This window comes from Pseudomonas sp. KCJK9016, from assembly GCF_046231795.1.
Lineage (GTDB): Bacteria > Pseudomonadota > Gammaproteobacteria > Pseudomonadales > Pseudomonadaceae > Aquipseudomonas > Aquipseudomonas bananamidigenes.
In genome coordinates, this window is sequence record NZ_JBJJMM010000038.1 from 1 (window position 1) to 43021 (window position 43021).

The window sequence follows — 43021 nt, forward strand, 5'->3', positions numbered from 1 at the left end:
ACAATCACAACATCGGGACTTCACATGAAAGCCATGCCCCTGCTCGCCCTCACGTCCTTGAGCCTGCTGCCCTTGAGCAGCCACGCGATTCCCCTGAACGATGATTTCGCCGTGCTGGTCGACCTGACGCTGGCCAGCGACTACCGCACTCGCGGAATCTCCCAGACCCAGAACGATCCGGCGGTACAGGCCGGTTTGACCCTGGCCCACAGCAGCGGTCTGTACCTTGGTGCGTGGAGTTCGAACGTCGACTTCGGCGGCGGCCTGAAAACCCGTCAGGAGGTCGATTACTATGCCGGCTGGCTGTGGCAGGCCACCGAGAACGTGAGCCTGGACCTCGGCACCATTCGCTACGCCTACCCCAGGGAAAGCCAGTTCAACCAGACCGAGGTCTACGGGATTCTCGGTGTCTACGGGGTGAAGCTCGCGGCGTATTATTCCAGTGACGCGCCGGGCATCGACAGCAAACAGAGTTCGCTCTACAGCTACATCGGCTATGAAACCGAATTGCCGTTCGATTCCGGGCTGAAACTGCGCTACGGCAACATGGACTTCAAGGACCCGCATCTGTATTCGGCGTCCGGTCATGGCGAAGAATCCTACCGGGAGTGGGAAGTCAAACTGACCCACAACCTGGCCGGCGTGATATTGGGCCTGAGTTACATCGACACCGACCTTTCGCAGAACCAGTGCCTGAGCAACTGGGGCTTCAAGGATGTGTGCACGGCGACGGTTGTGGCCAGTGTCAGCAAGTCTTTCTGAGCCACTGAAAACTTGCTGCGGTACAACGATTCAAACTACCGGCGATAGAGCCGTGGTGACTGGCGGGCAGCCATCGCTGGCAAGCCAGCTCCCACAAGGGACGCGGTGTCCTCAAGTATTGAGTTGCGCCAGGTATTGCCATGGATAGATCCCGCGTTGATGACCATCGCTGAACACCAGCTGCAGCCCATAGCCCTGTGGGTTGAGTTCAATCACACGAACCCGGTCATCCACTAGCGGAGCCGAGCCCCGCAGACGAAACGCCCGGCACTGCGAGCACGGGCACTGACGGCGCAGTTCGGCATGATCGAGAAACTGCTCGCGACCATCCGGCCAGCTCAGCCGCAAGCGGTGTTCAGTTCGGGAGTTACCGATCGCCAGCGGATTCATTGCAACTGACTCAAGGCAATCCGCACGGCTTTGCGCACTTCCGGGTCGCCGTCGTCCTGCGCGCCCTGCAACGCGGCCACAGCGCCACGATCATTCAGCTCGCCGAGCGCCAGCGCCGCTTCCTTGCGCAGGTTGCTGATGCGATGGCCGAGGGTATCGATCAAGGCGTCGAGTGCCGGCACGTAACGCAAACGACCGAGACTGCGGGTGGCACGCAAGCGCACTTGCCAATAGTCGTCAGCCAAGGCTTCGATCAGCGCCGGACCCGCGTCGGTGTGGCCGACCTTGCCAAGCGTTGTCGCGGCTTCTTCGCGCACTTGCCAGGCGTCGTCCTGCAACGCCCGGCGCAATGCCGGCAACACGTCGGCGCCACTCGCCAGGCCCAGGGCGCCGGTGGCGGCGCGGCGTACTTCAGTGTCCGGGTCATCGCTGGCCAAGCGTGCCAGATCCGGTAAAGCATCCAGCTGTTTGAGCCAGCCGAGCACACCGACCGCCTCGCGGCGCACACTCGCATCAACATCGCTCAACGCTTGAATCGCAGCAGAGGCAGCGCCGGGGTAGCGCAATTCGCGCAAGGCCCGAAACGCGGCAATCCGCACGCTGGTTTCAGCATGGTCTGTCCACGGCAGGATCACCCTGCCCGCCGCTTCGGTCTTGAGCAGGCTCAGACTCTGCGCCGCAGCAGCCTGCACTGCCGGAGACGGATCCGTCAGCGCCTGGCATAGCGCTTCCACCACCGGTCCGTCCTCCCAGGCTTCCAGCAAGCGCGCCGCTTCAGCGCGGACTTCTTCGGCCGGGTCTTCGGCCAGTCGTTCAACCAGCCAGAGCAAGCCGTCCGGCTCTTCGAGGTCGGCCAGATCGATCAGTGCAATCCGGCGCACACCGGCGTCATCGGCGGTCAGGCGCGGTTGCAGGGCCAGAATCTCTTCGTTATCGGTCACAGCAAAAAATGAGATCACAGGGCAAATCTCGGCAAGGCGTTTTCAGGAGGCAGGCCGAGCGGATTGAGGCGCGGCAGCGGTCGGTCGTTGTCTTGGCGCAGCAGGTCGAGGCAGTGGCGCTTGAGGCGTGCGAATTCGCTGCTGGTGACCAGCCCGGTGGTGCGCGGGCGCGGGAAGTCGAGGCGCAGGTCTTCGATGATCCGCCCCGGCCGTGCGCTCATCACCAGCAAGCGGTCAGCGAGAAACAGCGCTTCGTCGATGTCGTGGGTGACGAACACCACGGTGGTGCGGATGCGCGTCCAGATATCCAGCAGCAGTTCCTGCATGTTCAGTCGGGTCAGCGCGTCCAGTGCGCCGAAGGGCTCGTCCATCAGCAACAGCCGTGGCCGGTTGACCAGCACCCGGGCGATTTCCACCCGTTGCTGCATGCCGCCGGACAGTTGATCGGGCCAGCGCCCGGTGAAACCTTCGAGGCCGACCAGTTTGAGCATTTCATCAGCGGCGCGATGGCGCTCGATCTTGCCGGTACCACGCATTTTCAGGCCGAAGGCCACGTTGTCGCGCACCGTGCGCCACGGAAACAACGTGTGATGCTGGAACACCATGCCGCGTTGTGGCGACGGGCCGGACACTTCGGCGCCGTCGACTCTCAACTGCCCGCCATGGGGTTGCAGATGCCCGGCCAGCGCGCCAAGCAAGGTCGATTTGCCGCAACCGGACGGGCCGAGCATGCACACGAACTGGCCGGGCTCGATCTGGCAATCCAGGCCCTGCACCGCTTCGAATGCCTGCGGGCCTTCGCCGAGGACAATGGACAGCTGACGGATGTCGATCCGCCCTTCCGGGGTTTGCATCACGCTCATCAGGCTTTTCCTCGTGGTCGATGCCAGGGCGTGAACAACCCGCCCAGACGTTTGATCAGCAGGCTGCTGCCCATGCCCAATACGCCGATCAGCAACATGCCGACCACGATGTCGGCGTAGTTCTGAATGGTGTAGGACTCCCAGGTGTAGTAACCGATGCCGAACTGGCCGGAGATCATTTCGGCGGTCACCAGACAGAACCACGACGTGCCCATGCCGATCGCAAGGCCGGTGATGATGCTCGGTGCGGCGCCCGGCAGGATCACTTCCAGCAGGATCGCCCGGCGCCCCGCCCCAAGGCTTTTGGCCGAGGCGATCAGGCGCGGATCGACGCCTTCGACGCCGTGCACGGTGTTGAGCAGGATCGGGAACAGCGCGCCGGTAAAGGTGATGAACACCATCGACAGTTCGGACGACGGGAACATCAGGATCGCCAGCGGAATCCACGCCACGGCGGGGATCGGACGCAGCACTTCCAGCGGTGGCAGCAGCAGGTCTTCGGCCCATTTCGAACGGCCGATGGCCAGACCCAATGCAACACCGATCACCAGCGCCGCGAGGTAACCCGCGAAGACCCGGCCGAGGCTCGCGCTCAGGTGCTGGATGAGCTTGCCGGAGTCGCCCAGGCCTAATGCGGCTTCGATCACGGCCAATGGGGTTGGCACGTTGGCGAAGGTGACGAGGCCGAGGTTCCAGTGGTGGCTGGCGGCGAGTTGCCAGAAGAGCAGGCAGAGCAGCAGCGAGGCGGCTCGGGGGATCCAGCGTCGATAAGGTCTGAACACAACAATTCCTCTCATCCCGACTCTATGTGGGAGCGAGCTTGCTCGCGATTCGGATAGGTCAGGCAAAGTTGCACCGTCTGACCGGACGCCTTCGCGAGCAAGCGCGCTCCCACAGTTGACCGAGTTGTTATCGGTTAACGACTGACCACGGCCTGCGCGGTGGCATCAGTGAAATCAAACACTTTGCCTCCCTGCGCCGAAGCAAACTGCTGCGCCTGCCCCCTCAACAAAAACGCGCTGAGGCGCCCCTTCCCATCACTGGCAAACCAGGCCTGCTCCGCCAGCAACTTGATTCCGCTGTCACTTGCCTGGGCATACACCGCCCGGATGTTCTTGCCTTCCGATTTGAGGTCGGCCAGTGCGGAAAACGCCTCTTCAGCCGAGGCATACCGCCGGACCTTGTCCTCACCCCGCACCCAGATTTCCGCGACATGGCTGAAATCAGTGATCGCCTTGCCGGTCGCCGAGTCGACGGCCTTCAACGGCGTCTGCGCGTAGTTGGCCAATTGCGCCGTGTAATCCAGATTCGAGGCCTTGAACGCCGCACGGATGTACTGATCGTCGATAAAGGTATTCAGGTCGAGCCCGCGATCGGCCTTCTGCAGCAGCTTCAGCGTATCGATGGCAGTGCCCACGGCCTGGCGATATTCCGGTTTCCAGCTCAGGTCGCGGGTCTGCACGCCGAGCGGGCCGTGGAACAGGTAATTGACCTCGGCATCGACGCCGGTGACTTTGGCGATCAGTTCGCTGTATTTCTCCGGTTCGGCGGCCAGCAACTGGGTGGCCTCGATGCTCGCCCGCAGGTAGGCGACGACAATTTCCGGGTACCTTTTCGCGTAGGCCTGATCCACCAGCGCCCCATGGAAAGTCGGCGCATTGGCCTGGGCGCCGTCGTAGATCTTGCGGGCGAAGCCACGGCTCGGGAACAGTTCGGCGAACGGTACGAAGTCGGCGTGAGCATCGATCTTGCCGGCCTGCAGCGCGGAACCTGCGACTTCCGGCGGCTGGGCGATGATGTTCACATCCTTCAGCGGATCCCAGCCCTGCTCCGCCACCGCGCGCAGCAACATGCCGTGGGCGGTGGACGCGAAAGGCACGGAAATGGTCTTGCCCTTGAGTTCGCTCAGCGACTGTACGCCGGACGCACTCGGCACCACGATGCCGTTGCCGCTGCCCTTGATGCTGCCCGACAGCACACTGATAAACAGGCTGTGCTTGCCGGCGGTTTCAAACGCCACACCATTGAACGCGCCGGGGAAATCGGCCATGGCGCCGAAGTCGAGTTTGCCGGCGACCATTTCATTGGTCAGCGGTGCGCCGCTGGTGAAGTTCTTCCACTGCACGTCGTACTTGGCGTCTTTGTAGGCACCGTCGTGTGGCAGGTATTTGTCGAGCAGGCCCAGCTCGCGGATCAACAGCCCGCCGGCGGCGCAGTTGATGGTGGTGTCCTGGGTGCCGATGGCAATGCGGATGGTTTCGGCCGAGGCCGACAGGGTGAACGAAGCCAGTACCAGACCGGCGATTGCTGCACGCAACATGGTTGAAGCCCCTCGAATCATTATTGGATGTTCGTCTCCGCCGCGATCAGGGCGCGGTGGGAAACGAGGGGTGTCTTGAGTCAGGCGTCCGGTGTTGCCGGATAGCGTTTTAGCGGAGCAGGTACGGAATTTCGACTTTCACCGCACCGGTCGGGCAGTCCTTTTCGCACGGCATGCAGTACCAGCATTCATCGAACGCCATGTAGGCCTTTTGCGTGGCCGGGTTGATCGCCAGCAGGTCCATCGGGCAGACGTCGACGCACACGGTGCAGCCCTTTTCGGCGATGCATTTGTCCTCGTCCACGGTGACGGGGGCATTGGAGCGGAAGAAGATTTCCTGGGCTTGGTAGGCCATGGTTCGGACTCTCTCTGGTGATGCCTCAAGCGGCGAAAGGACCAACCCGAAGACGGTCGTAAGCCTGCATTTCCTCGGCATCGAGGGGGATGATGTAAGGCTCGACGGCTTTCTTGAAACTGGTCATGCGCCCGTCCTCGCCTTTCTTCAGGTGGCAGTGGCAGAACCATTCGCGGTCGTCCCGTTGCGGGTGATCGACACGGTAGTGGTACAGACCCCAGCGGCTTTCGGCGCGAAACAGCGAGGCGCGGGCGGCCATTTCGGCGCAGTCGCGGATCACGCTGGTTTCCATCGCACGCATCAACTCGTGAGCGTTGTTGGCCTTCATCTCGTTGAGATCGCGTTCGATGTCGCTGAAACGTTGCAGGCCGATTTCCATCTTCCTGGTCACTTTCGGCGGTTGCAGGTAGTCGTTGACGAAGCGCCGCAGCTTGTACTCGACCTGCGCCGGCGGCAGACCATGCTCACGGTCCAGCGGTGCGTAGACCCGGGCCTTTTCCTTTGCAATCTGTTCGGCATCCAGCGCGGAGAATTCACGCCCGGCGACAAACTCCGCCGCGTTGTTGCCCGCGAACCAGCCATAGGTGAACGCGCCCAGCATGTAATTGTGCGGCACGGCGGCCATGTCACCGGCCGAGTACAAGCCTTTCACCGAGGTTTCGGCGCGCTCGTTGACCCACACGCCGGACGCCGAGTGGCCGCTGCAAAAACCGATCTCGGAGATGTGCATCTCGACCATTTGCGTGCGGTAGTCGGTGCCGCGATTAGCGTGGAATTGGCCGCGACTCGGGCGCTCGTTGCTGTGCAGGATTTCCTCGATGTTCTGGATGGTTTCCTCGGCCAGGTGATCGAGCTTGAGGAACACCGGGCCGTTACCGCTTTCCAGTTCCTGGTGGAACTCCCAGATCATCTGCCCGCTCCAGTAGTCGCACTCGATGAAGCGCTCGCCCTTGTTGTTGGCGGTGTAGCCGCCGAGCGGGCCGGTGACGTAGGCGCAGGCCGGGCCGTTGTAATCCTTGATCAGCGGGTTGATCTGGAAGCACTCAAGGTTCGCCAGTTCGGCCCCGGCGTGATACGCCATCGCATAACCGTCGCCGGCGTTGGTCGGGTTTTCGTAGGTGCCCATCAGGTAACCCGAGGACGGCAGACCGAGTCGACCTGCAGCGCCGCAGGCAAGAATGACAGCCTTGGCCTTGATCACATGGAAGTCGGCAGTGCGGCAGTCAAACCCCATCACGCCGTTGATGGCGCCCTCCTCGTCGGTCAGCAAACGGGTGCAGACGAGACGATTGGTGATGTTCACTCGCGCCCGTTTCAACTGGCGATACAGGACTTTCTTGATGTCGTGCCCCTCCGGCATCGGCAGCACGTAGGCGCCCATGTGATGGACCTTCTTCACCGCATAATCGCCGGTTTCGTCCTTCTCGAACTTCACGCCCCAGCGGTCGAGCTGCTCGATGGTTTCGAAACTGTGCGTCGCGTAGGCATACACCGCGGCCTGATTGACGATGCCATCGTTGGCGATGGTGATTTCCTTGGTGTACTGCTCCGGCGTCGAGTGGCCGGGAATGATCGCGTTATTCAGGCCGTCCATGCCCATGCTGATCGCGCCGCTGCGCTTGACGTTGGCCTTGTCCACCAGCAACACCCGCAGATCCCTGTTTTTTTCCTTGGCCTTGATCGCCGCCATCGGGCCGGCGGTGCCGCCGCCGATGACGACGATGTCGTATTCCTGTTCGAGCGTCGTTCGACTCATGCCTGCTCCCCTTTTTGCCGGTCGATCCGCAGGCGGTACTGGAATGCATCGCCACGGTAGTAAAGGTGTTCGAAGTCCAGCGGCTGGCCGTGGGCGTCGTGGGTCAGACGCTCGATGCGCATGATCGGCGAGCCGGCCTCGACGTTCAGGGCCTGGGTCAGGTCGCTGTCGGCCAGCATCGCGTCGATGGCCAGATCGGCATGGCCGAGGGCGATGCCGCAGTCGTTTTCGAGGATCAGGAAGATGTCACGGGTGACCAGATCGGCCTTCTCCAGCCGTTCGCCGACGGCTTTGGGCAGGTAGGTGATTTCCAGCGAGATCGGCTCGCGATTGATCAGCCGCACCCGTTTGATCTGGGCGACGATTTCGCCTTCGGCGACCTGCAAGCGCTCGGCGACCCGTTTGTCGGCGGCGATGAATTTGAAGCTGCGCAGGCGGTTGATCACCTCGTAGCCACGGCCGGTCATGGACTCGGCGAGGCCTTGCAAGGTGCTGACGTTTTGAAAAGTCTTGGGTTTGGCAACGAAGGTGCCTTTGCCGTGGATCTTGAAGATCAGCCCTTCTTTCTGCAGATCGCCCAGCGCCTGGCGCACGGTGATGCGGCTGACCTTGAACAGCGTGCCGAGCTCGCTTTCGGACGGCATCTGGCTGTCCTGCGGGTATTCGCCGTCGAGAATCCGGGCGCGCAGTACGTCGCGCAGTTGGGTGTGCAGCGGGACACTTGATAAGGAGAGCGGGCTTGAGGAGAGAACGTTATCGGTCATCACGGGATCACTTGTCATAACGAGTTATGACGTGATCTTAGAGACGTTATGACAAGCTTGAGAAATACCGAATGAGCATAAGGTTAGATGCGCACAAAATCCTGTGGGAGCGAGCCTGCTCGCGAAGGCGTCGTGTCAATCAGTACTTTGGGGACTGACACACCGTTTTCGCGAGCAGGCTCGCTCCCACAGGAGAGGATGTATGGCCTGGGAGTCAGTGGCGCTTGAGGATCCGGTCCATGACCCGATCGGTCTTCAGAGCTTGCGCTCCTGTCGCCGGGTGCTGCGACTCACCGCGAATCTGCGCGTTCATGCCTAGCACGTGATGCCACTGAATGTGTTCGTGATGGGGGATTTCAAGGCTGATGTGCTCATCGCCATGTAACTCGACCGGATGCTCGTCGAACACCGAAAAGCCGATCCGCCCCCGGCTGCCGATGATCTCGACCCGATCCTCGCGCCGGTCCGCCACAAAACTCCAGCAGCCCATGCCCAACGCACCCGAAGCGAATCGCCAACTGGCGCTCACCGCATCTTCCGCCGCATACAGTCCGGCCTGGCGCGCCGTGAAGCCGGCGACTTCAACGATGTCGCCAAGCAGATACTGGAACAGGTCGAAACCATGGCTGGCCAGATCCGCGAAATACCCGCCGCCAGCCACCGCCGGATCGGTGCGCCAATTGGCGCTGCCGTCCAGATCCTTCGGTGATGGCGCCTTGGTCAGCGTCCAGCTCAGATGCCGCACTTCACCGATGCGCCCCTGCTGCAACCATTGCCGAACCTGCTGGAAACGCGGCAGCGAACGGCGGTAATAGGACACGAACAGATGCAGACCTGCGTCGGCAAACACCTGCTGCATCTCGCGACTTTGTCCGGCGTTGAGCGCCATCGGTTTTTCCACGCAGCAATGTTTGCCGGCAGCGGCGACCTTCAGGCTATAGGCGTGGTGACTGTCTGGTGGCGTGGCGATGTAAACCGCGTCCACCTCGGGGTCGTTGATCAAGGCATCGACATCGGTGTAAATCCGGGCGATGCCGTGGCGCGCGGCGTAATCGGTCACGGCTTCGAGGCGGCGCCCCATGACGGCCACCAACGCCGAGCCGGGGCCTTGTAGAAGGCCGGCCCGCTCTTGCGTTCGGCGACGCTGCCGCAACCGATCATGCCCCAGCGCACCACGTTCATTCTTGCGCCTCAGCCGATGCGCAACGCGCGCAGGTCGAGGTGGCCATTTTGCAGCGGCGGGCACCAGTAGTAGCCGCCAGTGATCGGCCGGCTGATGCGGTACAGACCGTCGGTGATGCCGTCTTCCAGACCGCTCATGCGCCGCAGTTGCGCTTCGAAGGCATCGAGAGAGAAGCCGAACGCCAGGAACATCAGACCGGCGCGGTCACCTTCGATCCACGGCATCGAACGGCGCACGACAAACGCTTCCGGGGCGAAGCTTTCCTGGGCGGTGCGCTTGACGTGGGCAGACACCGGGGCGTCGTCGATCTCTTCGTTGTCGCTCAGGCGACGGCCCATGATGTTGTCCTTGTCCTCGGCGGACAATGCATGGAAGCCCTTGAGGTCGTGCTGCCACTGCTGGATCGCGGCAAAGCTGCCGCCGACCAGGCCCTCGGCACCTTCACTTTGCAGTGCAGCGGTGATGGCGGCTTCGTCATGAGGGTTTTCGGTGCCGTCTTCGTAGCCGGTGAGGTCATGGCCGTCCTTGTGGCGGAAGGCTTCCTGCATCTGCACCAGACGCAACGCAGGGGCCAGTGCGGCCTCAAGCGCGGTGCTGCGGTTGAGCAGTTCGCCACGGTCCACGCCGTGCAGCCAGACCCACAGGGCGTGCTGGGTCGAAGGATTTTCGACGCCGACGCCGGTCAGTGCCGGGAAGCTGCGCAAGCCTTCGATGTTCACGTTCAGGGCCTTGGCCAGGGATTCACCGAAGCCGACCACCGCCGATTTTCCGTCCACCAGACTCAGCAGGTTGTCGATCGCCTGCGGCAGCGCTTCTACCGATTCGAGGGCAAAAAACAGGTGACGTGCTTGCGGCGGAACAGGGGTGGCGAGAATGCCCGGCTGGTAGTAACTCATGTGAACTCCTTGGGAAAGAGCGCGGAGTTTAACTGTAGCCGGAGGATTTGTGGGGGATCAGATGACGCACTCGCTGCGCCACACACTCGGACTTTTCCCCGTCCAGCGTTTAAAAGCCCGCCGGAAACTGCGTACGTCGCTATAGCCGACCTCCTCGGTGATGCGTTCGATCGGCATGTCGGGATTGGCCAGCAGGCTCATGGTTCGCGCCTGGCGCACTTGCTCCAAGAGTGCCTCGAACGTCAGAGAGTGCTCTGTCAGCCGCCGGCGCAAAGTACGGCTGCTCATGTTCAGGTCACCGGCGATCTTCTCGATATGGCTGCCCCGGCTCAGGTCCCGGGCAATGGCGCGTTCCACGGCCTGGATCAGATCGAGTTTCTGATGGACTTGCGCCGCTTCCAGCTCCAGTAACTTGACCGCCTGACGCAGCGCCAGCGAATGATGGTTGGGCAGGTTCACATCCAGCCATTGCGCGTCGATCAGCATGCGATTGTGCAGACAGCCGAAGCGTATGTCCGGCCCCAGCAGCCGCCGGTATTCATCGACGTAATCCGGGGCCGCGTGAACGAACTCCACTGCAATCGGTTTGAACGCCTCACCCACCAGCGCCCGGCCGTAGACCAGCAGGCTGGCGTAGAACTCTTCGACCGCAAACACCTGCACTTCGGCAAACGGCAGCCGGCATTCAACATCCAGGTAGATCTGATCGCCCACCACATCGACGCTGGACACGACGATCCCGCCGGACGTGTGCTGATGCCGGACCCCGATGTCGAACGCATCGCGCAAGGTCTTGCACAGCGACAGCACGTGTCCCAGCAGACCGAGAGTCCCGAGCACGTTCTGCGCACCGACCCACAGTCCCAGCCCCTGATTGGGCAATACCTTGAGCGCACGCTGGATCATGGCCACGGCCTGCCGGTAGGAAATGCGCTGCGACGGATCCTGCAGATCCTCGACGTCAAAACCCAGGCCACGGCACAGGCTTTGCGGCTCGATGCCCTTGCCGGCGACGACTTCTGCCAGGGTCTGCAACAGAAATGGCGACACCAGCGCCAGATCGAAGGTGGGGTCTTGGAGTTTTACGTTCATAGGAGCTGACATTCCGGATCACGTTGAATTGTTATTTTTGTTACCGGTTATGTCGAAGGAAGTTAGCACAGGGTTGACTGACTGTCCGCAGAAGCCCCCTTCCGTGTCCGCCAATACCCTGCCCCGGTGTGCGCCAAGGGCTTATTTCTATAGTGGCCGGGCGTCCTGCGCGCCGGCAGTGCGCCCAAACACAATAATAACGAGGACAGACATGATCCCGAACCGCGCGACACTCCCTGTGCGACTGGCGCTGAGCCTGCTTGGCTGCGCCGCCACCCTGCCAGCCCTGGCCACCGAAGCCGGCGTCGACAACATCGGTACCGGCACCGACGGCTTTTTCGTGCTGCCGCTGGACGTCGACAACCTTCCCGAAAACATGGTTGCCTTCAATCTCTACTACAACAACTACAAGGCGACGAAGCTCAACATCAGCTCATTCGGCGGGAAGGTGCCGAACGTCGAGATCGAATCCACGGCGGTCATCCCGCGCATCGACTACCTGAGCCCGGTGCGGGTGTTCGGCGGACGCCTCGCCGGCTACATCGCCCAGCCATGGCTTAAGCAGGAAGTCTCGGTATTCGGCCAGAGCGACACCCGCGAAAGCATGGGCGATACCACCTTCGCACCGATCATCCTGTGGGACATGGGCAAGAACCTGACCCTCGGCGCCGCCGTGGAAATAACCGTCCCCACCGGCGAATACAGCGTCGATCGGCTGGCCAACACCAGCAACAACTTCTACACCTACAAGCCGCTGTTCTCCTTCACCTGGCTGCCGACGGACAAGACCGAAATCTCGATGAAGACCACCTACAGCTTCAACGAGAAAAACAAGGACACCGACTACAAGTCCGGGCAGATCTTCCACTTCGATTACTCGGCCAGCTACAAGATCACCGACGACCTGATGCTCGGCGTCAACGGCTACTACCTGAAGCAGACCACCGACGACAAACAGTTCGGCCATACCGTGCAGTTCGCCGGTCAGGATGTCGACGATGGCGTACGCGGCAAGGTCTTCGCCATCGGCCCGGCGCTGCACCTCACCTTCCTCAAGTACGCCAGTGCGGAGATCCGCTGGGCCAGGGAGTTCGACGTGGAGAACCGGCCGGAGGGGGACATGTTGTGGGCGAAGGTGAGTATTCCGTATGCGTTCTGAGTGCATTTGCAGGAAGGCGCGCGCAGATTTGTAGGCTGAAAACCTGAAAAACGAAGGGCAGGAATAGGCCTACAGCGGTGGTCGAGATTGCCGGACAACGGAGGGAAACGTCCGGCAGATTTAACGGGGACGTTTGCTGATACTGGGCTCCGTTACCCCATGGTTCCTCTAGGGCTCATGGGGTACATCGTCTGCCAGTGACGACAATGGGCCATTCCCCCTTAAACTGCCGAGATTGATCACGGAGATCACTATGAGCATATTGCTTTCCCCGTTTTACTCTGACTTCGACTCCGAAGAAGAGGCAGAGAGCTACGATCGCTGGTTTCGCGCCGAGGTTCAGGAGGCACTTGATGATCCCAGCCCGGGCATTCCCCATGATGACGTTATGGCAATGCTCGACCAGATACTGGAAGAGATGCGCAGGAAGCGCCGCTCTGCTGCTTGAATGGAGCAGCAAGTCCTCGCGTCAACTGGCTGACATCTTCAAATACATCGAGCAACACAACACCAACGCTTCCATTTCGCTAAGACGCAAGGTGGGTGTCGCAGCACAGCGACTGTCATCAATACCTTATGGGTACCGGCCTGGCCGAGTACCTGGCACTCGCGAAATGGTGATTCACCCGAACTATCTGCTGGTCTATCGAGTGAATGGCCACATCAAAATACTGAGGGTACTTCACGCCCGACAAAAATACCCTCCAACCTCATCAACCTAAAAAAAGGGCGGCCGAATGGCCGCCCGAAGCGTACTGCACGAGAGTCCTTTACAACGTCAGCTGCCCCCGCTCCTCCTCGGTCAGCTGCTGTTTCGCCTGTTCATCCAGCGCTCCGGCGCCCAGCACTTGCACCGGGCTGTTGGGGTTGTACCCGGGTGCCGGTGCTCGGCTGGCGCCATCGCGGGTCGGGGCCAGTTGTTCGTTGCCGAAGCTCAGCACCTGCACGGTGAACACCGAGGCCTGGTTCTGTCGTGACGCCGCCTGCTGCTGACGGGCGACGTCTTCCGCCGCCTGAGTCGCCGACGACGCCGCGGAACTGGCCGAGGTGATTGCCCCGGTGTTGACCGCCGAAACCACCGGCACACCGGTCGCCTTGCCCTGCACCGAAATGTTCGCGGCATTGACCACTGTCAGCGCGGCGATGTTGACGTTGCCCGAGACGCGAATCCCCGCCTCGCCCGCATCGATGGTGCCCAGCGGCGCGATCAGGTCGATGTCCCCCGGGGCCACTTCGGCAATCGGGTTGAGCGTGGCGATACCGGCACCGGTGCTCGGCACCGAGGGCGACAGGGTCACGTTGCCCCAGCTGTCGTACACACGTTTCGGCGGGGTATAGACCACGGTGGTTTTCGAACCGCGACCGGCGTTGATGTCGCCCTCGGCGGACCAGCCCAGAATCGAACCGCCGAAGGTGGTCATGATCCGGCTCTGCCCCAGCAGGATACTGCCCCGGGAATACAGCTGAATGTTCCCCGACCCTTGGGTGATGATGCCCGCCGTGGACGGTGGCGCCGCACCTTCAATGCCAAACACCTGACCACCGCCCGGCGTGAGCATCTGGATATCGCCGCCAAACAGCGTCTTGACCCCGGCGCCCCCATAAAGAGTGATATCGCCGTCATAACGGATCGGATTGCCGGCCACATCGGTGATCGGGAACAGCGAAGCAATGGCGTTGCGCCCCCGCAGATAACTGCCTTTGCGTGGGCCGTCGACATCGTTGTATTCCAGGCCACCGGCACGCAGCTCGGCGAAATACACCTGCCGGGCGAAGATCGCCTGCTCGGCACTCGGCAGCGCGGCGAAGCAGGCTTGCGCCTGCTCGGCGTTGCCGCTGAAACCGTAGCCGAGGGTCAGCCAGCTCTGCAGTTCGTCGAGGTAGGTCTTGACAACCTTACCCGGTTGTCCGTTGAGGGAAACGTTCGGGTCGGCAAGGTTCTGCGGATTCAGGTAACGGGCGATGAACCGCGAATAGTCCGGCCCCTGTGCCCCCACACCGGCCTGCAACACCACACTGGCGCCCGGTCGCTGATCACCCGCCACCAGCGAGCCGAGACTGGTAATGCTGGCACGGTCTTCCATGAGGATATTGCGCCCGGCATTGATATCCAGGACGCCGGGGCCGGCGATGTCAAAACTGCTGTAAAGGATGTCACGCCCAGCCGAGACCCGCGAAACATCCCGAGGGTTGTCATGCACGAACAGATTGCCGGTCGACGTGATGCTTTCCGTCGTCGGTACGCCCATCTCGGCATTGGGCACGGTCGTCGGGTTGCCCAGGAAAGTACCTGACGCCACGATATCGCGCCCCGCCAGCATCCATACCGGGCCTGCCGCTTCGTACCAGGTGCGTTTCGACAGATTGAACGTCAGCGTTTCCCCGCTGCGAACGCCGACCAGATCGCCGGTCAGCGCATAGAAGCGCGCCGGTGTCTGGACGTCATTCAAGCCCGAGTAACTGTTGGCGCCGAACGCGAACAATGGATAGCGCAGGTTTTTGTCCGGCGAGACACCGTCACTGTTGCGATTGCTCATGATCGGCGTGGCCGACGTATTGTTGCCGTAACCGTTGAAGGCCGGTGCGAACGGCGTGGCGATGGCCAGCGGACTGGCGCCCGACTGATTGATCGCATAGCCACCGGCGTAGATCGAGTCCTGTGCCAGCAGCTCCAGTTGCCCGCTTCTGGAAGGTGCCAGCAGCAACGAATAGCCGGTGGCCGGCAACAATCCGCTGCCCTGGGTGTAGACGGCCGACGGGCCGGCATAAATCGAACCTTGTGCTGCCACCGCACGCAGGATCGACGGATACACAAAGCGTCCGTCGGTCGGCGAGGTATTGCGCCCGGTGACAGGGCCCTGGCCGGTGAATTCACCCAGTTGAGTACTCGGTGTCAGATTGCCCCCCGCCGAAAACAGGTCGATCGCCGTGTGATCGGTCCACAGCGAGAAGCCCGTCAAGCCGCCACCTGCATGGACGACACCGTCTTGCGCGGTGAACGGCGTGGAGTTCTGCAGCCGTACACGGCCCGGATCCGCCGCACCGCCCAACACCAGATCGCCGCGCGTGCCGAGGCTCATCCCCGAATCCCCCGGAATCAGCACCAGCCCGCCAGAAGCGCTGCCCAGCGTCGAGCTGAACGGGTCGAACGGCCGCACCTCACGAGGATCCTGAACCGGAGCGGCAGCGCCATATTGCAGGTTGATCCCTCCCAGTGCGCCGCTGGCCAGCCGCGCGGCACCACGCAGGTTGATCAGGGCGCCTTGCAGGTCGTGCTGGGCGGCAGCGCTGCCGCTATCCCCGGCCCGGGCCTGCAACGACGGGTTGACCGCTCCGCCGATGCGAACGTCCATGTCACCGCCGCCGGTCAACTGCAGGCTGCCGTCGCTGCCCACACGCCCGGTGCTGCCGACCGCCACGACCAGACCCTGCCCGCGCGGATAAAGATTGACCTTGTTACCGTCGCCCATTGCCTTGAGCATGCCGGCGTCACCGCCGGAACGCAGGCTGATATTGCCGCCACCCAACGTGCCGAAACCGGTGAACCCGACCAGATACGGGCCGGTATCAGCGTCCTGATCCGGCAACGGCTGCGTCGCGTAGCTGCCGAAGTTGATCCACCACGCCGTCGGCACATCGCTGTTGCCGGTGCCCTGACGCCAGAGCCAGTTGCCCACGGCAACGCTCGGAATTTGTTCACGGGTGTCCATGTTTTGCGACAGACCGCGACGGCCCAGTACGTCCCCCGAAATCGAGCCACCGGCATTGATCGTCAGGTTTCCGCCCATTTGCGGGTACCAGGCCTGATACAGGCTGTCGCTGCCACTGACCCATTTTTCGTAGTCGCCACCGGCACTGCCCAGCACCGAGCCGTTGTCCGACAGGCGCCCACGAGGCTGATTGAAACGCGGATCGATGTCCTGCGACTGAGTACCGGCAGTGTAAACGCCGTACGGCGAGTCCATGCTCAGGTTGCCCGCGGCGAGCACGTCCAGATCGCCGGTACCGGTGCGCAGCACGCTGAACATCTGGGTGTTGGTCTTGACGGTGGTACCCGGTTTGTTTTCCACGCACAGTTCCGGGAAAGCACCGCACCAGGCGAGCACATCATCGTCGCTCATCGGCGAACCGGGCGGCATGCCCATCCAGTTGTCCGGTGCCCAGACCCAGCGCGGGGCCGGCACGCAGGAATTCGGCGCCCAGTCGCACCACATCATTTGATCCTCGGGGACCGGGTCGCCCGGCGTGAAGCCGCCCAGGTTGCCTTCGCCCCAGACCAGGGTCGGTGGTTTTTCGGTGACGGTCAGGCCGTAGTGGGTGTCGGCCAGGCGCAGGTTGCCGTCGCTGGACAGCGGTTTGATCGCCCGGCTGTCCGCAGCGCCCAGATCGGCCCCCGCCACCACCCGCATCGACCAGGACGCGCTACCCGCCGGCAGCATGCTGGCGACCGCCCAATTGCGCCCCTGGGTGGTGCCGGTCAGGGGTCGCAACTCGATGAACGACGTGCCGTCAGCCAGCACGACATGGGTCATCGACGGTATCAGCGAGCCACGCAACAGGGCCAGCGAACCGCTCAGGCGCACGCCCTTGATCGCGTCGCTGCCGGCCTCGACGCTGCCCGGCAGCGGCACGTCCCTGGGCCAACGCAGGGCCTGCAGTGCTGTCGCGTTGTTCAAACGAATACCCGCTCCCAACCGGCTGCCCGCCGGCAAGGTCACGCTGTCGGCGAGCAACGTACCGGCGGCGTACAACAATTGACCCGAGGCATCGTGAACCGCGCCGGCGAGCACCGTGCCAGCGCCGAATGTGTACGGCGCCGCCAGCGTCGCTTCGGTGGGCAACAGCGTGCCGCTGGCCAGTGTCGTCGCTTGCAGCGGCAGGTCGTAGTTCAACGTGGCGCCCACCGGGAACACCGTGCCGTCCGCAAGCGTAACGCCCGCCCCCGGCAAGACCAGGTCGCCGCCGAACGGCTGAATCCCCGGCAGCAATTTCCAGCCCGCATCGTCCACGGTCTGCGGCGGCGGTGCGAAACCGTCGTTGAGACTGCCGTGGATATCGAGGTTGCCGCCCGCGCGAATCACCAGGTTACCGGCCTCGCCCGAGCCGTATACCGACGTCTTCTGCGTATGCGGATTCAGGCTGGCATAGCGATAACCGGACAAGTCCACATCACCCTGCACCACCAGATCACCCTCGGCTGTTTTACTGGCGATCTCGACACCGGGCCGCAGATGGAAGGCGTCGGCATACGCGGCGTTGTGCAGACCGGCCAATTTGTTGCCCAGCAAATTGCCGTTGGCCAGCGCCGCGTCGATGAACGCCGTGCTGTCGACATGGATACGATCAAGATAAGCCTGATCGATCACCTGATACGGACGTCCGCTGGCCGCCGGGTCCGTGCCGTCACTGGCATCGGTATAGCGGCGCGTGGCGTTGAGGCCGATCGAGCGCGCCCCCTGGATGCTCAGCGCGCCGCCGGCATCGATGGCAATGTCATCCGCCCCCAGACGTGGCGCGTTCAGCTCAAGCGTACCGCGCAGCAGCCCATCGGACTGCCCCGGCAGTGAACCGCGAACCGCTTCGGTGCCATGGCGCACGTCGATGCGCGCGCCGGCGCCGAGGGTCAGCACGCCTTGGCCGGAGTTGAGTTCGATCATCGCCCGGTTCGGTGCGTCGATGATCTTGCCGTAACTGTCGACCCGCAACACACGACCATGGGCATCAAGCACGGCATTGCCCGCCAGGGTCAGGCCGTTTTGCGCCGCCAGACGAATATTGCCGACCCGCTCGCCGCTGGCATCGATCAGACCGGCCACCGTCAGGCTGCCATTGTCCACCGACACATTGACTTCGCCGGCCTTGAGCCCGTCGCCGATCAGCAGATCGCCCTGCTTGAGCTGCAAGCTGCGACTGCCGAAAACCTGCCCCGCATTCAAGCGCTGATTAAGGGCCGCGAACTGCTGACTCGCATCACCGTTCAGGTGCTGCGCACGGATATCCACGCCACCGGCCTTGTACGGCACAAGCGTGCCGCCGGCATCGTAATAACCGCTGCTGGCACCGAGGATATCGCCTTGCAGATCGACCATGCCGGCATCGGCGGCCAGGGCGACCGCACTCAGGTTGCCGGCCTGATTGCTCTGCGCCGACAGGTCGATGCGCGAGCCCGCCGCCTGACGAATGTTGCCCTGGCGGCTGTACAGCGCCACGTCGCCGCCCCAGCTGTACTTGTTCACATCATTGAACGGCAAGGTGCGACCGGCCATGTCCAGATACGCGCCACTGGCGAGGGTCAGATCGCCCTCGGACTTGACCACCAGTTTGCCGCTGGCCAGGGCGATGCGACTGTCCAGCAAGACACTGCGAGCATCGAGGGTCAGCTCCGCCCCCAAGGCGTTGGCGGCTGTCGCTGCACCGCCCCCCGTCAGGGTCAGGTTGCTGCCGGCCTTGAGCAGGTTGATCGAGCCCGCCTCTCCCGTCAGCAACGGTGTACGCAAGGTGAGATTGCCACCGCTGTAGGCATAGCCGTTGACCGGATCGAACGCGCCCTGCGCCTGATACACCCCAAGACTGCCCTTGTGGTTGGCGGTGATGCGTTCACTGGCGGTGAGATTGACGTCGGCAAAACCCAGCACCAGACGCTTGTTCACATCCAGACCGCTGGCCTGAGGGCTGGGACCGTAACCAAACTCGATGCGCTGCGCCTGAATATCAAGTGAGCCCCGACCGGTGCCGGCCCCGCCGGTGATCACGGCGCCCGGATCCTGGGTGGCACCGTTCCAGATCAGACTGGCGGTGCGAATGGACGCCACGTCGCCACTTTCACCCAAACCGTAAATGGCCGGGGTGCTGAGGATCAGGTTTTGCAATTTGCTGACACCGGTCTGCGGGTCCAGCGTATCGAGGCTGACACTGCCGTAGAAATTGAACGCGTCGCGGCTGGTCAGGCTCAAGGTATCCAGCGTCGGCGCGCCGTACTGGGTATCGCCCCGCAACAGGCGGTTCAAGACATTCTGGTTCAGGGTCAGACCGGTCGGCACCCGGTTGCCGGCGGCGCTCAAGGCCTCGGCACTGCCAGCGTTGACGGAGCCCACGGCCAGCGTCAGATGACGGGTGCCGAAGCGCACCGACTCGTCGAGTTCGAACTGCCTATCGGTGGCGGCGGTGATGCTGCCGTTGGAATAGAGCAGAGTCGGGTTGTTGCAGGCAGGGGTCGGGCAGTTGCCGATGCGGATGTAGCCCGAACCGGATGCCCTGACTGAAACCTCGGGTGCAAGCACGTTGGTCCAGCCGTTCGACACCACCAGCAACCCCGCCGCACCCGGTTCGTAGATGAAGCCGGTACTGGAATCGTAAGGCGCGTTGCCACGTCCCAGCGTATTGATGCCCGAACCGGCTTCGAGGCTGATGCCGCCATCGGTCCGGGTGGTGCGCAGCAGCACTTCGGGGGCCGACAACACGGCGCCTTCACGCAGGGTGATCGTTGAAGTATCACCGCTGAACGCGATGATGTTGCCCGACGTGTTGTAATCGATCGTCGGTTGCGCGCCAATGGTCAATCGGCCGGCATTGAGCGCGTTGAGGCTGTCGGCATACAGCGACACACCTGCGAAACCTTCAGTGCCCGAATGCCCCGCACCGAGAATTTCGATATTCGATGCGCCTTGCACCACTGCCGTCCCGAGGACGCCGCCCGTGGCTGGCTGGAACAGCGCCTGACCATTGAAATCCAGCGCGTTACCCGGCGTAGCGCCCCGGGACAGGTTCAATCTGAGGGATTTGCCGTCCATTGGCGCCAACGCCCGAGGCACGCCCCGGCGTGTCGCATCGCTCTGGATGAACTGACTGAAAGAGGTTTCGTTGTACTGCGAGTAACGACGCAGCACATCGGCGGAGGTGAAGATGACCTGGCTTGCCAGACTGTCGCGCAGGCCGGTGTTGGCAATCGACATCAATCCCGCACCGGTCCACGAACCATTGCGCAGCGGCAGCGCAGTGCCGGTCGCACCCGGTGATGCCTGGCCGTTGACCTCGACCCGGAAGGCACCGGGCAACAACGCAAAGGTCGATGGCAGCAAGGTATAGGTGCCCGCTGCCAGCCCCGGTACACCGGCCCCGATGGTGATCTGCTGGCCGATGCGCGGATCGACCGCTCCCGCCTCGCCGAGCATCGGCGCATAGGCACTCTGGTTCCCCGGTACGATGGCGTACACCGGGTTGCTTGCCAGGCCTGGCAGGCTGAGGGTGCCGTCACTGGCATTGCGCACCAGCGGGTTGTAGCGCGCATCGGTGGAACCACCACGGCCGGAAACAAAACCGGCACCGCGCAAATCGCCACCGCCCGACAGATCAATCAACGCCCCGCTCTGCACATCGACGTACTGCGAGGTGAGCTTCACGCCGGCCGTTTCGGCGGTGATCCCTCGAAGCAGCACGGACTTGCCGTTGTAGCGATAATCGATGCCGTCGGTGGTGCCGCCATAAGGCATGACCAGCCCGGCGGCGCTGGCCGAAGTGATGCTGCCCGGCAGCAGATGCAGCGACCGGGTATCGAGAACCAGATTGTCACCCAAAGTGATCATGCCCAGCGGCGCACGGACCACCCCGCCCTGTTCGATATGGCCGGCGGCCAGCGTGAGGTTGCCGAAGACCGAGTAAGGCAACGCGGCAGGTGCTTGCCCGGCGCTGCCGATTCGCAGGGTCCGCGCCGGATTGGCATCACGCTGGACACTCTGATAACCCACGCGCACCTCGGCGGTGACATCACTGGCGGGGTAGATCTGCGCGGCACGCAGGTTCAGGTCACCCGGTGTCCAGAGTTCGGTTTTTTCGACGTTGCCGGTGGGTGCCAGGAAGCGCAGGTCACCGCGGCTATCGAGCGTGACCTGTTCAAAACCACGCCGCCCGACCTGCAACGCCGGGCCGGTCAGTTGCACGATTGACCCCGACGTACCGAACGACAGACTGTTGCCCAGATCCAGCAGGTCCGCCGTGGCGGTGAACTGCGCCGATGCCACATCGATGGTCGGGTTGTTCATCACTCGCGGCCGGATATTCCCGGGGGCATCGAAATATTTGCCCGTCCCCGACAGGCGCAGATAAGGCGCGGACAGGTTGATCCGTGCGTTTTGCGGCGAGCGCTCCGCCAGCGACAGCGCCCCGGCATACAGGCTCAGACTCTGATTCATGTGCAGGTCGACATCGCCGTCGAACGACAGCAGGCCATTGCTCAGCAGGCTCAGGTTATCGAAGCCGCCGGACATCAACTGATCAGCCCCCAGACGGGCACGACCGTATTGCAACGCAGGCGCGGCGTCACCCGCTTGCAGACTGGTTGGCAACAGCGGCGGACCGGCGTCCTGACCGATGACGATTTCGCGCGGCACGCGAACAGCGTTGCTCGCATCGCTGCGCAGATAGCTCGGCGTCTCCAGCGCGATGTCCAGTCGCCCACCCGCCGCTCCGGCCCCACCGGCGGCGGCCCGCAAGGCGCCCTCGATGAACAGGCCGTTGTAGGAACTGAGGGAAATGCGCCCGCCATCGGTGGCGACCTGCGTCGGTCCCTGTCCGGCGATATCCAGCATCGCCTGTGCGCCGGAGGCCTCCAGTCGCGCCCCTTTGCGCACAATCACATAGGCATCGGCTGAGGTGGCGGTGGCTTTCTTCGTGTCGGTTTCGCCGCCGATGATGATCGTGCCGCCCTTGCCGACCTGGCCATACACCCGACCCAGCGCATCAATGCCGGTGGCCACGCGACCGGCCACATCCAGTACCGCATGCTCACCGATCCAGATGGAGCGGTTGTGAATCTGCTGGTCCGCTGTCTGCGAGGAATCAGCGACATTGATCGAGCCGAACTGCTGCTGACGAATATCGATCGTGCCGCCCCAGGCGTTCAGCTCGCCATCGACCGTGAGCTGACCGGCGCTGCGCAAGTTGATGCGCTGCCCCGGATCGACACTGATCCGCGAACCCCGGCCGAGGGTCAGGGCGTTGCGGGTCGGGTCCACCAGCGTGATCTCGCCGGACCCGGCCTGCAACGACAGGCTGGCGCCGGCGCGCTGGGTCAGTTGCGCCTTGAGCGGGTTTTCCTGGTAGAGCGTTGGCGTCCACAGTTCCAGCGCCTGCCGTGGCGCCGTGCCGCTGACCTGATTCGCGGCCGCGTCAGCAAAACGGTAGACCGGCATCAACACATCAATGAGAGCGTTCTGTGCAACGTCGAGGCGATTGAGGCCGATCAGGCTGTAGGCAGAGAAGCCCTTGTCGAACAGATCCGGTTGCAGTTGCAAGGTTTTGCTCGCGAGGGGTTTGTCGGTCTGGCCGATAAGAATGTCGCCCGCCTGAATCAGCAGACGGCCACCGCCGGACACACCGTAACCCCGCAGTTGACCCTCCAGCTTCAGGTGCGTATCAGCGGGTGCGGACAAGGCGCTGGACTCCAGCGTCACGTCACCGCCCTTGCCACCCCGGGTCTTGCCGTTGGCCAGAATCGCGCCGCCGGACGACACGTCCAGCAGGCTGCCGACACCAACCTCAATGTCGCCGCTGCTGCGAATCGACACCGCCCCACCGTCCAGATACGCCAGGCTCGCGGCATCATCCGGGTTGGTGCGCAGGTTGCTCCACAGACCGCGGGTGTCCAGTTGCACGCCTTCAGCCACGCTCACGCGGGTTGCCTTGCCGGTCGGTGCGACGAGTCGGGTGTCGGTCAGGCGATCGGTGTTGAGCTGATTGAGCACGTTGCCCAGATGCAGGCTGCCGCCCCGGGCCGTCAGGCTGGCGTCGACCTGCACGTCCGGACCGTAAAGGGTGATGTCGCCGCCATTGTCGACGGTGACGGCGCCTTGCACATCGATCCGTTCTTTGGCCGCGACCTTCAGCGCACCCAGTTGCCAATCACTCAGTTGCCCGGCATCGAGGAACAGTTTGCCCGTGCGTGCATCGGACACCGCAGCGGTCAGATCCCGATCATTGCCGGCGACCGGACGCTCGCCGCCGACCCGCACCTGATCGAGCAACGGATTGAGGCCGTAGAGCAAACCACCGGAGGCCGCCACATAGGCCGGGTCGTAACTGCCGACAATCAATTGTCCGCGCCGCGCCCGAGCCGTCTGACTCTGTGCATAGCCATCGAGTACGGCGCGCGGTGCCTGAGTCTGGCGTTCGCCCTGATACACCTCGCCAGGCATCTGGCCTTCGAGCACGGCGTTACGGGTGCCGATCACCAGTTGCCCGGCATCGCGCCCCACGGTGTAGCCCGATTCCCGACGGCTGGCCGGCGCAATCAACGGGTTGTAGTAGTAATTCGTCTGACCCCAGCGCTGACTGCTGTCTTCATAGCCTTTGTAGAGCCCGGTGTAGAGCAGATCTCCTGGCGCTTTGGAAACCTCATACAGGCGCCCGTCGGCACCGCGCAGCCAGCTCTGGCGAATCTCGCCGCTCTGGACATCAAGCGTGCCGCCGGACAGGTTGATCAGCGAGCCCTTCTCGGTGACCACATCGTTGCCGGCAAAACTCACCATCCCGCCCTGGGCCATCCATTCGCCGACGCTGTGGCCCCGGGTGCCGAGGTAGCCGCCGACCTCCAGCAGACCGCCCGCGGTGTACCAGCGATCCGTCGCGTAACCATTGGTGCCGGCCGGGACGTAGACCAGCTCACGCACATCGACCCAGATATCATTGCTGTTGAGCGCACCTTTCTCGCGATTGACCGAAGCATCGCGCTGCTCGTTGCCCTGGACATTGATCTTGATGCTGTTGGATTCCATCGCGACTTTCACACCGATGGCACCTGAAACATCGATCAATGCACCGTCACGCACCAGGCTGCGACGCTGCGCCGCCACGGCGACCTGGCCACCGGTGGCCAGGGTGATCGAGCCGTTCTGGAACTCGACGCTGCCACCACTCTGAATGTCGATGCGCGACTGATCGCTGCGAATCCTGTTGTTGGGCGTAACCCCCGTCAATGCGGCTTGATGCTGGCTGTCGAGCGCCGTCAGGTCGCTGCTGTCAAGCAGGATCGCGGTCGCGCTGCCCTGCCCCAGTGTCACGCTGCCCTGGGTGTCGGTGGCCGGGTTGAGCAGATGGATCGTGCCGCGGGTCGCAACCGAGGTGCTGGCCAGCAGCACACCGTTTTGCACGACCTCGTGACCGGTCAGGGTGATGTCGCCGGTCGCCGCCTGAATCAGGCCGTTGTTGCTGACCTTGCCGGCCGCGCTGCCGGTCTTGAAGCCCGGCGTGACTTCATTGCCGAAGGTCGTGGAGAACGCGTTGCCTTCAGTGCCCGAGCCTTTACGAATGTAAAAGCGATCCCCCGCGCCGAGCACGGTCTGGCCCTTGGCGGAGTCGATGCTGCCGTCGTTCTGCACTTCGCTGCCGAGCAGCAAGGCATAACCACCGGCGTCCGTGGACCTCGCAGGCCGGGCCGTTTCGATGGACGCGCCGCGCTCCACCAGCACCTTGCCGGCCGCATCAGTGAACGTCGGCTGGCTGCCGTTACTGTCGAAATACAGGCCCCGGTCGCGGAACTGAATGTCCGTGATGCTGGCCGCTGCGGCCACCAGGTTGCGTACGTTGACCTCGCTGGTGCCGCTGAAGACGATGCCGTTGCGGTTGATCAGCATCACCGTGCCGTTGCCCTTGATCCGGCCTTGAATCTGGCTGGCCCGCGCATTCGGATCGTTGACCCGGTTGAGCACGGCCCAGTTCGACTGCTGGGCGAAATCGACCGTGGTGTTGCGACCGACGTTGAACGTTTCCCAGTTGAGGATCGCCTTGTCGGCGGTCTGTTCGATCGTCACCGTGGTCTTGCCATCGACCTGAGTCTGCTGCGGGCCTTTGGCGTTCTGCCAACCCTGAGTGAGGCTGTTGTCGACCTTCAGCCCGCCCTCGCCCAGGCCGTCAGGCACAACCTGCACCGTGCCGAGCGCCGCCGCACGACCGGCCGCCTGCGCTGCCTGTTGGGCGGCAATGGCGGCCACTGTGTTGTTCAGGGTCTGAATCGAGCGCTGCAATTGCGCATTGGCCTTTTGCTGCTGGGCCAGCGGCGGGGTCATTCCCGGCAGTCCGCCCACACTCGGGCGAGACGCGGCAGCCTGTTGCGCCGCGCCCTTGGCGGCAAACCATCCCGAACTGAACGCCGTCGCCGCCTCGGCACTGCCCGCCACCAGACACAAGGCAACCGCCTGCGCCAGGGGCTTGAGCAACCACAGCGCCGGATCGGCGGCCATGCGCGGCCGGGGCTGGACACGGGTACTGCGACGGGACGGGCGAGCGAGCATCACTACGAGATCCTTTTGGTTTGCCACATAAGGCCGCAGGTCGGCTTGCCCCTGCTGTTACGACATAGGCGGTTGGCGAGGGCCACGACCGAACGGATGTCACACAAACTTCATGAATGAGGAGTAAATCGGCCAAAAAAAATGGCAGCAGCCCGCAGGCTGCTGCCATTTCATTGCGCTGAAGCGAAGCTTACAAAGGACGGCCGACAGCGTTGCAGACGCTGGCGTTGTTGATGTCCAGGTTGTTGCCCGAAGTGTTGGTGACGAAGTTGGCGGTCACAGCAGCTTTCCAGTTGGTTGGAACCGGAGTGAAGCTGTGAGCCACGGTGGCAGCGTTGTTGCCCGGGTTGCTGTAGTGAGTGGTCAGGAAGGCTTTGACATCAGCGGCCACAGAGGCGTCCTTGTAGCACTGACCGAAGATGAAGTTGGTGTAAGCCACGATCGGGTAACCGCTGGCCGGGTTAGGAACGACCGGTACCCACTGCGAAGGGTTCGAAGGCGTGGTTGGCAGAGCAGCCGAACCCAGAGCCAGCGAAACGTTGGCGGTGGTTGGCTGTACGCCGTTGACGCGAGCAACCACTGCGTTGCTGGCGGCGTTCACACCGTCCGGACCGACATAACCGATGGAACCGTCAACAGCGTTGACTTGAGTGGCCACATCCGCCGTACCGGCAACGCCTACCCAGTTCGAAGGCAGGGCCGAACCGGCTGGCAGACGAGCGTTGGTGAAGGTGGAGTTGGTGGCGAACTGGGTCGGGCAGACCGAGTTCAGGTGACGGCTGAGGATTTCCGAAGTGCCGCTGGAAACGTTGCGATAAACAACGCGGATCGGCGTGGTATCGGAGGTGCCCAGCAGAGCGCCCCAGGTGGTTTTGGCGCCAGAGAAGGCGTCGCACAGCTGAGCGCTGGTCAGGTTCAGAGCGGTCTGACCGGCTTTTTTGTAAGGGATGGCAACCGAAGTGGCCACCGACGGCAGTTGAATCAGCGGGCCGTACGAAGCGCCGAAGTTGGCGTTGTAGGTGTTGATTTCCGAAGCGCTGAGAATCGAGTCGCTACCGGCGAAGTGAACCGAACCGGTGGTGCTGAACAGGGCCGAGTTATTGGTCAGGAACGCGGTCTTGCCGGTGCCGCTACCGGTACCCAGGTAGCTGAAGTTGGCTGGCAGGATGCTGTTGGCAGAGCCTTTGTACAGAGCGGCAGGCAGAGTCGCGCCACCACCGGTAACGTTGGCGGCCATGGCCTGGGCGGAAGCCAGGGCAGCGACGGTCAGGGAAGCTGCGATCAGAGTGCGCTTGAACATGAAGAATCTCCTTTTCAACGTTGGTTGTGAACACAGGTTTTCAGGGGACTTGCATGACACAGGGAGGACTCACCGCCGACCTTCGCAAGCGGGGTCCGTGGTTAAGTCGCAGTCAGAAATTCGCAGTTTCCGGTGACAGATAAAGGAAAAAACCTCGGGAGGTGCGAGGTGATTTTCGAGAGAATTTCTCGGGTGTTCTCGCGGTTGTGCGAAGTGTCTAAGACAAGCTTTTCGACGGAACCGGCCACAGCCCTTGCGGGGCCGTTGCAGATGACAGAAAGGAGAACCCGAGGATGTCAGGAATAAGGGTCGGGTGATGCTGAAGCCGCTGAAAAAAACCTGAATTATTTATTGCTCTGACTGACCTCTTCGCGAGCAGGCTCGCTCCCACAGGGTTTGCAGGCGCTGCAAATCGATGTGGGAGCGAGCCTGCTCGCGAAAGGGCCGAACAATCAACATCAAACCAACAGACACCCCCCCTACTGCACCAGCTGATTGATCTCGATGATCGGCAACAGCACCGCCATCACGATCACCAGCACCACCCCGCCCATCACCACGATCATCAGCGGCTCCAGCAGCGCGGTCATGCCCATCGCCCGGCGCTCGATATCCCGTGACAGGGTTTGCGCCGCACGTTCGAGCATCGGCGGCAGTGCGCCGGTTTTCTCGCCGCTGGCGATCAGGTGGATCAGCACCGGCGGAAACACGTTCTCCACCTTCAGCGCGGCCGCCAGGTTGGCACCCTCGCGCACTTTGGCAGTGGCCTCGTTGACGCTCAGGCTCAAGCGATCATTCGACAACGTCTGCCGGGCCGCCTCCAATGCCCTCAACAAAGGCACCCCGGCACCACCGAGAATAGCCAGCGTGGAAGCGAACCGAGCGGTGTTCAGCCCCAGCACGAAACGCCCGATCAGCGGCAACTTCAGCACCCGATGATGCCAACTCAAGCGTGCCGCCGGGCTACGCAGATACAGGCGCCAGCTCCAGAACGCAGCGGCCAGGACGCCAGCACACAACCAGCCCCACGCCCGAATGAAATCACTGGCATTGAGCATCGCCAGCGTCAGCCCCGGCAGATCCTGCCGCGCCTGGGAAAACGCGCTGACCACCTGCGGCACCACGTAGCTGAGCAGGAAAATCACAATGCCGATCGACACCAGCCCGACCACGCCCGGATAGATGAACGCGGTGAGAATCTTGCCGCGCAGGTTGTTGCGTTCCTCGATGTAATCCGCCAGCCGTTCCATCACTTGCGCCAGATCCCCAGACTCCTCACCGGCCGCAATCAGCGCCCGGTAAATCTCCGGAAAATCCCGAGGCCGCGCCGCCAGCGCCTCGGCCAGGCGCATGCCGCTGCGCACATCGGCGCGCACGGCGCTGAGGGTGTGGGCGATGTGTTTTTTCTCGGCCTGTTCCACCGTGGCACTCAGCGCCGCCTCCAGCGGCAGGCTGGCGCCCAGCAGGCTCGCCAGTTGCCGGGTGGCCCAGGCCAGATCGTTGTCCGAGAGTTTGGCGCTGAACAAGCCATCGCCACCGTTCTGGGCGACGTTGCTTTCCTTCTCCACCGACAACGCCGTCAAGCCACGACCGCGCAGCACGCCGAACGCCGCGCCCTGACTGTCCGCCTCCAGATGCCCGGTTTCGATCTTGCCGCTGGCATCGGCGGCTTCATAACGATAGCGATTCATCAGGCATCCCGTGTCACACGAAGGATTTCTTCCGGCGCCGTAGCACCGCTGCGGATCCAGCGTTCGCCGTCCTCGCGCAGGCTGAACATCCCGGCCTTGCTCGCTGCCGCGCGCAAGGCCTGCTCCCCTGCCCCTTGGTGAATCAGGGTGCGGATGTCGTCATCGATGCAGAACAATTCGTGAATGCCGGTACGGCCGCTGTAACCGGTGTGATTGCACGCCGCACAACCGACCGGGCGCCACGTGCCGGGCGTGGCCGGGTCTTCCTGTTTGCACTGATTGCACAGGCGCCGCACCAAACGCTGGGCCAAAACTCCGAGCATCGACGAGGCCAGCAGAAACGGCTCGACGCCCATGTCGATCAAGCGGTTGACCGCCGACACCGCGTCGTTGGTGTGCAACGTCGCGAGCACCAGGTGACCGGTCAACGAAGCCTGCACCGCGATCTGTGCGGTTTCGAGGTCGCGGATCTCGCCGATCATGATGATGTCCGGGTCCTGTCGCAGAATCGCCCGCAAGGCCAGGGCAAACGTCATGTCGATCTTGGCGTTGACTTGAATCTGGCTGATGCCCGGCAAGTCGTATTCCACCGGGTCTTCCACGGTGAGGATGTTGCTGGTGCTCGCATCCAGCCTTGCCAGCGCCGCATACAGACTGGTGGTCTTGCCGCTGCCGGTCGGGCCGGTGACCAGCACGATGCCGTGGGGCTGGCGGATCAGGTGATCGAGCTTGGCCAGCACCTGCGCATCCATGCCCAACGTTTCGAGATGCAGGCGCCCGGCCTGTTTGTCGAGCAGACGCATCACCACCCGCTCACCATGACCGGTGGGCACGGTAGAGACGCGAATATCGATGGGCCGTCCTGCTACGCGCAGCGCGATGCGTCCGTCCTGCGGTAAACGTTTTTCGGCAATATCGAGCTGGGCCATGATCTTGATCCGCGACACCAGCGCACCGTGCAACGCCTTGCGTGGCGAGACCACATCACGCAGGGTACCGTCGACCCGGTAGCGCACCACCGAATGGGTTTCGAACGGTTCGATGTGAATGTCGCTGGCTTCGTCCCGCGCCGCTTGGGTGAGCAAGGCGTTGATCATGCGGATTACCGGCGCGCCATCCTGCGTGTCGAGCAGGTCGGTGATTTCCGGCATGTCCTGCATCAGGCGGTCGAGGTCGACTTCGTTTTCCGCCGCACCGACCACCGCCGCCGCGCTGCCGGTATCGGCGTAGGCCGTGGCGAGCAAGCCGTCGAGTTCGTCGTCGCGCACTCGTTCAAGCCTCGTCGCGCCGAACTGCCGCCGTACCTCGCTGATCGACCAGCCCGGCGTCGACGGGCACACCGTCAGCACGCCGTCGCGCAGCAGAATCCGCTGCGCCTTGGCCCAGGCGTAGGGCAATGCGCTCATCTCAAGCCCTCCCGAGTGTTGCTCCTGACCTCTGTGGCGAGGGAGCTCGCTCCCGCTCGGGTGCGAAGCGCACGCAAACCCGGCATGCAAGGTGTGTCTGGAACAATGGGGCGGCAGTTTTCGGGTCTGCTGCGCAGCCCGGCGGGAGCAAGCTCCCTCGCCACGTTCATTGGATCGGCACCGCTTTGATGGTTGCGCGCGGGCCCGTCCCCGGCAGCGTCGCCGGCACGCCCTGAGCAGCGGTCGGCAATTGCGGCGCCTGCATGTCCGGCATCGCCCAGCTGCGTTCCGGTTGCAGACCGCCCTGCGCACGGCGCATGAAGTCGTAGCGGTTGAGCGTGATACTGCGCCCCGCCGCACTGTCGCGAATGATGTAGGGGCGCAGGAACACCATCAGGTTGGTCTTGGTGATCGCCCGGCGCTCGTTGCGAAACAGCGCGCCGATCCCCGGAAGGTTGCCCAGCCATGGCACCGCATCGTTGCTCTGGCTGTAACCATCCTGCAGCAGGCCGCCCAGCACCATGATCTGCCCGTCGTCGAGCAGGATGCTGGTGTCGATCGCACGTTTGCTGGTAACGATCCCCGCCGCCGTTGAGGCCGCCGAAGCGCGCTCGTCGATGCTGCTGACTTCCTGGTAGATGTCGAGCTTCACCGTACCACCCTCGGAAATCTGCGGCCGCACGTTGAGCTTCAAACCGACCTCTTCACGGGTCACGGTCTGGAACGGGTTGTTGCTGGTGCCCCCGCCACCGGTGACGTAACTGCCGCTGACAAACGGGATGGTCTGGCCGACGAAAATGCTCGCCGCTTCATTGTCCAGGGTCAGCAGGTTCGGCGTCGACAGCACGTTGGTGCCGCCCTTGCTTTTCAGTGCCCGGGCCAGCACTTTCAAGTCAAGGATCTTGCCGATGCCGGGGATGTCGACAGTGCCATTGACGTACCCCACGTTCAGCCCCTGAGGCAACACATCAAGACTGGTCTTGCCACCGAGGTTGAGCTTCGAGCCGCCCAGATTGGCGCCGCCGATCACCCCTTTGCCGCCCAGGTTGCCGGACTGCCATTGCACGCCGAACTCGCTGGCATCGTCCTCGCCGACTTCGACGATCAGGCTTTCGATCACCACTTGCGCACGGCGCTGGTCAAGCAGGTCGATGACTTCCCGCAGGTTGCGGTACAGCGGTTCCGGCGCGGAAATCAGCAAGGTGTTGGTGGTGGCATCCGCCTGAATGGTCACGCCGCCGGCGCTGAAGGCCACGTTCTGTTCGCTGCTTTGCGCGTTGCTGCTGCCGGTGCTGCTGCCTTGGGCGTAGCTGCCGCCGGTGCTGCCATTGTTGGTGGTCGAGGTGCTGCCGTTGGTTTGCGTACCGCTCTGGCCGTTCTGCCCGCCGCCCGAGTTGGTGGAGCTGCCCATGGCGCTGAGCACCGAACGCGCACTGTCGCTGGTGCCGCTGTCGCTCTCGCCGGTCAACAAACCGCGCAGCGCCTGGGCCAGTTTGCCGGCCTGGGCGTTGCGCAGGTACACCACATGCAGATTGCTCGGGTTGCTCTGGGCGTTGTCGAGTTTGTAGATCAGGTTGCGCGCCAGCTCCGTGCGCTCCGGGCTGCCGGCGCGGATGATGATGGTGTTGGAGCGCGGGTCGCCGATCACCGCGATTTTCTGCGTCGGATCATTGCCCGGCGCGTCGAGCAGGTCGGCGACCATCGGCGCGATGTCGGCGGCGATGCCGTTCTGGATCTGCACCACGTCGGTGTCGATGGCGCTCGGGGTGTCGATGCCTTGAATCAGTTGTGCAACACGGGTGAGGTTTTCGGCGTAATCGGTGACGACGATGGTGTTGTTGCCCGGATAGGCATTGATCGGGTTGTTCGGCGAGACGATCGGGCGCAGCACCGGGATCAGGTTGACCGCGTTCTCGTATTGCAGGCGGAAGGTGCGAGTGAGCATGCCATTGCCGGCGGGTTTATCGGCGCTGTAAATCGGCCCGCCGAGCAGTTTGGCGTCGGCTTCCGGCACCACCTGCGCCACGCCGCCGACGTCCACCACACTGAAACCCTGCATGCGCAGCGCCGCCAGCAGCATGTCGTAAGCCTGATGCGCCGGCACCTGGCCTTCGGAAACCAGCGTCAGGTTGCCCTTGACCCGAGGATCGACCAGAAACTGCTGGCCGGTGGAACGCGACAACGCCCGCACCACCGCTTGAATATCGGCGTCGACAAAATTCAGCGTCACCGGTTGATCGCCCAACGGATTGGCCGGCAACGTCGTGCCCCGCGCCGAACCGCCACTGCGGGCGCGTTCGGTGATGTTGTGCAATTGCTTCGGCGCAGGTCTTGCCTGAGCCTGCGCCCGCTCGCGGTCGAGCACCGCGTCGCCGCTGCGCTGGGTATTGGCCAGCGGCCGGCCGAGTTCGCTGTCCACCAGCAGCGGCGGTTGATTCGGTGGTGTGGTGTTGCTGCACGCGCTCAATGCCATCAACAGCATCGGCAACGCCATGCGTTTGGAGCCTGACCCCTTCATGAAGCTTCCTTAGCGCCCAGCGCCTGATCCATGCGTACGGTGCCCGACAGAGTGCCGGCGGTGTCATCGGTCGCGGTGTCGTCTGCGCGTTGCAGACGGGCCTCGACCACTTGCAGTGAAAAATTCCGGGGTTGGCTCAACAGCCAGTCGAGCACGGCGTCGGCGGGCGCGGCGTCGAAGGTCAACTGCCAGCCGGCGGACGCGGCCGCCAATTGGTAATGGCCGCCCAGTCCGCTGGCCTGCAACGTCTGTTGCAGCGACTGCTCCAGGTTCTGCCCGTCGGGGCGCACGCTCACCTCGCGCAGCAGCACTTCCAGCGCTTCGGCCTGGGCGCGCAGTTTTGGCGTTTCGACTTGCGATGCGGCGATCTTCTTCAACGGCGGCTGAACCAACGCCACCCACACAAACAGTCCAACCAACAGCGCCGCCATGCCGCCGACCATGCGTTTTTCCCGCAGTGCCAAGGGCTGCCAACGGGCCTGCAACTGAGCGCTGAAGCGCTGCCAACCGGCGCGGTATTTCGCAAGCGAGGGGCTATTCATCTTCGGCTCCGCTGCTGTCGTCGTTGTCGGTGTCAGTGGCAGCGGTCGCCTCTCCGGCCGGGCGCAATACCCAGCCGTCTTCATTCGGGCTGATGCTGATGCCGGCCTGGGCCAGCGTGCCTTGCCAGTCCTTGTCGTTGCCCGAACGCCGGGCCTCGGGCAGCAGGCTCAGTTGCAACGTACCGTCGCGAAACTCAAGCCGCTGCACCGTGCCCGCCATGGACGGCATGCCGATGCCCGCCTGGGACACCAGCCGCGTGAATTCCTGCCCCGGCGCATCCACCGCGCCCTGCTGGCGCACCGCGATTTGCTGGCGGGCCTGTTGCAGCGGATTGAGGATCACCGGCAATTCGGGGAACGCCTGCTTCACCCGCTGCGCCATCTGCGCCTTGAGCTGCTGGACCTGCGCGGCCTCGCGAGCGGCGTACAGGTTCAACCCGATCACCCAAACCGCCAGCGCCAGCGCACAGCAACCGAGCGCCCTGCCCCAACCGCGATGTTCGGTGCCCGGTTGTTGAAGGCCGCCGAGCAGGCCCCAGTTCGGCAACGGGCCGGCATTGCGCTGCGTGTCGGGCAATATCGACTGCACCGCTTCCGGCGCGCCGTCACCGATCCAGTGCGCCGGCAGACCGGTTTCCAGCAGCCACGCTTCATCGATCATCGGCTGCACTTGCGCCGCATTCGGGCCGTGGCGCAGCAACAGATGATCGTCGTGCAGGCAACCGACGCCGCCGGCCATCACCGGCAAACTGTAAGCCGCCGGATACAGGCCTTTGAGGTTCAAGCCGAATTGCCCGAGATGCTGCAAATCCTTGCGCGCGACCCAGGCAATCTGCACCTGGCCGCTTTCATTGCGAGTGCTATGGGCGATGTGCATCTCGGCGCTGTCGCCGAGCATCAACGACTGTGCCGCGCATTGCACAGCGGCAGCGGTTTTGCTTGCAGGCAGCGGCGGCAGGTCGATGCTCGCCAACAGGCTGTCCGAGGGGTGCAGAAAGCACACCAGCGGTTGCTTCGCCAGCGCGTCGAGCCGCACGCGTTCCTGCCGCGTGACCTGCCCCTGACGATCCAGCCACGCACAATCCACTTCACTGTCGAGACTCAGCGCCGCCAGCGGCGGCAAACTCACGCGCAACTGACTCATACGCCCACCCGCGACCAGATCACTTGCGGCAACCGATCCTGACTGCGATGCAGCAACGCATCGAGGCTGACCCGCCGCTGATCGCGCCGGGCCTGCCCGCGCAGCCGGAACCAGTCGCTGGTGATGCCGACCTTGACGCTGGTGATCTCCAGTTGCGGCAGGCGCAGGCGATTGACGAAATCCCCGCGATTGATAAACCAGCGCCCGGCGTCACGTTCATTGATCAACGCCTGCGCCCGCTCCAGCGACAGCCCCGGCACATAAGCCGCCAGCACCGGCGCCGTGGCGGTGTTGCCATTGAGCCAGGTGGTCGCCGGAATCACCGTCAGGTGCGGCGCCAGTTTCGCCAACAGCGCATCGTTGACCCCGTCGACACTGCGCAAATCATCAAGCGTGCGCAGCATCGGCAAGGTCGGCGATTGCGGCTTGCGCGACGCGGACGGCGACGTGGCGCGTCCACTGTCGAAAGTGTTTTTCGCCACAGGCTTGTCCACCACTTGGGCATTCAACAGATGCGGATAAGAGCCGATCACCCGCTGACTGATGCGCCGGCTCAAACCGCTGCTGACACCGATCAACTCGCACAAACGCTCGAACGCCTGCACCTGCGCATCATCGATCCGCTCGTTGGCCACCAGATTGCGCAGGTTGAACTTGCCCTGCTCGTCCTCCAGCCGCCCCTCGAAACCCTGGGTGTTCAATAGCTGCGCCCACGGCTGATCGAGTCGGGTCAGCGGATCGCGCTGCCGCGCATCCCACAACAATTGCCGGCTGATCTCCAACCCGCCGTGCAACACCCAACGGCCCTGCACGCGCAGTTGCTCGGCTTCCAGCGCCCGGGTCGAAACGCTCTGGCGGGTCAGCATGCCGGCGGCGATCACCGCGACCACCGCCGCAATCAGCAGCGCACTGATGATCGCCATCCCCTGCTGGTTCGATGGGTTGTTCATGACCGGCCTTACAACTGCCAGGAACCGATGTCGGCATTCACGCCATCGCCGTCAGGCTGGCCGTCGGCACCGAGGGAATAGATGTCGATCTCGCCGTTGGCACCGGGATTGAGGTACTGATAAGGACGACCCCACGGGTCATTCGGCAGGCGCTCCAGGTACGAGCGCCAGTTGCTGTTCTTCGCATCGGCCGGCCGCTCCACCAGCACCTTCAGGCCCTGGCTCTGGCTCGGATAAGTGCCGTGATCGAGGCGATACAGCTTCAGCGCCTGCATCAACCCGCCAATATCCTGCTTCGCCGCCGTGGCCCGCGCCTGATCCGGCCGGTCGAGCACCTTGGGCACCACCATCGCCGCCAGAATCCCTAGAATCACCACCACCACCATGATCTCGATCAGCGTGAAACCATGCTGCCCACGGGGCATGCGGCTCGGTCGATTGGGCTGTTTGAATTGCGCGATATCCATCTCGTCATTCCCTGGCTTGATTCGATTCGACGCGCAGTGTTGCAAGAAGATATGTCAGGGATGTTGAAAATCCTCGGGTGTTTTCGTCGTCAAGCCGTCAAGCACGCGGGTTAGCGTCGAGGGCTGTGTTTTGCCTCTGGGCCAGTTATGCGAGCGCGTTCCCGAGAAGCGGGTTTCACCCTGATTGAAGTGCTGGTGGCGCTGGCCATCATTGCCGTGGCCATGTCCGCCGCCGTGCGGGTTGCGGGGTTGATGACGCAAAGCAGCGGGGTTTTGCGGGATCACTCGATTGCGATGATTGCGGCGCAGAGTCGGATGGCTGAACTTCGGTTGGAAGGACGGTTGCCGATGGGGGTCAAGGTGATGGAGTGTGATCAGGGTCGGTTGTTGTTGCGGTGTGAGCAGGTGATTGGGGGGGCGGAGAATGGGCGGTTGCTCAAGGTCGGTGTGCAGGTTTTTGATCGCACGCAGGAGGCGCCGGCGTTGGCGAGGCTGGAGACGTTACTCAGCCGCCCCGAGAATCCCTAGCCCGAGCACTCCTAAATGTCGGACTACTACTTGGAGAGGGAACCAACCGAGTTGTCAGGCGGAGCAGAATGCCAAGCTATTAAGGTCGATCTCGGCGTAGCTCCCCAAATCACCCTTGTAGAGAGCGACTCTGAGCACTCCCAATTCGTATTGTAAAAATTCAACAAGCGCTCTGAGGCTACTGTTTTTTGACATCGTAGTCGGACGTACTACTGTTGCCAGCTCGGGGTCGTTATCGTAAATCCTGATCAGAAAAATATCCCCTCCATTATGTATATCGTAGTAATAACCACAGTATTCGTACGCCAAGTCGACGTCGACATCATCAAAGCGGGTAGATTTAACTATCTTCAAATTGGCATTCTGCATTCAGGTTAAGCAAGAGGGTCACCTCGCATTCAAAGGGGACACCCCCTTTGAATGGGGACAACAAAGGGGACTGATTTATTTTCTGGAAATAAATCAGTCCCCTTTATTCGGCTCTTTATTCGGCTTTATCTCCTGAGCAGTTGCTTGCGTCGCAAAACTGGTGGTCATTACTGTTTCTCCGAAAATTCATGAAGCGTTCGAGCTGGGGCATTGAACGTGATGTGAAGTGAGATTTGGGCATTGGGCGTCGGGGTTTTAATGTGTGCGATGCCTTCAGCATCGGTGACGCCTTTGGTCTCGACGCCATTGACCGTCGCAACATAGTCACAAAACGCCAAGGGCTTACCCATCTCACTATCTGTAACCCTGAACGATCTGGCGATCACTCTAGTCACTGGGGATGTTTTTTACTTGTGGTGTTGACTAATCAGACTAGATTTCATTCAGCACGCACTAAACGAAAGGACACACCCATGACCATTTTCCGCATAATAACCGCCGCCATCACCTCCCTGACTCTGGCCAGCAGCTCTCTACCTGCAGCTGCCGATCCCGGCAACGGCAAAGGTCAGGGAAATGCCAAGGGGAACCCGTCGCATAGCCAAAGTCATGGAAACCAGGGCGGTAAAGGTAAGAACTCAGGGGGCGGCGATTGGCAAGGTGGCCCGAGTGTAAACCGCACAAGCGTTCTGGGGATTGTCGATGGTTACCGGGACTACTGGAGCCCGGGGCCTGCCTTGCCGCCAGGGATTCAGAAGAACCTCGCTCGTGGCAAACCGCTTCCACCGGGGATCGCCAAGAAGCTAGACGGTCGCTTGGTAGGCAGATTGCCGCACTATGACGGTTATGAGTGGCAGCAAGTCGGGACGGATTTGATTCTCGTGGCGCTGGCAACCGGGTTGATCTATGAAGTACTGAATGGTGCGTTCGATTAGTTCCTAGTGAGACTTGTTGCCAATCGCGGGAAATGTGTTGCCCCGCCCCTGGCCAATTTGAACTTTCGACGCGCTTGCAGTCTTTATGGTGCGATATCAATCCCATACGGATGCAATCATGCTTCTAAAAAACAAAAGTCTCGTCGCTGTCATGTCCTGCGCCCTGATGCTGGCCGCAGCCCCACTTCTCCCCGCTGATCTGTCGATCATTAACGCTGCCGTTGCAAAAGAAGGCGGTGGCGGTGGCGGCGGAAATGGTGGTGGTCACGGCGGCGGGAACGGCGGTGGAAATGGTGGCGGTCATGGCGCCGGCGAGGGTGGCGGTCGTGCGGGGGCAGACCACGCCGGCAACACCTCCAGCAATGGTCACGGCAAGGGCCTTGCCAGCGATCACGCCGGCAAGGCGACCCGTAACCACGGGACAAGCGGGAACCACTTCGGCAGCGAGCGCAACAATGACAACGGTCACGGCGTCGCAACCTCCGGCGTTGCACATTCCAGGGACACTCGCGGCATCGACAAGGCCCGGGCAATTTCGGATACCACACCAGGTGATCACAACAGTAAGGGCCTGAGCAAAACAGGCTCGCATAAGACTCATTAAATCTGTCGCGGGGCGGCAAGTTCGTGCCTTGAATAAAAACCGCGAACTAGAAAGGGGACGGATCTATTTTTCAAAAAATAGATCCGTCCCCTTTTTTCGTCCCCTTTTTTTGTCCTAGAGAAGACTGGCGACTCGCGCACCATGTGCCATCATTTTCACAGCAGTTGAAGCTAACCAACCAGAACACGGAGGAAAGTGGCCATGCACAAGAAGCTCATTGTCGGAGTACTTATTGCTGCGGGGCTGAGTGGCTGCTCAGGCAAAATTGTGAACTATACCGACGCTGAAAAAGCTTGCGCCTCGGGTAAGTGCAACGGAATCCTCTACTACCCGCTGACTTATCAGACGGAGAGGTTCTACTACGACCGTATCCTCGGCAAGGATAACGCCATTGTTCGCTTTTCAGGCGGACAAGCAAAAGATGGCAGCGACAAATGCACGCCTCTGATTGTTACCGAAACGAAATTGGTTCCCTCCCCAAAACCCAGTCTCATCGACTATGAGCCTGGCCTGTTAGAAACCGTAACATTCGGCGTCGAGCTCACAAGCTCTGGCACCATTTCCAAGGTCAACACTGACTCGACCCCTGGTGCAAAAACTGCCGCCGATACGTTTGCAACCATTGCTACTGCGGTGAAAACGCTAAAAGCCGATGCCAACATCTTGTCCGGAGGAGGCACGAAACCAGTCAATCCGGAAAGCCTGCTTCACGACGAGATTCCCCTTTGTAGCGCAGGTCGTGTCCCACTCGGCACAGATCAGTCCCTTGGCAATGGTCAGGAGCCTCCGAAAGATTCGGCAGCGTCAAACGGATGCCGTTGGTCTGGGTCTCACTACGTCTGCGACAAGTAGGTTAATGCGCCATCTCTCACCTTCATTGGAGGGACAGATGGGTGGACAGAAACTATACAAACGCCATACATCCGCTTCTGGTCGAAAGGGGGCGGGGACTACCTTGTTCCAGCAGCGTCAGGAGGCCAGCTCTCATAAAAAGAGCCGCCTAAGGGGATCGGGTTGCCATCCATGTGGTATGCGACCCATGCCAGTAAGTGCGCCATGCGTTCTGCAGCAACTGGCGACAGTCCACAAGAATCTCTGACTTCATCTAGCCGTACTCGGCAAACATCGAGGTGGCGTCGAACGCCTGAGAATCCACCAAGATAGAGGTAGAACTCGTCGAGAACGATACCAACGCCTGGAACACCATAGGTGCCGGCCACACCTGGTGCCTCCTCATATATGGCTTTCACATCATGCCCTTCCAAGATCGCGACAACGGTTAGTACCTCGCAAAAAGTATCTTTCATGCTGTTGCTGACCCAGAGGTCATAGCTGTTGCCGATAATGATGGGCGCGCCCATGAGTCTTACTCTGATTTCAATAATGGAATGTTATGAAGAAGAGACGGATTCAGCCATCTAGCCAATTTTCAGGCCGTCTCCACTCAGATTATTATCGTTTTGGACTGGAAAAGGACATGCGTGGACGACAGCTTTTGGCCGATTGCTGCCTGTCGAGGAGGGCAGCAATCGAACCAAAGAAGCCCCCACTAACCGCCAAAAAAACGGCGGCTTGGAGGTGACTACGACATCAGGATCGATTCAGATGGTGAGAGTCGTCGAGATCGATACTCCGCACGCGCTTGCCTCAAAAGGCAAACATCGAGGCGAGCGCCGCGCCTGAAAACGCCACCGCGACAAGGGCCACGGCCTGCTGCCGCAGCCAGCCCGGTTTGGCTAGCAACTGCGCTTCTAGCTGCTCGATTCGAGCCCGGGTTTGTTGCTGGTTTTCCAGTAATTCGCCCATCTTCGACTCGACGCGTTCCAGACGCTGGGCTAGCGCCTCGCTTGCGTCGCCTATTTCTTTCAATGACACCGTCGTAGACGTCGACAGGCGTTCCCTCGCCTGGATTTCACTGCCGAGCAGCTTGGTCACTCGCTCGATCTGCTTCTGCTGGGCCCGCTGAACCTCTCCCTGCTGGACTAACTGACGCGAGGACGCTGCGTTGAGTTGTTCCTGCTTGCGGGTGCCGTTCAGGAAGGCCAGGCTCAATGCCTGCAACTCCGTCTCATGGTTATTCTGCGCGGTGGCCAATTGGTTCACTGCATGCCTGCAGTACTCATACCCATCTGCCAACGCCAACAGTTCGTCGATCTGATGCTTGAACTCGTAGAGCACCACCAACGCCCCGTTCTGGTTACCTTCCAGGGTCTGTGTATCCGTTTGCAGGCGTTCGATCTCGCGCACCAAGGCATCATTGAAACCGCGCAGTACATTGTTGTTCACGGTATGAACCTGGGTGACCAGCTGCACCACGCTCTGCGTCACTTCAAGGCTCGCGCCAAATTCGGCCAGCAATTTGGCCAGGTCTTTGTCATTCCTGCCCGACAAGCCACCCCAGAAAGAGTCCCAACTGCCCTGGTTCTGAAAGTCGTTCAATTGCGCTCTGGTCTTCGAGCCACGCTGTATCGCGGCGTTGAGCTTTTGCAGGCCTTCATGGAAGTCTTTCAGCTGGTTCTCTTCGGAGCGCGGCGCCGGCAGCAACTGCTGTACGGGTTGAAGGGGTACTTCATCGGCCGGCGACACGGTAAGTACGACTCTGCCACCCAGAAAATTGAACACGTCAGGGCTCCTGCGAAATACGTTTGGTTGGCAAAAGTGCCGAAAAATCGATTGCGCGCACACTGGTGTGCCGCGCCAGCCGTTCGCGGTGGTCTATTGCTTCCCTGGCCAGCACATCTACCGAATGCGCATATTCGATCAGCCCTTCGGCCATCAGCCATTCGTTTTCCTGCACCTTGATAAGCTGCAGCGCCGCCTCTCGTTTGGCTTCCAGCGACTCGCTCCAACCGGTCTTGAAATCCACCAAGTAGGCAACGATAGGGGGCACTAGGTTCTGCAAGTGATAACTGCAAAGCCCGAAACCGATGGCCGACAACACGCAGGATATATAGGGTGCTGCCACCCCGGTCAGCGGAATCAATTGCGACTCGATCACCGGTTCCAGGCCGTCCCAGAGCACCAGCGTGCCACTGACGACTGCGGTCTCGACGATCTTCTGGATCAACTCTTCCCGGCTAATGGATTGCGCGCCTTTGTACAGTTGCCAGGCGCCGTGAGCGAGGTCGAAAAGGTTGCGGGCGAGGTTGTAGACTTGGCGGATCGCCTTGGACAAGGCATTGACGATGAATTCGACGATGCCGTTGAGCAGCTTCAGGGGCGCCTCGACGATTTTTTCGATCACCGCCCAGATCTTTTTGAGGAAGCGCTCCACGCGCTGTTTTAGGCGTGCAGCGCCACCCATGAACACGTCGACCAGTTCGTCTTTAACGGCCATGATCGCGGCTGAAGTCAGTTGTTCCAGCAACTGCCAGCCTGAGTTTTTCAGTGCTTCTTTGCCAGCACCCAGAGCGACGTCAGTGGCATTTCCGAGGGTATCTTTGAGCTTTTTGGCTTCGATGTTGCTGCGAATGCCTTGTTCCTGATGCAGTTCCTGGCGCTTGTTGACGGGCGGGTTTTCAGTCTTGATGAGGTGTGCTTCCAGGGCAGCAGCTGTTTCGGCCGAGTCCATGGTCACGAATTTCACCTTGCATCCCGCTTCCAGTTGCTTGGAAAGCTTGTACGGTTCGCCCTTTTTGTTGCCATTGCGATGGTCGTTCAGGTGTCCGTCTTGCCAACGCTGTCGCATGTTGGTGCTATCGCCGATATAGACCAGCTTGCCGCTCGTGTCATACACCACATAAACGCCTGGCTTCTCGGGCAGTTGGCTGCTACTGGAGGTGTCGGCAGCGCTGAGATCGAACTCTCCATCGAACTGCAAGGTAGCAAGTGAACCAATTCCCGCTGACAAGCTTTTGAGCAGAATTTCCTTCCACGCCACCCCCCGATTAGCAACATCAATCGCACTTTTCGCCGACGTGGCGGCAAGGGTGTCCTTGCCGGCCTGCAAAGGATCGGCTGTCTTGGCGTTCGGGCGGGAGTTCTTCTTGTTGCGAAAGCCGGCGATCAGCTTTCGGTTGGTGTTCTCGATCGCTCGATCAACGATAAGGTTCGCCAATGGAGATAGCGACTTTTGTTCGTATTGTGGGCCCATGATTCCTTCTTGAAAAAACCTTCCTGTTTAAGGGGCGAACTACGGGCATGAAAGCTATCAAAGTGACACTATTGGTTCCACCTAAAAATGACTCGTTTGAAAAAGTTGTTTTCCGGGTGCTGTCTACGAGGCCCGTACCGCTAGGAGCATTGCCGAACACGGATGCACGGAAAGTCTGCTTTTGGCTGTGGATTCAACCGGTCGATGCAACAGATTGGCTAAATCGTTCTGCCGGTGTTTCGTAGTCTAGCGTTTTCCGAGGGCGGCTATTTAGCTGCCTTGCGACTTCATTGAGCGCGGCTTGCGAGTGATCCGCAAGGTCGGTTCCTTTCGGGAAATACTGCCTTAACAACCCGTTGGTATTCTCATTCGATCCCCGTTGCCAAGGACGATGAGGATCGCAGAAGTAGACCTTGATGTCGGTAGCCACCGTAAAGCGCTTATGGTCAGCCATCTCTTTGCCACGATCCCACGTCAGCGATTTGTAGAGTTCTTGAGGTAAGTTGCGGGCGTTTTCGATCAGGGCGCTGATGACCGTCTCGCTATCCTTACCGTCCAATTTCACCAGCATTACGTAGCGGGTATGACGCTCAACAAGAGTGGCAATTTGGCTGTTCTTGCTACCGCACAGCAGGTCACCCTCTCAATGACCTGGAACCGCCCGATCCTTAGCCGCGGCTGGGCGTTCGCGGATCGATACCGCGTCAGTG

Annotated in this window: 31 protein-coding genes and 2 pseudogenes; 8 read left to right on the top strand and 25 right to left on the bottom strand. The window is 61.8% G+C overall.

The genetic code is table 11. The features are described 5' to 3' along the window. Window positions 1-24 precede the first annotated feature (24 nt). On the top strand, window positions 25-762 hold the full coding sequence (locus ACK6BI_RS25750) for a TorF family putative porin (RefSeq protein WP_409319306.1): 738 nt from the start codon (window positions 25-27) through the stop codon (window positions 760-762). Window positions 763-873: 111 nt separating this feature from the next. Here ACK6BI_RS25750 and ACK6BI_RS25755 read toward each other — a convergent pair whose 3' ends face one another. From ACK6BI_RS25755 to ACK6BI_RS25805, 11 genes and pseudogenes are all read right to left on the bottom strand, one after another. Then, the gene (locus ACK6BI_RS25755; RefSeq protein WP_409319307.1) at window positions 874-1152 is read right to left on the bottom strand and encodes a DUF971 domain-containing protein; all 279 of its coding nucleotides are present in this window, start codon (window positions 1150-1152) and stop codon (window positions 874-876) included. Continuing rightward, window positions 1149-2111: a HEAT repeat domain-containing protein gene (locus tag ACK6BI_RS25760; RefSeq protein WP_409319308.1), complete on the bottom strand. Its 963-nt coding sequence runs from the start codon at window positions 2109-2111 to the stop codon at window positions 1149-1151. The genes ACK6BI_RS25755 and ACK6BI_RS25760 overlap by 4 nt, the downstream gene beginning before the upstream one ends. Further along, window positions 2108-2956, bottom strand: coding sequence for an ABC transporter ATP-binding protein (locus ACK6BI_RS25765; RefSeq protein ID WP_409319309.1), 849 nt, complete (start codon window positions 2954-2956; stop codon window positions 2108-2110). The genes ACK6BI_RS25760 and ACK6BI_RS25765 overlap by 4 nt, the downstream gene beginning before the upstream one ends. Beyond that, window positions 2956-3753: an ABC transporter permease gene (locus ACK6BI_RS25770; protein ID WP_409319310.1), complete on the bottom strand. Its 798-nt coding sequence runs from the start codon at window positions 3751-3753 to the stop codon at window positions 2956-2958. The genes ACK6BI_RS25765 and ACK6BI_RS25770 overlap by 1 nt, the downstream gene beginning before the upstream one ends. Window positions 3754-3872: 119 nt before the next feature. Beyond that, the gene (locus ACK6BI_RS25775) at window positions 3873-5276 is read right to left on the bottom strand and encodes an ABC transporter substrate-binding protein (protein ID WP_409319311.1); all 1404 of its coding nucleotides are present in this window, start codon (window positions 5274-5276) and stop codon (window positions 3873-3875) included. Window positions 5277-5385: 109 nt separating this feature from the next. Beyond that, window positions 5386-5631 carry a ferredoxin family protein gene (locus tag ACK6BI_RS25780; protein WP_007959413.1) on the bottom strand — a complete coding sequence of 82 codons (246 nt, stop codon included), beginning with the start codon at window positions 5629-5631 and terminating at the stop codon, window positions 5386-5388. A 25-nt stretch (window positions 5632-5656) separates the two neighbouring features. After that, the gene (locus ACK6BI_RS25785) at window positions 5657-7387 is read right to left on the bottom strand and encodes a fumarate reductase/succinate dehydrogenase flavoprotein subunit (RefSeq protein WP_409319312.1); all 1731 of its coding nucleotides are present in this window, start codon (window positions 7385-7387) and stop codon (window positions 5657-5659) included. Beyond that, a complete protein-coding gene (locus tag ACK6BI_RS25790; protein ID WP_409319313.1) occupies window positions 7384-8151 on the bottom strand; it encodes a GntR family transcriptional regulator in 768 nt (255 codons plus the stop codon). Before ACK6BI_RS25790 ends, ACK6BI_RS25785 begins: the two co-directional genes overlap by 4 nt. A gap of 214 nt (window positions 8152-8365) precedes the next feature. Then, window positions 8366-9333, bottom strand: a pseudogene (locus tag ACK6BI_RS25795) (Gfo/Idh/MocA family protein). A 9-nt stretch (window positions 9334-9342) separates the two neighbouring features. Continuing rightward, the gene (locus tag ACK6BI_RS25800; protein ID WP_409319314.1) at window positions 9343-10230 is read right to left on the bottom strand and encodes a Dyp-type peroxidase; all 888 of its coding nucleotides are present in this window, start codon (window positions 10228-10230) and stop codon (window positions 9343-9345) included. Window positions 10231-10287: 57 nt separating this feature from the next. After that, window positions 10288-11322 carry an AraC family transcriptional regulator gene (locus ACK6BI_RS25805; protein ID WP_409319315.1) on the bottom strand — a complete coding sequence of 345 codons (1035 nt, stop codon included), beginning with the start codon at window positions 11320-11322 and terminating at the stop codon, window positions 10288-10290. Window positions 11323-11533: 211 nt separating this feature from the next. Here ACK6BI_RS25805 and ACK6BI_RS25810 point away from each other — a divergent pair, with 211 nt between their 5' ends. The 3 genes from ACK6BI_RS25810 to ACK6BI_RS25820 all read left to right on the top strand — a co-directional run bounded on the left by ACK6BI_RS25810 (window position 11534) and on the right by ACK6BI_RS25820 (window position 13203). Further along, the gene (locus ACK6BI_RS25810) at window positions 11534-12481 is read left to right on the top strand and encodes a transporter (RefSeq protein WP_409319316.1); all 948 of its coding nucleotides are present in this window, start codon (window positions 11534-11536) and stop codon (window positions 12479-12481) included. A 253-nt stretch (window positions 12482-12734) separates the two neighbouring features. Beyond that, window positions 12735-12929, top strand: a complete 195-nt coding sequence (locus ACK6BI_RS25815) for a stability determinant (RefSeq protein WP_409319317.1) — start codon at window positions 12735-12737, stop codon at window positions 12927-12929. Further along, a complete protein-coding gene (locus ACK6BI_RS25820) occupies window positions 12862-13203 on the top strand; it encodes a type II toxin-antitoxin system RelE/ParE family toxin (protein ID WP_409319335.1) in 342 nt (113 codons plus the stop codon). Before ACK6BI_RS25815 ends, ACK6BI_RS25820 begins: the two co-directional genes overlap by 68 nt. A gap of 48 nt (window positions 13204-13251) precedes the next feature. Here ACK6BI_RS25820 and ACK6BI_RS25825 read toward each other — a convergent pair whose 3' ends face one another. The 9 genes from ACK6BI_RS25825 to gspG all read right to left on the bottom strand — a co-directional run bounded on the left by ACK6BI_RS25825 (window position 13252) and on the right by gspG (window position 35782). Then, complete coding sequence (locus ACK6BI_RS25825; RefSeq protein WP_409319318.1) at window positions 13252-25764, bottom strand: filamentous haemagglutinin family protein; 12513 nt, start codon at window positions 25762-25764, stop codon at window positions 13252-13254. A 190-nt stretch (window positions 25765-25954) separates the two neighbouring features. Then, a complete protein-coding gene (locus ACK6BI_RS25830; protein WP_409319319.1) occupies window positions 25955-27064 on the bottom strand; it encodes a substrate-binding domain-containing protein in 1110 nt (369 codons plus the stop codon). A gap of 479 nt (window positions 27065-27543) precedes the next feature. Then, the gene (gspF, locus tag ACK6BI_RS25835) at window positions 27544-28755 is read right to left on the bottom strand and encodes a type II secretion system inner membrane protein GspF (RefSeq protein WP_409319320.1); all 1212 of its coding nucleotides are present in this window, start codon (window positions 28753-28755) and stop codon (window positions 27544-27546) included. Further along, entirely contained in the window at window positions 28755-30161 is a 1407-nt protein-coding gene (gspE, locus tag ACK6BI_RS25840; RefSeq protein ID WP_409319321.1) for a type II secretion system ATPase GspE, read from the bottom strand. The genes gspF and gspE overlap by 1 nt, the downstream gene beginning before the upstream one ends. Window positions 30162-30327: 166 nt before the next feature. Continuing rightward, entirely contained in the window at window positions 30328-32679 is a 2352-nt protein-coding gene (gene gspD, locus ACK6BI_RS25845; protein ID WP_409319322.1) for a type II secretion system secretin GspD, read from the bottom strand. Then, complete coding sequence (gene gspM, locus ACK6BI_RS25850) at window positions 32676-33221, bottom strand: type II secretion system protein GspM (protein WP_409319323.1); 546 nt, start codon at window positions 33219-33221, stop codon at window positions 32676-32678. The genes gspD and gspM overlap by 4 nt, the downstream gene beginning before the upstream one ends. Beyond that, entirely contained in the window at window positions 33214-34365 is a 1152-nt protein-coding gene (gene gspL, locus ACK6BI_RS25855; protein ID WP_409319324.1) for a type II secretion system protein GspL, read from the bottom strand. Before gspL ends, gspM begins: the two co-directional genes overlap by 8 nt. Then, the gene (gspK, locus tag ACK6BI_RS25860) at window positions 34362-35315 is read right to left on the bottom strand and encodes a type II secretion system minor pseudopilin GspK (RefSeq protein WP_409319325.1); all 954 of its coding nucleotides are present in this window, start codon (window positions 35313-35315) and stop codon (window positions 34362-34364) included. Before gspK ends, gspL begins: the two co-directional genes overlap by 4 nt. Before the next feature lie 8 nt (window positions 35316-35323). Next, complete coding sequence (gene gspG / locus ACK6BI_RS25865; protein WP_409319326.1) at window positions 35324-35782, bottom strand: type II secretion system major pseudopilin GspG; 459 nt, start codon at window positions 35780-35782, stop codon at window positions 35324-35326. 147 nt (window positions 35783-35929) lie between these two features. Between gspG and gspI the strand changes: the two genes are divergently transcribed. Then, window positions 35930-36310, top strand: a complete 381-nt coding sequence (gspI, locus tag ACK6BI_RS25870; RefSeq protein ID WP_409319327.1) for a type II secretion system minor pseudopilin GspI — start codon at window positions 35930-35932, stop codon at window positions 36308-36310. 536 nt (window positions 36311-36846) lie between these two features. On the opposite strand, the gene ACK6BI_RS25875 is transcribed toward gspI, so the two are convergent. After that, on the bottom strand, window positions 36847-37029 hold the full coding sequence (locus tag ACK6BI_RS25875) for a hypothetical protein (RefSeq protein WP_409319328.1): 183 nt from the start codon (window positions 37027-37029) through the stop codon (window positions 36847-36849). A 123-nt stretch (window positions 37030-37152) separates the two neighbouring features. Here ACK6BI_RS25875 and ACK6BI_RS25880 point away from each other — a divergent pair, with 123 nt between their 5' ends. From ACK6BI_RS25880 to ACK6BI_RS25890, 3 genes are all read left to right on the top strand, one after another. Next, window positions 37153-37614 carry an anti-virulence regulator CigR family protein gene (locus ACK6BI_RS25880; protein ID WP_409319329.1) on the top strand — a complete coding sequence of 154 codons (462 nt, stop codon included), beginning with the start codon at window positions 37153-37155 and terminating at the stop codon, window positions 37612-37614. A 118-nt stretch (window positions 37615-37732) separates the two neighbouring features. Next, window positions 37733-38218, top strand: a complete 486-nt coding sequence (locus ACK6BI_RS25885; protein WP_409319330.1) for a hypothetical protein — start codon at window positions 37733-37735, stop codon at window positions 38216-38218. A gap of 201 nt (window positions 38219-38419) precedes the next feature. Continuing rightward, complete coding sequence (locus tag ACK6BI_RS25890) at window positions 38420-39070, top strand: hypothetical protein (protein WP_409319331.1); 651 nt, start codon at window positions 38420-38422, stop codon at window positions 39068-39070. A 98-nt stretch (window positions 39071-39168) separates the two neighbouring features. On the opposite strand, the gene ACK6BI_RS25895 is transcribed toward ACK6BI_RS25890, so the two are convergent. From ACK6BI_RS25895 to ACK6BI_RS25910, 4 genes and pseudogenes are all read right to left on the bottom strand, one after another. After that, window positions 39169-39579 (bottom strand): hypothetical protein, encoded by a 411-nt coding sequence (locus ACK6BI_RS25895; RefSeq protein ID WP_409319332.1) that lies wholly within the window; start codon window positions 39577-39579, stop codon window positions 39169-39171. 286 nt (window positions 39580-39865) lie between these two features. Then, window positions 39866-40840, bottom strand: coding sequence for a hypothetical protein (locus ACK6BI_RS25900; protein ID WP_409319333.1), 975 nt, complete (start codon window positions 40838-40840; stop codon window positions 39866-39868). Window position 40841: 1 nt separating this feature from the next. Continuing rightward, entirely contained in the window at window positions 40842-42311 is a 1470-nt protein-coding gene (locus ACK6BI_RS25905; RefSeq protein ID WP_409319334.1) for a GIY-YIG nuclease family protein, read from the bottom strand. 193 nt (window positions 42312-42504) lie between these two features. Further along, window positions 42505-43021 (bottom strand): annotated as a pseudogene (locus tag ACK6BI_RS25910) (IS30 family transposase); the annotation flags it as partial.

Excerpts from the sequence above, each read along its gene's own strand:
- ACK6BI_RS25750 (WP_409319306.1), top strand. The coding sequence starts at position 25 with ATGAAAGCCATGCCCCTGCTCGCCCTCACGTCCTTGAGCCTGCTGCCC.
- ACK6BI_RS25755 (WP_409319307.1), bottom strand. The coding sequence starts at position 1,152 with ATGAATCCGCTGGCGATCGGTAACTCCCGAACTGAACACCGCTTGCGG.
- ACK6BI_RS25765 (WP_409319309.1), bottom strand. The coding sequence starts at position 2,956 with ATGAGCGTGATGCAAACCCCGGAAGGGCGGATCGACATCCGTCAGCTG.
- ACK6BI_RS25770 (WP_409319310.1), bottom strand. The coding sequence starts at position 3,753 with ATGAGAGGAATTGTTGTGTTCAGACCTTATCGACGCTGGATCCCCCGA.
- ACK6BI_RS25775 (WP_409319311.1), bottom strand. The coding sequence starts at position 5,276 with ATGTTGCGTGCAGCAATCGCCGGTCTGGTACTGGCTTCGTTCACCCTG.
- ACK6BI_RS25780 (WP_007959413.1), bottom strand. The coding sequence starts at position 5,631 with ATGGCCTACCAAGCCCAGGAAATCTTCTTCCGCTCCAATGCCCCCGTC.
- ACK6BI_RS25785 (WP_409319312.1), bottom strand. The coding sequence starts at position 7,387 with ATGAGTCGAACGACGCTCGAACAGGAATACGACATCGTCGTCATCGGC.
- ACK6BI_RS25790 (WP_409319313.1), bottom strand. The coding sequence starts at position 8,151 with ATGACCGATAACGTTCTCTCCTCAAGCCCGCTCTCCTTATCAAGTGTC.
- ACK6BI_RS25800 (WP_409319314.1), bottom strand. The coding sequence starts at position 10,230 with ATGAGTTACTACCAGCCGGGCATTCTCGCCACCCCTGTTCCGCCGCAA.
- ACK6BI_RS25805 (WP_409319315.1), bottom strand. The coding sequence starts at position 11,322 with ATGAACGTAAAACTCCAAGACCCCACCTTCGATCTGGCGCTGGTGTCG.
- ACK6BI_RS25810 (WP_409319316.1), top strand. The coding sequence starts at position 11,534 with ATGATCCCGAACCGCGCGACACTCCCTGTGCGACTGGCGCTGAGCCTG.
- ACK6BI_RS25815 (WP_409319317.1), top strand. The coding sequence starts at position 12,735 with ATGAGCATATTGCTTTCCCCGTTTTACTCTGACTTCGACTCCGAAGAA.
- ACK6BI_RS25820 (WP_409319335.1), top strand. The coding sequence starts at position 12,862 with ATGACGTTATGGCAATGCTCGACCAGATACTGGAAGAGATGCGCAGGA.
- ACK6BI_RS25825 (WP_409319318.1), bottom strand. The coding sequence starts at position 25,764 with ATGCTCGCTCGCCCGTCCCGTCGCAGTACCCGTGTCCAGCCCCGGCCG.
- ACK6BI_RS25830 (WP_409319319.1), bottom strand. The coding sequence starts at position 27,064 with ATGTTCAAGCGCACTCTGATCGCAGCTTCCCTGACCGTCGCTGCCCTG.
- gspF (WP_409319320.1), bottom strand. The coding sequence starts at position 28,755 with ATGAATCGCTATCGTTATGAAGCCGCCGATGCCAGCGGCAAGATCGAA.
- gspE (WP_409319321.1), bottom strand. The coding sequence starts at position 30,161 with ATGAGCGCATTGCCCTACGCCTGGGCCAAGGCGCAGCGGATTCTGCTG.
- gspD (WP_409319322.1), bottom strand. The coding sequence starts at position 32,679 with ATGAAGGGGTCAGGCTCCAAACGCATGGCGTTGCCGATGCTGTTGATG.
- gspM (WP_409319323.1), bottom strand. The coding sequence starts at position 33,221 with ATGAATAGCCCCTCGCTTGCGAAATACCGCGCCGGTTGGCAGCGCTTC.
- gspL (WP_409319324.1), bottom strand. The coding sequence starts at position 34,365 with ATGAGTCAGTTGCGCGTGAGTTTGCCGCCGCTGGCGGCGCTGAGTCTC.
- gspK (WP_409319325.1), bottom strand. The coding sequence starts at position 35,315 with ATGAACAACCCATCGAACCAGCAGGGGATGGCGATCATCAGTGCGCTG.
- gspG (WP_409319326.1), bottom strand. The coding sequence starts at position 35,782 with ATGGATATCGCGCAATTCAAACAGCCCAATCGACCGAGCCGCATGCCC.
- gspI (WP_409319327.1), top strand. The coding sequence starts at position 35,930 with ATGCGAGCGCGTTCCCGAGAAGCGGGTTTCACCCTGATTGAAGTGCTG.
- ACK6BI_RS25875 (WP_409319328.1), bottom strand. The coding sequence starts at position 37,029 with ATGGGTAAGCCCTTGGCGTTTTGTGACTATGTTGCGACGGTCAATGGC.
- ACK6BI_RS25880 (WP_409319329.1), top strand. The coding sequence starts at position 37,153 with ATGACCATTTTCCGCATAATAACCGCCGCCATCACCTCCCTGACTCTG.
- ACK6BI_RS25885 (WP_409319330.1), top strand. The coding sequence starts at position 37,733 with ATGCTTCTAAAAAACAAAAGTCTCGTCGCTGTCATGTCCTGCGCCCTG.
- ACK6BI_RS25890 (WP_409319331.1), top strand. The coding sequence starts at position 38,420 with ATGCACAAGAAGCTCATTGTCGGAGTACTTATTGCTGCGGGGCTGAGT.
- ACK6BI_RS25895 (WP_409319332.1), bottom strand. The coding sequence starts at position 39,579 with ATGGGCGCGCCCATCATTATCGGCAACAGCTATGACCTCTGGGTCAGC.
- ACK6BI_RS25905 (WP_409319334.1), bottom strand. The coding sequence starts at position 42,311 with ATGGGCCCACAATACGAACAAAAGTCGCTATCTCCATTGGCGAACCTT.